The organism is Methanolobus sp. WCC1, assembly GCF_045690315.1.
Taxonomy (GTDB): Archaea; Halobacteriota; Methanosarcinia; order Methanosarcinales; family Methanosarcinaceae; genus Methanolobus; species Methanolobus tindarius.
Window position 1 is genome coordinate 57,672 of the sequence record NZ_CP146979.1, and the last position, 57,671, is coordinate 115,342.

Sequence of the window (57,671 nt, forward strand, 5' to 3'; positions counted from 1 at the left end):
CAGACTGGATATGTTCTCCATAGGGGGCAGCATTGGAAAGCACGCTCATCAGATGTTATTGAAAAAGATGACAAGGTAACGATACTTGAAAAGGACGGTGTTGTGCTTGTTGTCGAGAAATTAAAAGATGAATCAGAATCTGAAAATCAGATTGGTGTCGGACAAGATTAAACACAATATGCAGAAATATTGAATGTGGATTTTTGAGGTTCAAATTTTAGGTAGAAAGGAAATCCTTTCTACTTTCTTTTAACCATTTCAACAACGCGGCGTTTCTTCTCAATTGCATTGAGGGCTGCTGTATCAATGGCTTTTTTCATTTCATCAAAGTCACGTGGATTTTCATCACCTATCATCTTCTTGATAGGCGTGTATGCTGATTCCCTGAAACGTGGTGTAAAGTCTCTTGCTTCTCCGTCAATTATGACTTCTGCGCCGGTCCCTTCTACGACTTTTCCAATAACTGAAATATCGACATCTGCGCTTCTGATGGTCTTCATGATATCTTCAGCATATTCTTCCGGTGCAATGATGAGCAGTGCATCAAGGGAAACTCCAAGGTAGTCGATTTCCAGTGACTCGAGCATATCAAGAACCTTAGGGTTGACAAGTTTTCTCATTTCCTTTTCTTCAAAAATGAGCTTGACACATGCTGTTCTGGATATTTCTTTTGCATCTCCCCGGATTCCACCGTTTGTGACATCTGTCATTGCATGAATGTGTTTTACAAGACCTGAATCCAGAAGTTTCTCGCATGCTTCGAGGAATTTAATGTTGATGGTCTCATCAACGATTTCATGCATCTCATAGTAGAGCGCAGTTGTGGATATTGTTCCACCACCTGCTCCTTCTGTCATGAGGATGACATCTCCTACCTGTGTCTGTTCACGGGATGTGAGGTCAGTTGAAACACCAACAGCACCGACTCCTCCGGTCATGCGCTCCCCGATGACCATGTCGCCACCGATTCTTAAGGTGCTGCCTGTAATAAGTGGAATATTTGACAGGTCGGCCACCGCAGTGATACCTGCAATGTGGTCAAAGACCTTGCCAACATCTCCGTCATCTGCAACGTGAATATCTGAAAGCATTGCCACAGGTCTTGCACCCATGACATAGACATCACGTAGTGCTGCCCTTGCAACGTGGAATCCTGCAAGGAATGAATAATCGCTAAGTCTGGAGTGCATTCCGTCAACTGTGAGGATGACATATTCTCCTCCTTCGGATTTCACAACTCCCGAGTCATCAAGATGTGTGGTGTCCACGACCGCTTTTGTCTTGCCGATTACCTCGGCTATCTTCTCATGGGTGTAGAAATCCCCGAGACCCCTGGATCCGACACCGAATTCTCCCATTGTAACACCGGATACGGTGGGTTCGAGTACATCACCTTTCAGGACAAGGGTTGCTTTTGCCTCTGTGATGGTTGCCTGTGCAAGTTTACGTGCATGTTCAGGATTTGTTTTCTTGACTTCCAGAATTCTGGCAGTCAGCTTATCTTCAAGGTCAGGTACGTTATTACTGAGCCCTCTTTTTGCGTAGCCTTCAATATCCATATTCTCATCCCTTAGCACATAGCAACAAAGTTCTTCAGTATTTTAAGGCCTGTGTCGCCGCTCTTCTCAGGATGGAACTGGGTTCCGATTACATTTCCTGCATCATTGACAATAGCGGCTGCAAATTCTGTACCGTATTCGCATGAAATAAGCGTGTTCCTGTCTGATGTGTCCACATAGTATGAGTGTACAAAATAAACGAATGAGCCTTCAGGTATTCCATCAAAAATAGGGTGTTCCTGTGTAATTTTTATTGAGTTCCATCCCATGTGAGGAACTTTAAGTTCAGAGTGTGGGAATCTGAGTACCTGACCTTTTACAAGGTCAAGGCCTTCTGTTACTCCTCCCTCTTCAGATGTGCTAAGCATCATCTGCTGGCCAAGGCAGATACCGAGCATTGGCTTTCCTGATTCAACATATTCGTCAATGGTGCTTCTTAGAACTTCCACGTTCTTCATCGCATCCCTGAAAGCACCGACACCCGGAAGAATTACACCATCCGCATTTTTTATCTCTTCAGGGTCACTTGAAATGATTACGTCTGCACCTGCGTGTTCCAGCCCCTTGCGAACACTTCTGAGGTTGCCAAGCCCGTAATCGATGATAACGATCTTCTTCATGTGAAATTAAAGAAGGGTTTTGGTACATGAATGTAACGATGTGGGATTTTGTTGTTTAGAATTTCCATTAACCCTTGCTAAACAATCATTTGATTTTTTGATGCTGCATATAAAAAACAAAGTTTTAATATTGCTTTATTTATAAAGTATGTAGGATTTAGGCGAGTTTGTTTATCATGACTAAAAAAACACGTTCTATCATTCAAGACATTAGCAACAGTTATGACTCTATTCTTAAATTAATTGTAACCACAATAGTATTGGCTTTTGGAATTAATTTGATCTCTAGTCAATTCGTAGATTCCATAAACCTGTCACCCTAATCTACAATAATTTTTGGGTTGTTATTATGTATTGTATCACTAGTGTATCTTTTCTACAAATTGCTAAATGGTTCTCGTAAAGAGCATGAATTCTGTGCTTTCATTTTGTATGATAAGGAAGAAAATACGTTAGTTGAGGTATCGAGATATGATTTCTCAGAGGACATTCAATGGTACTTCGAATCTGCCTTTAATGAAAATCTTGCATTAGAAAACCAGTGGAAAAGAGATAAGCTCAGTGACCTGCATTTTTCGGATGAAAATCTAATACAAAATAATAAGTCTGCAAGATTAATTGTAGAGGCCACACAATACTATCTATTAAAAAGACTGTCAATCCATTTAACAGATTATTTTGAACATAAATATTTAGAAGAAGCCAATTTGAAAAAGTATGGACGAGTAGATATTCCTGAAGTACTTTTAAGTAACAAATTTTTAGATTTATTTTCACGTCCAATGGCAGAAAGATCTGCGTTTGTAGATGAAGAAGAGGACAGAAGTGAATTCGAAGGTGAAGTGATAACGGTTTATGGCAATGGTGTATATTATGACAAGTTTGAATTGGTTTTACCATTAAATAGTAAATTGAAGAAGCCGACTGACTCCGCAATTGAAATCGACACTCAGAGACTTAAAATATCAATGGATATTCATTTTGATGGTTGTAATAACTCTCTTCCTCGAGGTTTTGAACAATATTACTTAGGTATCGATGACAACAACCTTCTTAGATTTGATGCGTTTGAAGTAAAAATTAACATTAGCGTTGATATGAAGCTAAGAAGCTTATTTTCAAGATTAGGGTGGGAATACTATTATTGGATTGATTCTTTCCTTGATGATATTGATTATTATGTTTCTCAAGATGTTTTTTTTAAACGTATTAATTGGGAATCTGTACTTACAGTAATCCACTGTGAAAATATTAAAAACAAATGCAAAGAAGATGCTAATTCATTTAATTTAAATATAGATAAAGTAGAAATTAGAAAGATTGAAAGTACTGAATAAAAATTGAAAATTGAAAACTGTGATGCAATCATTTGATTTCTGTTTTCATGGTTTGAATCATGATGCTCGTTACTATATCTCGTTATTAACGCATTATGGATTTTTTGTTTTTTTGAAATAAGGGGGAAATGTAACGAACAGAACAACAATACCAATCACAAAGGCAGTAAGAGACAGACTGAAAACTTATGGTAAAAAATGCGAGAAGTATGGCGATATACTATCACGCCTGATGGATGCTGTTGACAAAAATGAATTCATGATCTGCATGTACCAGCGCCTTGAAGAAAAAGATCAGTTCGTATCCCTTGATGAACTGTAATTGCAGAAAACATTAGCTTATAATGTTAACGCGCACAAGTATGCCAGTAAGTTTCTTACCTTACAGGATGCTGAAACGAAAAGCAGGCTTATTGAAAAATTTAAGAAATTATAGATAACTCCTTTGAGCAACAATGTGAAAAATAGCATAAATGTTTGTTTTATGGAGTCTGTAGGATTGATTATACTTCTGCTTTTAATTATTCACATAACAACATAAAAATCAAAAACAAATCAATAAATTTATATTCAATGTTCTTTTGTTAGCATTCGGTGATTTTTTGCCAAAGATTGAAAAACTGTTTAATGATGATAGGGCCATTGAGCTTCCTATCAATATAGTAGTCATGTTGGTGGTTGGTATGGTTGCCCTTGCGGCGCTTGTAGCGATTATCCCTCCTCCAACTAAAAATATGTCTGTAAATATCGATGAAGCCGGTGAACAAACTTCAAGTATGACTTCCGGTAACACCGTAATAGTTGATTCGGCTACGGCAGGTTCCCCATTTGCAATTGATGTGGCGATATCTGTGACCGATCCTGACGGCTATCCTGTAAGAGCTGCCAATGTAGTACTTCGTGGACTTGGTGGTGTGGCCACCAATACCACGGATGATAACGGAAAGTGCCTCCTCAGCACGGACTCAAGTAGTGGTGGTTCACCCATCAGCCTTGGTCCGAACCAGAATGAAGGGACCATGGATCTCAGTATTTCGACTGATGGTTTCTACGATTTCGAAAAAAAAGATGCTGTAATGATAGTCAGGACTTCATGATCCTGACATCTTTTTATTTTTCTGATTCTTATGTTAGATGATGAATCTGCATCCGTAGGCCTTCCAATAAGAATTGTTGTCCTCACGATCATCGGTATGATAGGTATCTATACTATTCTCTCGGCCGTAACAAGCACACCTTTTGTTCCCGATACTATGTTTGCATCTTCTAATTGCAGCAGTTTTAATTTAACTGGGGGGACTGGGGATTCACCATACCTTACTGTCAATGTCTTTGACAAAGATGGAAGGCCGATAGGCGATGCTAATGTCGTTGTGTGGGGTCCGTCAGGAGAAAAAGCGGCAGGTGGAATTACAGATGCCGACGGTGAGTTCCAGTACAGGTTCCTGGGCATTTCACTTCCACAAGGTAAGACAGAAGGTTACCTTTCTGTCAAGGTAATGCAGGAAGGCTATCTGGATTATAGTAACGATTATTTCCTGAAAGTAAAAAAAGTGTGAGAAAATCGATCTGGTTTTCTCATTCTTTATTTTTTTAAAATTTTAGAGTTTTAGAATTCTGTCCCTGATAAATTTTTCATGCTGTTTTGCTGTTGACCAGATAGAACTTCATAAGAACTGCAACAGCAAATACAAGGGCAATGCCGAATGAGAAATAAGCAGACCTTATGATGTCCCATTGTCCGTTCATGATGAGGAATCCTGTAAGTGCCAGAATTGCGGCTCCCACAATTCCTGAAAGTTCAACCGGCACTTTCACAGAACCTATATTGATGCGGTTGTGGTTCTCAGCTTTTTCCAGACGCATATTCAGTTGTGAAATCTCATTCCTGATATCCACTGAGAGAGTTTGAATTTCCTCGGTTTCCGAGTTGTCTTTCATCATGACCTGCTCTGAGAGTTTGATATTCTCTTCCCGCAGCTCTGTGATTTGTGAATTAAGGCTGGTTATCTCAGAGTTGAGTTCCTGTAACAGTATGTCATATTCGTGATTCCGGGAATTATTTAGAATGAGATTATTCATCTCGGCACGTATTGAGATGACCTCGGTCATTGTGCTCTCAAGTGCTTCCTCCAAATTAGTCTCGTACTCCGGTATGTAGTCTTCCACGGGTACGTCAACAGAGAGTCTTCGTTCCACTGCACGAAGTCGTTTTTCCACACTTCTGACGGTCTGGTCAAGAGAGTGTAACCTGCCGTTGATATCGTCTTTTACCTGATTATCGTTTTTCATGGTCTGCACCAACAGAGCAGTCCTTTTTACTTAAAGTATTAAAAATCTTTGATTTTAGTTGGATAATTGAAGAGTTATATATTCCGAATTTACATCAACAACGTAGTATTTTTGCTTGTTCAATACGATAGATGACGATTTTCTAGGATAATAAAGGTTCAGGGCATGTCCCTGGTAACCTTTTGAAAAAAGAAGTCCCATGGAAAAGGTGTTCTCTGAAGACATTCCGCAGTACATCATATCTATAATGTTTCCGAGGAAACTTTTGCTGATGTTCCTCCTTTCACCGATTCCAAGGGTGAATGTCTCGGTCATATTCTCACCGGATATTAGTGTCCCGACTTACCAGCAGATGCCTTCGTAGTCGATCTCGGTGCTGAGTTTCTCAGGATTGATAAGCTTCCTGCCGTCAATGACAACTCTGTTTGCCATGGCAGCAAATTCCTGATCCAGATTTCTGAATTCGTTCCATTCTGTCATAATAAGGCATCCATCTGCCTCCTGAAGAGCTTCTACAGGGCTTTTACAGTACGCAACATCATGGAAGAGTTTTTTCATACCTTCCTCAGCCATCGGGTCGTATGCAGCGACATCAGCTCCAAGTTCCAGCAGTTTATCAATAACCGGAATGGATCTTGATTCCCTGATGTCATCGGTGTCGTTCTTGAAGGCCAGACCAAGTACGGTTATTCTCTTGTTCTTTAGCTCACCAATCTTTTCCTGAAGGAGTTCGATCATCTTTAGGGGCTGCCTGTTATTTACATCAACAACAGATTGGAGAAGTTCTGGTGCGTATCCGATCTGGTTTGCTTTGCCGATGAGTGCTTTCACATCCTTAGGGAAGCATGAGCCGCCAAATCCTGCACCGCAGTTGAGAAACTGGCGCTCTATTCTGAAGTCAGTTCCCACGGCATCCATGACTTCGTATGTGTCAATGCCAAGCTGCTTGCAGATGTTTCCTACTTCGTTGGCAAAGGATATCTTGGTTGCCAGGAAAGAGTTGTTGACGTATTTAATCATCTCTGCTGTCCTTGGATTGGTGTGAGTAATCTCGCATTCCAGCTTGCGATAGAGCTCAGATACGACAAAAGAGGATCTCTCATCGATTGCACCGACCACGACCTTGTCAGGATGCATGAAGTCATAGACAGCCTTGCCTTCCCTGAGGAACTCCGGGTTCATTACAACACCAAAGTCTTTTCCTGCCTTTTTGCCCGAGTACTCTTCTACTATCGGAAGTACGACCTTCTCGGTTGTTTCAGGCACGACTGTGCTCTTTACAACCACTACATGATAGTGATCTTTCTTTGCAATTGCTTTCCCAAGGCTGGCACTTGCAGCTTTGACTATTGAGAGGTCAATGCTCCCATCTTCTCCTGATGGCGTCCCCACGCAGATAAATGAAGCATCGGAGTTCTCAACAGCATAATCATAATCCGATGTGGCAATGAGTGTCTTCTGGCTATACTTCCCCAGCAGTTCATCCAGTCCCTCTTCCCAGATAGGTGCAATTCCTGCATTGATCTGTTTTACTTTCTCTTCGTCAATGTCAATGCAGATGACTTCATGCCCGAGTTCTGCAAAACAAGCGGCTGAGACTGACCCGACATAGCCTGAACCAATAATGGATACTTTCATGATAAGATTCTCCTGAGCTGTAAATTGTTTGGGAGTGTATATTAGGATTTGGTATGTGATTTTTGTAAGACTCTCTTTCAAAAGCAATTTATTAATATATTCTTAACTCCATTTTCTTAACAAATATTGATTGTGAACGTGGGTGCTATGAAATCAGGATTGTATGAACATATTGTGAACAAATTTCTTTCTGAAAACTTATTCAATATTGATGACAAGCACAAACATTTATCTCGACTAAATGATTCTGATAGCAACGATTATTTGGCACAATATCTGTATCGAGTCCTTTCTCATGCTTTATCTGAGATCAAAAGTGATAAAGGTGGAAAAACAAAGATTGATAAACAGATTGAGTTATGCAACGAAATACTAGATATTTTGAATCGTTATGATATTGAAACCCAAGGTTTAGATGTTTCAGAATCTGCTGAAAAACTCATGGCTGTTTTAGATGAGAATCTGAGTGTTGATTTCTCACGTCCTGATACTCCCCTTTCTTTAGGCGCATTACTAACAGGCACAAGACAGGATCCTTCCCTAGTTTCTCAACTTAAAAAAGAGATTTTGTCATCTGATAGAGTGGATATTCTTTGTTCATTCATAAAATGGAGTGGCATTAGAATACTCCTAGAAGAACTAAAAGAGTTCACTTCAAGAAAAGGAAGTGAATTAAGAGTTATAACAACAAGTTATATGGGTGCAACGGATTCAAAGGCAATTGAGTTTCTAGAAACTTTGCCAAACACAACCTTGAAAGTCAGTTATGATACTAGACGAACGAGATTGCATGCAAAAGCCTACTTATTTGAAAGACAAACTGGTTTTTCTTCTGCATATATTGGTTCTTCTAACATCTCTAATGCAGCATTAACAGATGGATTAGAATGGAACATAAAAATAAGTCAATATGAACAGCCATTTCAATGGGCTAAAATAAAAGCTACTTTTGATACATATTGGAATGATAGGGAATTTGAGACCTATAAAAAAGATAACAAGTCGAGATTGATAAAAGCATTACAAGCAGAAAAACACGATAATAATACTGACTTTGTGATGCCAAATTTTGATTTAACGCCATATCCATTCCAAAAAGAAATACTCGAATCAATATGGGCAGAACGTCAACTGCGTAGAAACAAACACTTAATTGTAGCTGCAACGGGCACTGGAAAAACTATGATTGCAGCCTTTGATTTCAAGAAATTCAGGCAGGAATTTTTTGCAAGCCACAAAAGAGAACCGCGCTTATTGTTCATAGCACATAGGGAAGAGATATTGAAACAATCTCTGTACACATTTAGAATGGTTCTAAGAGATCACAATTTTGGGGATATGATGTTTGGTGGGAATATTCCTTCAAATACGGAACAAATATTTGCATCAATTCAAACATACAATTCAAAAGAAATTCATACTCTTTTAGAATCTGAATATTTTGATTATATTGTAGTAGATGAGTTCCATCATGCAGCGGCTCCAAGCTACAAAACACTTTTAGTACATGTAAATCCAAGCTGCCTCTTGGGTTTAACTGCAACTCCAGAACGTACTGATAATTTGGATGTTAAGAAGTTCTTTGATAATCACATAACTGCAGAGATTCGTTTACCAGATGCAATAGACAGAAAGTTGTTGTGTCCTTTCCAATATTTCGGTATTACTGATAGTGTTGATTATTCTACTTTAAAGTGGCAACGTGGTGGTTATGTTCAAAGTGAACTCAGCGAACTTTACACTGCAGATGAAAACCGTGCAAAACTAATTTGTGAAAAAACCATTGACACAGTTTTGGATATCAGAAATGCTAAAGGTCTAGGTTTCTGTGTTTCAAAAGCACATGCAAAATACATGTCTGAGATATTCAATAAAAATAACATTCCAAGTGAGTATCTGACTTCAGATTCTAGTAAAGATGCAAGAAGCTCTGTTCAAAAACGGTTGTTGAATAAAGAGATTAACTTCATTTTCGTTGTAGATTTATACAATGAAGGAGTTGATATTCCAGAAATAGACACAGTCCTCTTTTTACGTCCAACTGAAAGTTTAACAATATTTTTGCAACAATTAGGACGTGGACTTCGGTTAAGTGATGATAAAGACTGTTTAACTGTATTGGATTTCGTGGGACAAGCAAACAAAAACTATAGATTTGATTTGAAGTTCAAAGCATTGATTGAAAATATAGGTCAAGATATCGCTTTAGAAATCGAGCAAGGATTCCCTCACTTGCCTGCCGGTTGTAACATAGAATTAGAAAGGAAATCTAAAGAATATATTTTAGATAACATTAGTCATGTTCTCAATCTAAGACGACAAACAATTGTGAAGAGAATTTCTAGCTTTGTTGCCGACACGGGAATGGAACTATCTTTTGAGAATTTCATAAACTACTATAATCTAGATCTCGATGATATCTACAAAAAGATGTGCTGGTCAAGAGGGCTAGCAGAAGCTGGAATCATTGATAATTTCAATGAACCTGATGAAGAGAAATTAACTAGTGGCTTGAGAAGAATCCAACATATAGATGATAGCAATTATATTGATTGTGTTCTCAGGCATCTAAATGTGAATAATATAGAAGAAGCAACACTCTCTGAAAAAGAAAGATACCATCTAACAATGTTTATTCTAACTATTTGGAATAAAGAAGAGTTTGCTTCATTAAACGATGCGTTTTCTAAGTTGCTAGATAATCCTGTAATCTATGATGAAATAATCATGCTTTTAGAATACAAAAAGAGCATCATAAAAGCCATTTCTCCTGAACTAATATTGCCGTACGTTTCATCTTTGAGTTTGCATTCCAAATATACGCAAGCAGAGGCTCTCGCTGGACTTGGTTATTTTGATTTACAGAATAATCACACCGTGCAATCTGGTGTGCTGCCTATAATGGATAAAAAGACAGATGTATTTTTCATTACTTTAAACAAGAATGAAAAGGATTATTCTCCAACTACGATGTACAATGATTATGCAATTAACGAAACACTCTTCCATTGGCAAAGCCAGGCATCAACCAGAGTTGATTCGAAAACAGCACAGAGATACATCAATCACAAAAATATGGGTCAAACAATCCTTCTTTTTGTAAGGATAAACAAAAAGATCAATTCTTTAGCTCAACCTTATTATTTCTTGGGACCGGTGGAATACGTAAGTCATGAAGGTGAAAAACCTATCAGTTTTATATGGAAACTAAAGTATCCAATGCCTGCTCATTTATTAAGAGAAACTGCGAGGCTTATAGTTGGGTGACCACAAAACCCAATCAAATTTGTAGTCACCCATTCACTCCATCCCCTTCCGATACTGCTCAACCAGAAACTCCAATGTTTCTTCGAGGCTGTTCTTTTTGGAATACTGCTGTAGGCAATAGTAATACCTGCCCCTGTCTTCGAACAGTATATTGATAGGAGGATATCCGTTTTTCAGTAGCACATAGTTCAGCAGTAGCCTGCCAACCCTGCCGTTGCCGTCCTCAAAGGGGTGGATGTACTCGAACTGGTTGTGGATCAGGGCGGCAAGAACAAGGGGTTTAAGCTCATCCGAATTATCCCTGTACCAACCGGCCATGTCCTCTAGTTCTCTTTTGATCTCCTCCTTCGGGATGCCCTGGTGCACGATCTCCCCATAGGCATTGCGGATCACAACCTCAACATCCCTGAGCTTTCCGGCAAAGCTCTTGGAACCTTCAAAGCATATCCTGTGAAGCCTGGTAATAAGCTCCAGTGACAGCTCTTCATCCGTATTTTGTATGAACTCCACAGCCTTTGCAACATTCAGAGCCTCCATCTCATCCGAGTTGGTGGCATCCTCATTATGCCGTAGCAGGTCATGCACCTCTTCAGGAGTAACACTCGACCCCTCAATAGCATTGGTATTGAACACGAATTTCTCCGTGAATGCCTTCCAGCCGTCCACATCAAGGTGAACTATTTCCACATCCTTGTCGTACTCGTTGAGCTTCTCGATCTCTTTTTTCGTAAGCGAGAACTTCAGCAGGTCGGTCTTAGCCTGCATTTGCTGCATTATCTCTTTTTCAGCTTCCTCCCTGCGCTCCTCAATCTTCTCTTCAGTCAGGTTCAGGCCCAGGTAATGCCGTATCTTTCTCGTCTTTTTTCCGACACGGTAGGAGTGAGACAGGTAGTATTTCGTATTGTTTCCCTGTTTTCTCTTTTCAATATGCATATATAAATGGGTGACCACATTCTATATAGCACTTTTGTGGTCACCTATCAAATACACCTGCAGAGCCTGCCGACCATTTTCATGCCCTCTGCAACCAAATCTCTATAGCAAGACTATTTATGATGAGAATGCCAACTTTACATTATAATAAATCCTTGAAATTGTCGCAAAACTGCACTCATAATCACTCCAAAAGAGCACCCTCACATGTCCCACGACAACACCAATGTATGTCCTGTAGAAAAGTCCGGCAGCCTCGATAACAGGATTCGCAGATGGCTGCAGAACCCTCTGAAGATACTCGGTCCCTATGTCAGGGAAAGTATGGAAGTTCTGGAAATAGGCTGCGGTCCGGGATTCTTCACAATGGATATGGGTCGGATGGTCGGAAAAAGCGGGCGTGTAGTGGCAGTTGATCTTTAGGAAGACATGCTTCAGAAGGTAAAAGAGAAAATCAGTTTGTCCGGGGAAGAACTGAATATAGAGCTTCACAAATGCGAAAGTGAGAGAATTGGTGTATCCGGGGAGTTTGACTTTGTATTTCTTTTCTACGTTGTCCACGAACTGCCGGATCAGGAGAGTTTCTTCAGGGAACTGGCTTCTCTGGTCAGAAAAGATGGCAGAATTCTTATAGTTGAGCCGCCGATGCACGTTTCAAAACAGGCATTTGATGAGATGCTTGATATTGCCAGCAAGGCTGGGTTTGTGGTTTTGGACAGGCCAAAGATGTTTCCTAATAAAGCTGTGGTTTTGGGGAAGGATTAGAGCTGTATGAGTAAATGCTACCTTTATTCACTAATTAATTTCAGCATACGTAGCTGTTTCTATCTCATAAGGCTGGTCAAATGCTATTCCTTTAATTACCCAGTCTGCTCCGCTTTTCTGTAACTGGAAATATACATCAATAATCTCCGGTTCATTTTCATTGCCCATGATATTAAAGGTGACAGCAGTACAATTACTTTCAATTACCGCAAGGTCATCTTCAACCGTTGTTGACACGATATTGAACTCTTTGATACCACCTGCTTCTATTCCATTGTTGTTGAATATCATCTGTACGCTTGCAGGTACAAGGAATTCCTGTCCTTCGCATAGTTTGAAAGCAGTGGTAAAATCACCTGCATTCACAGCATTGAACATAATTATAACAACATTCTCTGCAGACTCGGATGACGAAGTAACATATTCACCTGCGATTCTCTCTTTTAATCCTGTATTTTGTATCAGAAGCACGGCAAGTAAGAAAACAAAAGTAATGATCAGTGCCTGTCTCAGTATTTTTTTCTTAGATCTTTCTGGTTTCTTTACATCATTTTTCTCTTTTCTGGTTGGGGCAGTGCTGTGAATGGTTCTGAGTTCTCTTTCGGAAGTAAAAAGTTCCCTGGGATAAGAAGCAGTTGAATCTGCAGTTTCAGCGACTTTCATTTTAGGCTTCTTTTTTACTTCTTTTAAATACGATTCATACATTTTCGCAACGTCAACATCTTCAGGCTTTCGGATATTATGTTCATCTTCTCTCAGAGTGCCTGAAAGTCTCTTTTGCATTCCTGTTCTCTGGATATTCATTGAAGAATTTCTTTTATCCGTTGGAATTTTTCTCGGAACCACAGTATCTATTATAGTGGATACTAGTTCATTTTTGATGAAGCCAATATCTTTTGCAGAATTTACTGAACTAACAAGATGTTTGAGCTCTGAAACGATTTCATTGAGAAAACCATCTAATCCTGACTTCCTGTCAGAAGCTGCCCTGAACATCACCTGTGTGAGTCCTTCATTTTCTTTAATCAGGGCTGTGAACAGGTAATGGGTATTTTCGCCTGCCTGACTCGAAAAATGCAGCACATTTGTTCCTGAAATTGTGTATCCGTCTACTGCATAAAGATTTCTTGCACAGGTCTGCATCAGGAATGAGATTAGTTGTTCTGCTCTGATACCTTCAAAATTAATTCCCATGTCAACATAATGCCATGAGGCCGATAACTGGAGGAACTGGTTTTTTGCAATTTGTTTTGGACGCAGGAATGGGCAGATGCAATGTACATCCTTTGCCTGCATGGCTACCATGTGCTTTTCCTGCTTAGTGTCACGATATATTATGCTGGCTTCGATTTTCTCATCGTGGATACATGCACCTGGTTTAAGTGTGAATTTTGCAGTCCGGGCAATTGTAGGCTGTATGTCGCCCAGTTTCAGTACTCTGTCTTCCTGCAACTCGAAAACCGATTCATTGTAATCAAGGATTACCTGCACGTCAGAAATAATAATGTCTGTATTATTGATGATTCTGATCCCGAATATGATATTATTGTCCGGTAGGATCTCATAGCCTCGTTTTATATCTATATCCATTCTAATTAAAAATTAATTATTTTTGCATATAAATAGGTTTTGAACTCAAAAAATGACAGTTAATTTATTTCAAAACGACAAAAAAAGAAATCATTAAAAAAGAAGAACTATGATGAAGTTTCATCATATTTCTTTTACCCAGAGAACTTCTCCTTCCTGCAAAGCATACATAATATCATGTGCGATCTCTGAATCCGCCCGCACTTTGATATCTCCATGCCTGCCTACAGTTGCTGAGAACATGAATCCTTCACCTGCGTATACTTCAACATCCTTTGATGCGGCCTCAGGCACATTTAAAATCACATGCTTTCTGCTGCGCTCTATTATCGGGTGGTGTTCCTTTTTATCGCGAACTTTGCGTTCCTCTCCATCCTCAAACTTGCGTACATCAATATGAATTCCCAATGACCTTTCTATCTCGTCGATGGTCTTTCCACCTTTTCCGATAACTCTTGGGAGATCCTTGTCCCTTACACGCACAAAGGCGCGGTTGTCTGAGACCATTTCCACTTCTATCGGACCATTTGCATAGTTGCTGATATAATCCTCAACTTCTCCTTCAGCCAGTTTCCATGAAGGACTTCTCTGTTGTTCGCCCCCAAGCGGCATGACTACAACCTGCTCACCGTAGGTGTAGATCTCAAACTCGCTTTTTCCGGTTTCAAGATCAGAAACAAGAATTACAGGACGTGCAAGATCCTGTTCCATCATTCCGGCAGGAACCTTTACTGTGAATTCAAGGATCTGTACTTTTGCAATTTCACCCTTGTCAATAAAAATAACCGTATCAACAACCTGGGGAATAACACCAAGTTCCACTCTGCCGATAAGTCTCTGGATAGCGTCTACTGCGCGGTTTGCATGAACAACTCCCAGCATGCCTACACCTGCAAGTCTCATGTCGGCAAAAGTCTCGAAATCCTTTGTCTTGCGCACCTCATCATATATGGTGTAATCAGGACGCACAAGCAGAAGTACATCTGCGGTGTTCTCAAGACTTCCGTCAAGAGGTGCGTATTGGGTGATCTCCCCCGGAACCTGCAGGTCACGAGGGGATTCCATTGTCTTAACCACAAATCCCTTGTCTTTAAGGTAGATTGCAACTCCTGCTGCAAAGGTGGACTTACCTGCACCAGGCGGTCCTGCTATGAGAATTCCTCTCTGGCTTCTTATCCTTTCTTTGAGTACATCACTAAGACGATACTCTTCCAGTGAAACTGATGCAATAGGTCTTACGATTGTAATCTCCACATCGTCTGAAAAAGGAGGTGTGGAAATAGCAATCCTCATGTTCCTGATCTGCAATACCGTTGCACCGCTGAATGACATTTCAGTGAATGATTCCTGGTCAGAGCGTGCCCTGTCAAGTAATTCCCTGGAAATCATTTTCAGTTCCTGATATGTGCAAGTTTCCTCCCTTATCTTCATATACTGCACATTTCCAATGGAGCCTCTTTTTGCCATTGGACTGACTTTGTGTTTCAGGTGGACAGACATTGTGTCAGGTGTGAAAAATTCATCAACAAGAAGTGGTCCGAATTCCTCCATTGGAGGCTTAACAAAATCCACATCGAGTCCCTTTGCTTTTGCAACAAGTGACTGGACTCTGTCTCCTGTAACAAATTTTGCATTAAGACCAACTGCTGTTTCTCTTATGAGGGCATCTATCTCTCCGCCCTTTGCAAGTTTAACCTGATCCGAATTAGGTCGGATGCCTGTGAAAAATAATCCTATATCGCCGCTTTCAGCGAATTTCTGGAGTTCCTGTACTTCCTCAAGACCTTTGTATCCGATCTCAAGTCCACGGTTTGCCTGGGCTTCCAGCTCAGCCATGACAGCTTCAGGTACATAAATATCTACATCCAGAAGTCCCTCATCACGTATCCTTCCGGTAAGGATCCCGTCTATGACTGCACTGGTATCGGGAACAATTATTTGTCTGTTCTGTGAACACTTTTCCATAATTACAGATAAGCTGCTGATTCTATTATAATATTATTGCCGCCATGTTTCGCTATCATGTTTCAGGCGACAGAAAAAAAGTGTAAACGCTGTTTGTGTCAGCAGTTAATGATGAATAAAAATTCAGTAAACGTCTTCCGGTTCGAAAACTTTCTCCCCAATTTCTTTTCCATCAATAGTCCTGTAAAAGCATGACCTGAATCCGGTGTGACATGCTCCTCCTGCTTGCTCAACAAGCATAAGTATGGCATCCATGTCGCAATCTATACGTATCTCTATGATTTTCTGAGTGTGACCTGAGCTTTCTCCCTTTTTCCAGAGACTTTGCCTGCTGCGGCTCCAGTAATGGGCAATGCCAGTCTCGATTGTTTTCTCAAGTGCTTCCCTGTTCATAAAGGCGCACATAAGTACTTCTTTAGTATTACTGTCCTGTGCGATGGCCTGGATGAGACCATTGTCATATTTCAGATCATCGAGATTTATCATGTCCACCACTAATTGCTATATACTATAAAATACTATTATCTATCTGTATTAATATAATTCATTGCAAATTATATCTAAATATTTTTATTATCAGGGGTCAAACTATGGATTACAGTTTTGATGGTACAGGTGGATTCAGAATCCCTACAGGTATAGCCGGACTTGACGTACAGCTTGGAGGAGGAGTTCCTCCGGGAACAACTATTCTCATTCTTGCAGAGCCCGGGGCAAATTCCGAAATGTTTGCCCAGCAGTTTGTTTATGGTGGTCTTCTGAACAATGAAGATGTTTTCTATTTTACTTCAGAGCACCCTGCCCAGGAAATAGTCCATGAGATGGAGGACATGAAATGGGATGTAGAGAAATTTGTAGAGGATGGCCATTTGCAATTTGTGGATGCATATCTTCCTAGATTCTACGGTGTTCTTCCAAAAGAGTTCACAAGTGAACTGTCTGCAAAGGAATTCCTTAAAAAGGGAATAGATTCCATGACTCTTCTTAAAACAGCCGCCAAACAGCCAAGAGAACAGAAATACCGCGGTGTTGTGGACTCTATATCATATTTCCTGAGAGCTTATGACCTTAACAACGTTGTGGAAGTTATTGAGATGATTTCTTCCATTGGAAAGGCAACCGGTGCAATCCACCTTATTCTGATGACAAGCGGGATGCATGACTCTATTACAGAGAATACCCTGCGTCACATTTGTGACGGTGTAATTGAGTTCAGGATAAAGGAACGTGGCAGTGAAATTGAAAGGACTATTATGATAAGGAAAATGCGTGGGATGCTGGTTCCTAACAGGACAATTTCCTATATGGTAACAAATAAAGGAATTGAACTTGAAACAACTACCCGTGTCCTATGATATCGACCCTTTTCAGGGTCTTTTTTACCTTTATGTTTTTATTCACAGAAAGCTATTTTAGTTAACCTGTAAAAAGGATAATGATCATAATGAAACAGAAACTAGTGCGAATATTGAGGGATATCTTCACATCAGCGGGCTATGATATGTCCGATTCATTCAGATATGACCTTATAGCCGAAAAAGACGGCACAAAGACATTTTTTAAACTTTCATACAATCCTGACCTTGATGACATCAGGGATTTCAAAAGCCAGGTGGCAGAGGGACAGGGTCTTTACATACTGGCAAGCGATGTCAGTGAGTCATTCTTAATCAATGCACGTGATATCGGTGTAACCGTGTGGACACGTGATGATGTGGCTACAAGGATTGGCAGGGCAATACTTGCAGATATGGAAGGTACAACTAATGAACTTGAACTTCTGGATGTATTATGTGCTAAGAAACCTGCTTCCAGCAGTGTTGATGAGGTTGCAAAGGAAGCTATCAACGCAATATTTGGAACCGGTTCTTCTCCACATGTTGATGAAAAGGTTCTTGATGAATCTCTGGCTTCACGCCCGCAGAGGCCTGTTATTGTCCCGGACGACGCTCCTATGGAAGTCAGGTATTATCGCCCTCGTGCTGCTGCAGAGGTAGAATTAGCTCCTGAATGGTCTTATGTATCTGAAGCATTTGAGGAACCGGAGGCAAAACCAGAGATGGAACTTTCTCATGAAACCCTTGCAGCTCCGGCAACTCCGGCAATAGAAGAACCCATTGTAATGAGCCTTCACTCACCGCCGGTGAATATATCCGTTGACAAGGCTTATTCCCTGGCTGCTCCGCACATCCGTGGTGCCAATACGGCAATATTGAAGTTTGTACCTTTCTGGATGTATGATTACTCTCTTAATGTGGAACACCGTTACCGTTCCAAGATTATAGATATCTCAGGAGACGGTTCCGGATATGTTAATGCACTGAACGGTAATCAGGAAAAGATGAACCTTCAGAATGTACAGAAGACAGTTACAGTTCCAAATGTGGAATATGATGTCAAGATGCCTGTGACTACAGAGGATGAAACTACTAAGAAATTGCTTGATGATATTATTGAGGAATATACACGTGACCTGCGTTTTGATGATACTAAGGGCGATGCAATAATCTCTGAACACAAAAGGTTTAAGCCAGCAGCATCAGATATTAACCTTAGTGTAGAACTTGTCTATGTACCTGTATGGGAAGTCAAAGGCCAGAGAAACTCAGTGGAGATCAATGCTTCAAGCGGGGAAGTTCTGAGAAATCCGGTTGATGACGACGTAGAATTCGTCTGAGTTCTAAGTTTTACAGGCGGCCAGAATGTTCGTACAAATACGAATATACTTATATATCAAAAACACATATAAGGGATTACCCGGTAGTCACCTTGTATCAATTTCAAATAAATAATGAGGAATCAACAATGGTAGAAATAACTGACAATGCAGCAGTCGAATTAAAAGCACTGCTTGAAGAACAGGGTAAAGAAGGTCTCGCTCTTAGAGTATTTGTTGCAGGCATGAGCTGCTGCGGTGTGCAGTATGGAATGTCACTTGAGGACGATATCAGCGAAGAACATGACCTTGTAGTTGAGGACAAAGGACTTAAGATCGTCATGAACAAGGACGATGCAGATGGTCTTTCAGAAGCAAAGATCGATTATGTAGATGGTCCTTCCGGTAAGGGCTTTATCATCGACAACCAGAATGGTGGCGGCTGTAACACTTCATCCTGTGGCGGCGGTTGCTGCTAAGCAAGATTTATCTGGTTAATTTAATAATTCAAAATAATTTCATATAAGGTGATTACATGTTTCCGGGAATAGGTGGCAGGGGAATGAACCCTGCAAAAGTTAAGCAGATGATGAAACAGATGGGTATAAACATCACTGAGATCGATGATGTTGAGCAGGTTATTATCAGGACTCCTGAAAAGGATATTGTTTTTAACGATGCAAATGTCTCCATCATGAATGCTCAGGGTGTAGATACTTACCAGGTAGTCGGTACTCCGGAAGAAGTCGCCAGGGAATTGCAAATTCCTGATGATGATGTGAGAATGGTTGCTGAGCAGGCGGGCGTTTCGCAGGAAAAGGCTCTTGAAGCTTTGAAGGCTGCAAACGGTGATCTGGCAGAAGCAATTCTGGCACTTTCATCATAATTCTTTTCTCTTTTTTAGTTCTGATCTTGATTTCATCCAGAGATAATTCTGTCTGAATTTAGGTTTTGATATTGTTTTTCTCCTGTTAGTCTACGTGGTCTCTCATATTTTTTCATACTATTGTGGTTGTTTTTATTACATGGTATCTGTCTGGAGACCAAAATAGGTATATAGTATTATCATGATTATACATGATGATTGAGGAGTGACTAAACTTAGTTTGCTCTTTCAATGCGGTCCCTTTCATGTCCCGGGGTTCCATAAGAACCTTTGTTTGTTTTTCAAAATGACATGAGACGGTTGCTCTGCAGGTATTGGTTCAAGACTCTGAGATTAATCGGGGTCACAAAAGAAACATAATGATTATTAGTTATAAATGGAGTAAACATGTCTGAAAATTTTGATGTCAAATTGGATGGGAAAAGCTATCTTCCTGATCCTTCCGTAAAAGAAAATTCATGGATAGGCGATTATGAAACTGCTTACAATGAATTCCTTAAAGATCCTGAAAAACACTGGGAAAACGTTGCTGAAGAACTGGAATGGTTTGAGAAATGGGATAAGGTCAGAGAATGGGACCACCCATATGCAAAATGGTTTACCAATGCTAAAATGAATATCACTCACAACTGTCTTGACAGGCATGTGATGAACGGTAAAAGGAACAAGGTAGCTATCATCTGGGTAGGTGATGATGGCAAGGAAGAGATTCTCACATATCGCCAGCTTTACCGTGAGGTTATGAGATTTGCAAACGGTCTCAAGTCCCTTGGGGTAGAGAAGGGTGACAGGGTTTGTATTTACATGCCGTTTGTCCCGGAGCAGATTATTGCAATGCTCGCATGTGCACGTATCGGTGCCGTACACAGTGTTGTATTTGGCGGATTCGGTGCAAATGCGCTTCACTCCAGAATCAAGGATGCACAGGCAAAGATTGTCATTACTGCTGATGCAAGTCTTAGGCGTGGAAAGAGGATTGACCTCAAGACTCTTGTAGATGAGGCTGTTGTTAATGCTTCCAGTGTAGAGAAGATTGTTGTTCTAAGGAGAATGACACCTCAGATGGAACTTTTCTCTGAGATTGAGGTCGATTTCTATGAAATAATGGAAGATGTGGAAAAGGAATGTGAGCCTGAGGTAATGGATTCCGAGGATCCGCTGTTCATCCTGTACACCAGTGGTACAACAGGTCCTGCAAAGGGAATCGTTCACGCATGCGGCGGTTACATGGTTGGTACATATTATACTACAAAGAACATGTTCGACCTCCAGGAGAGCGATGTCATGTGGTGTACGGCAGACCCGGGATGGATCACAGGCCACAGTTACATTGTATATGGTCCACTTGCCATGGGAGCAACTATCCTGATATCCGAAACAACTCCTGATTATCCAGACCCTGGTGTCTGGTGGAGCATGATAGAGGAATTTGATGTCACTATCTTCTACACAGCACCGACTGCTATCAGAATGTTTATGAGAATGGGTGAGGAGTGGCCAGAAAAATACAACCTCAGTTCACTGAGAATACTGGGTTCTGTAGGTGAACCACTCAACCCGGAGGCGTTTGAGTGGTACTATCGTGTAATCGGTAAGGAAAAGTGTCCGATACTTGATACGTGGTGGCAGACTGAGACCGGAATGCACATGCTCACAACAACTGTCGGTGAACCGATGAAACCAGGTTTTGCAGGTCGTCCGGTTCCGGGTATCATTGCAGATGTCGTTGATGAGAATGGAGAACCGGTTCCAGCCGGAACAGGTGGTATCCTTGTTATTAAGGAACCATGGCCTTCCATGATGAGGACGGTTTACAACAACGATGAGAGGTATCGCCAGTACTGGAGTACCGTTAAGAACTACTACGCAGCCGGTGACCTTGCTGTAAAAGATGAAGACGGATACATTATGATCCTTGGACGTTCCGATGATGTCCTGATCGTTGCCGGTCACAACATAGGGAGTGCAGAAGTTGAAAGTGCCCTCGTTTCCCATGAAGCTGTTGCAGAAGCAGCAGTTATCGGAAAACCAGACCCACTCAAGGGAGATTCTATCAAGGCTTTCATCATTCTACGCATGGGCTACAATGCCAGCGATAAACTCAAACTGGAACTTGTCTACCACGTAAGAATGAACCTCGGTCCGATAGCCATTCCATCTGAGATCGAGTTCGTGGAATCCCTGCCAAAGACCCGAAGCGGAAAAATAATGAGACGTCTCCTCAAGGCTCAGGAACTTGGCCAGGACCCCGGAGACATTTCCACACTGGAGGACTGATTCCTCCTTTTATTTTCTTTTTTAGTCTTTCTTTTTACTAAAAATGGTAATCAAAGCAAAAACCATGATTGTAATAGTTGCTGTGAAACCGGGAGACTCTTTTCCTTCCGAATCATTGATGTTTTCAACAGTTTCCTGTTCAGCAACAGGCATAGGGCCATCTACATCTTCTTCAGTAATCATTTCATAGTCTACAAAATCATTGTTATAGTCTGACACAACTTCGGAGCCATAATAAGCTATTTTATTGACAGCATCTTCACTGGCAACAAAAGTGATATTAGCTTCATTAATTATTGCCCTATAAAACCATGGTTTTCCATTTAGAGGAGTTGAGAAATTGTCCGAGTACTTTTTTACTATATTTTCTGAATCCTGTGATTTTACATCTTCATAAAAATGGATTGCTAGCTTTACATTTCCATCTTCCATTTTTGCATAATTCGGGACGTTCAATCCATAGCTTTTATCATACTTGTTTTCCACTGGAATTTCTCCCATCCAGCGAAGTCCTACATTATCTGGCAGGTCAGCAGCAGTATAATCTGCTGGCATTGAAAATACATATGAATAAGCTCCAGAATATTTTACAAAAACAACACTATAGTTTTTTAAAAAACTTCTTTGACTGTCATTTGGAATTGAATAGAATTGTAAATATACGTGCTTTCTTTCTGTTCCATTTTTTAATGTGACACTCTCATTTCCATTCAGATTAGCCCCAAACTCCATCGGTTCAGGTGTGTAAACTTCTCCACCATAGTTCGTAAAAGTGTATTTGTCTGAATCCTTGGTTTGGTCTGCACTTGCAACTAGTGTGCATGAGATTAAAACTAAGAACGTGATTATTATTTGAGTTGACCTTGTGCCTACAGATTTTTCAGGTTGCATTATTCCTCACTCCCTTTTAAATAAAATGCTGATTAATGCAAAAACCATGATTGCAATGGTTGCTGTGAAGCCGGGAGTTTCTTTCTCTTCCGAATCATTGATGTTTTCAGCAGTTTCCTGACTGTTATTTTCTTGTTCATCTACAATATAATACTCATATTCTTCTGTTTCTTCATTGTCTACAAAATCCCTACCATACTCCGGCACAGGTTCAGAGCCATAGTATCCGATTTGTTGAACAGCATCTTCCTTGACAATTAAAGATATATTTGTTTCATTGGTAATTGTTTCATAATACCACGGTCTTAGTTTGGAAGGAGCTGAGAAATTATCTGTGTATTTTTGTATTATGTTTATTGAAGCTTGTGAAGTTACATCTTCATAAAAGAAAACAGCTAATTTTACATTCCCATCTTCCATCTTTGCATAATATGGAACGTCCGTACCATAATATTGATACTTGTTTTCCACTGGAATTTCTCCCATCCATCTCAGTCCTACATTACCCGGCAGGTCAGCAGCAGTATAATCTTCTGGCATTGAAAACACATATGCTTCGGAGCCGGCGTAACTTAAAACATGAAGGCCATATAATTCTAACAATTCAAACTGTACTTCACCTGGAATTTCGTAAAACTGGAGCAGTAAATGTTTCCTTTCAGTTCCATTCTCTAAAGTTTCCTTCTCGTTGTCATTCAAATTAGCCCCAAACTCCATCGGTTCAGGTGTGTAAACTTCGCCACCGTAATTCTGGAAAGTGTATTTGTCAGAATCGTTGGTTTGGTCTGCACTTGCAACTAATGTGCACGCTCCAGTTATTACCAAAAATACGATTATCAATTCTATCTTTTTCTTAAACATTGCATGCACATCCTTTTGCCTGATTTCACCCGATTTGATCTGAGTATTTAATATCAAAGAAATTGTAATGTATATTCAAAATGAGAGGGAGTCTATATATTTATATCGAAAGTGGGATGTGAGTTTTTGATTTTAGTTGTAGCACAAAAATAGCAATAGTTATGAATCATCCACACTATTACTCATGCAGGTGACAAAATGATAGACTTTTTTGACCTTTACCTTGCAGAAGATTGTCCATATGGAGATGAGACTACTGAGTTTCTTGAGATTGAAGGCAATGGCCGGATTCGTATAAAATCAAGGGAACATGGTGTTGCTGCCTGTATGGATGACCTTGCGGCTTTCTACAGGAAAAATGGTCTTGAAGTCGTGAACATGGTTTCAAATGGGGATGAGTTTAATCCGAATGATGTTATTTTTGAAGCTCAGGGAGATCTCCCTACCATTTTCAAACTATGGAGAATATCACAGACATTTCTTTCAATGGTCTGTTCAATTGCATCAAAAACACGTTTTACTGTTGAGCTTGCAAGAAAGTCCAATCCTGATATAATGGTGGCAACAAGTCGCAAGACCCATCCGGGATTCAGGAAATATGAGCTCAAGGCTGTAAAGATCGGTGGAGGCGACCATCACCGTAATTCTCTAAGTGATTCCATTCTTGTCACACAGAATCACCTTGATGTCATGGAAAAGCAGGTAAATCTCAGGGCAATGCGTAAGGTTGAGATTGAACCAAGAACCAGGGAAGAAGCTCTGGAAGCTGCTCCGGTGGCAGACATACTTTTACTTGACCATTATAGCCCTGAAGAGCTGGAAACATTTGTACCGGAACTGCGGTCATTGAATCCACATCTTGAGATAGCAGTCGGGGGAATTGAACTTAGCATGGTCTCTGATTATGCAAAACATGTAGACTTCATTGTAACTACAGCTCCATATTATGCAAAGCCTCTTGATCTTACTTCAAAGATAAGAAGGATGTAATTATATAAAGCCGGCGAAATGTTTATATAGAATTGCCAACATGGTTGTGTATGCAAAGTGCATCACCGTTCGAAAGAGACATATAATTTGCGGGGACAAATTATCACTAGGAAGACTAATTCCTACTGACGGTGCATTCTTGTATCGATAAGTAAAAATAATTTATTCATCGACTATACAATAAAGAGGTGTATTATATGAGCAAAGTGGAACTTCTAGATTTCAGTGCAACCTGGTGTGGACCTTGTAAGATGCAGAAGCCTCATCTTGAAAAGGTTGAAGCTGAACTTGCAGGTCAGATTGATGTAAAAGTCATTGATGTTGACCAGAACCAGAGTCTTGCAGCACAATATGGTATTCAGGCAGTACCTACACTTATCATTCTCAAAGACGGAGAAGTGGCAAAGCGCTTCACAGGCCTTACTACCTCAGGAATCCTCCTTGAGGAAATTAAAAAGGTGCTTTAAGCACCTGACTTTTGTTTTTTATTCTTGCTTTTATTCCTGTATTATTCAATTCACAACATCCTGTTTTTATCTGTTTTTGAAAAAGCGTAAATAGCTTAAGCTCATTCCAGTTTCGAGGGATGCAGAAATTGAAAGAACTGGTTGATCTTGGTGTAATGGTTTTCAGGGAGAAGAATTCCCGCGGTTCGTTTAAACCTCATCTTTCTATTAAGTTCAGGTCAACCGAAGGAAAACTTGTAACTTTTTCTATTGATACAACCCGAACTCCTGCCAAATACCAGCAACCTGATGCTTATCTCATCACCCACGCACATTCTGATCATAACGGCAAGTCTGCTATGCTTTCTGACCGTGCAGTCTGCTCTGAAAAGACCGCCCTTGCACTTGAGATACGTCATGATCGCAAGTATGCAGGCAGGACATTCAAAGTCGGGGAAACAATTGAGGTCAGTGGTGTAAAAGTTCACACATTCCCTAATTTCCATACTGTTGGCTCTGTGGCATTCATGTGGGAAAACGAAGTGGGAACCCGCATACTTGTCACAGGCGATGTGAAAGACGCTTCCATGCTTCCTGAATGTGACCTTCTTATTACCGAAGCCAACTACGGTGACCCCGGGGACACAACCTGCTTCTTTGATGATGACCTGGAAGGTTTTGAGAATGCTTTCAGGGACAATCCTTCAATTGCTTTTGGAGCCTATGCATTCGGCAAAGCGCAAAGAGCTGTGGAACTTCTGAGGGGATTTGGTTATGAAGGTGTCATAGAAATGGATGACCAGTCACTTTCCCTTACAAAAACTCTTCTAGAGGATGCCGGGGAACTGGAATATCTCGGCAATTGCTGCGGTGACAGTATAAGTATAGTACCACCTTGGGACCTTGACAAACTCCCATCAAATATCTCCAAATTTGTCATGACAGGGCGCAGTGATTATCGCTATCCTGCAATCCAGATAAGTGATCATCTTGACGCACGCGGGCTTGAAGATATGGTAAAGAACATCGATCCGGAGTTTACGGTTGTCTATCATCCCAACGGCCATCGCCCCGGAAGATTTGCAAAACACCTCGATTCCATCGGTTTTAATGCACTTTCTATTGATAAGATCGAAAATGTACTTAGCAATGAATTTGTATGAAGTTCTCCTTGGCAGGATAAACATTTATATAAGTACTTGATTTTATAGTACCCACACTATCCAAGTTGTACCAGGAGATCAGATCAATTTGTCAAAATCATCCAAGAAAAAGTCATCAGTGGCTAAAAATGAAGTAAAGCCCGCTGATGATGCGCAACCAGCTCCTACTCCTTCCCGCCCCGGTAAGACACAGTTCAAGATGAAAACACCGGAGGAAAAGAAGCAGGCTCATAAGGAGGGAATCATCAAAACGGCAGTTGCCGCTATTTTAGGTATAGTAGCAGGTGCAATTGCCTATATGCAGCTTGGTGTCGGTGATGACCCCACCATTAAATGGTATGTAATAATGATGTTCATAGTCGGTATTTCCTTCTATGTCATGAAATTCTCATTCCCGATATTCAAGATAAAGCCCAAAGAGTTTGGTTTTAAGGACTGGTTCTACGTAGAGTTCATAGTTGTTGACTTCTGTCTTGTAACATGGACATTGCTTCTGAATTGATCTTCTATTTTTTATCTTTTAACACTCTATTTTATTGATAGTTTTATTAACAGGGATCTTACATGCGAATTGCCATATTGAACAAAGACAGGTGTCAGCCAAGACGTTGCAGTCACGAATGTGAAAAATACTGTCCCCGTGTAAGGACGGGTGACGAGACCATCATCTTTGGGGAAGACGGAAAACCAATAATCTCCGAAGAAATGTGCGTAGGTTGTGGAATATGTGTCCACAAATGTCCTTTTGAAGCTATAATGATAATTGGTCTTCCGGAGGCACTCACCGAACCAACCCACAGGTACGGTCCTAATGGCTTTGCCCTATATGGCCTGCCGATTCCACAAATTGGAAAAGTAACAGGTATCCTTGGTCCTAACGGTATCGGTAAAAGTACCGCAGTACAGATCCTTTCCGGTACTCTGGTCCCTAACTTCTCAGAGGATAACAGTAACTGGGAAAAGGTTCTTGAACACTATGCAGGTACAGCTCTTTACGATTATTTCAGTGATGTAGTCGATGGTGACATAAAAGTCTCACAGAAACCACAGTATGTGGATATGATTCCAAAGGCTTTCAAGGGCAAGACAAGTGAACTCCTTGACAAGACCGATGAGCGCGGCAAACTCCCTGAACTCGTTGAACGTCTCAATCTCTCACATGTAATGGACCGTAAAATCACAGAGCTCAGTGGTGGGGAACTCCAGAGAGTTGCCATTGCAGCCTGTGCAGCTAAAGATGCGGATTTCTACTTCTTTGATGAAATAAGTCCATATCTCGATATTTACCAGCGTATTAACACCGCACAGCTCATTCAGGAGATCTCTGAAGACAAGGCGGTTCTTGTTGTAGAGCACGATCTTGCTATACTTGACATGCTTGCCGATGCAGTACACGTTGCATACGGTGAGCCCGGTGGATATGGTGTCATCACCCATCCAAAAGGTGTGCGTATCGCAATCAACCAGTATCTTAAAGGTTTCCTGCCAGAAGAGAACGTGCGTGTAAGACCTGAAGCAATTAAGTTTGAGGTTCACCCTCCAAGAGTTGAAACTGATATAAACACACTTGTAGACTATGATGCATTCTCCAAGAAATACGGTGAAGGCTTTGGACTTTCAACCGATGGCGGTTCACTGAAAGAAGGAGAAGTTCTGGGAATTGTCGGTCCCAACGGTATCGGTAAGTCCACATTTGTCAAGATACTTGCAGGTGAAGTGGAGCCTGATGAAGGTAAACTTGACCTTGACATCAAGATAGCATACAAGCCTCAGTACATCAAAGCTGACAGTCCTATGCAGGTTCGCTATTTCCTGGGCGGTCTTTCCAGTAAATTCAATAGCAGTTATTTCCAGACTGAGATTGCAAAACCACTGAACATTGAAAGACTCTATGAACGCATGCTCACAGAGCTCAGTGGAGGAGAACTCCAGAGGGTTGCTATTGCAGCATGTCTCTGTCAGGATGCTGACATGTACATTCTTGACGAACCAAGTGCTCACCTTGACGTTGAGCAGCGTTCAATGGCAACAAAAGTCATTAAGAGGTTCGCCGAGAACAACAGTAAAACTGCAATGGTTGTTGACCACGATATTTACATGATAGACATGCTCAGTGAGCGTCTCATTGTGTTTGAAGGTGAACCGGCAGTCTACGGTAAGGCTCATGAACCATCCAGCATGCAGGATGGTATGAACAAGTTCCTTGCAAATCTGGATATCACATTCAGACGTGATGAAGATACTTCCCGGCCAAGGGTCAACAAAAAGGACTCAAGGCTTGACAGGGAACAAAAATCCAAGGGAGAATATTACTATCACAACATTGCTGATGAATAATTATTCATCAGTCTTTTTTTGTTTTTTCTTTAACTTTCAAGCTCTTTTTCCAGAACCTTGTAGAACTCACTGGATGCATGCTTTTCAAGCCACGGATAGTGTCCGCAGTTTTCAAGCAGGATGAACCTGAAGTCATCCAGTGTCTTTGAGAGAGGTTCCTTTACACCTTGGTATGGATGCGGGTCATAGTCTCCGTGTATGGCAACTACCGGACAGTGTATGTCTTTTCCCATTTTTAAGAGCTTTTTTGATCTTCTCAGATAATCGGCTTCTTCCCATACCCTTTTATTCAGATCATAGCAGTCATGACAGAATACCGGATTAATCTCCCACATTGATTCCAGTTCAAAAGAATCAGCATCAGAAATCAGTTTTCCAAATTTTGTAAAAGCAATATTTTTATTGCGCGCAGCAGGGTCATTCATGCTTGTACTCAGGTGCAGGTATTCCTGTCTTCCAGTCTCACCAAGCCTTTCAAGTCTGGTGGACATAATCAGTCTGGCATAATGCTCCTCAAATGGCCCGCTGGACACAAGAATTAGCTTTCTGACATAAGCCGGGTAACTTGCAGTGAACATGAAAGCCAGCCATGATCCCCATGAGTGTCCTATAAGGGTCACTGGCAATTTTGCATGTTTTTTCAACATCAATTTAAGTTCATTAATCTGCCCGTCAACACTCATAGCAGTCTGTAAAGGTTCCAGTACACTATGTCTGTCTGAAAGTTGCTCAGCCATGTCAGTTACAGTTCCGGGAGCTCCGGGGCCGCCATGTATAACTGCAATTTTGTATGGTTCTTTGCCATGTTTTATCGGGTTAGAGTACATATTGATTTTACAGTTTAGATATATTTATATGTCATATATTAATATATTATCCGAATGAAAAAGCAAAATTAATCTACCTTAATGTGATTTCTCCAATCTGGATGTGGTATTATAGCGGAAAGTAAATTCTATAACAACATTAACGTTCTTGATAGTGTCGATAAAGGAAATTTCAAAGCAGAGATTATAGAGTATAAATCTCTCACAGGAAGCAAGAACCCTTCACTTGCAAGGCATCTGTACTATATTCAGCAGGCAGGTATGACCCTTAAGCAGGTAAAGGTCACATTAAACAACAGCGGTGTAATCGTGGAGCCTGGAGCTCTTTACTTCCAGAAAGGTAACATCACATGTGATGCTAACATAGGTGGTGTCGGTGGCCTTGCAAAGAAGATGATCAAAAACAAGCTCACAAACGAATCTGCATTCAATCCGCTTTATAAGGGTACTGGAGAGGTATTCCTTGAGCCAAGTTTCAGTCATTTCATCGTGGTAAGTCTTGACAATGGTTCTATAATCGTGGACAAGGGCATTTTCTACTGCGCTGAATCAAGCCTTGAAGTAGGGGTAGCTTCCCAGAAGAATATCTCAGCAGGTCTCTTTGGTGGCGAAGGATGGTTCCAGACAAAGATTAGCGGAACAGGTACATGCATACTTGAAAGCCCGGTTCCTATGACTGAGATCCTGAAATATAATCTTGACAACGAACGTCTCCAGGTTGACGGAAACTTTGCCCTTCTAAGATCTGATTCAGTGAAATTCAGTGTTGAAAGATCAGGCAAAGGAATTGCAGGAAAGCTTACATCAGGCGAAGGTCTCCTCCAGACTTTTGAAGGAACAGGAACAGTTTGGCTTGCACCAACACAGCCGGTTTACGGTTCTATCGGAGCAAGCGGTGTTTCATCACTTGCAGCAGCACCATATAACAGAAATAATCCTGCATAAGAGGGGCATATAGCTCTTCTTTTTTTGCTCTTTTTTAGTTACGTCTTTTTGTCTTCACTTTTCTATTCATCTTTATTGATGCCTTTACTGAAACTTCTGGCATAGCTATAAGCCTGGTATATGTTGTAGATCCAGAATACAATGAAAATAAAGAACGTTATTACGAAATAAAATGTGATTATGAGTATGAAGGCAAGGACAAAATAAAAAGCTCCTCTGTTAAAGTCTCCATTATACATCTGTCCCAGTCCGGGATATATGGCAGAATAAAGTCCTGCTCTCCATGCTTGTGGTTTAAACTCTTCAGTGGCAGTTGCTATTTCATTATTGCTTTCCATTAGTTCTTCGGCACCCAGGAATATCCCTCACATAATTATGTGTAAAAAGATGTGCTATTTGCATAACACTTTTGCGCAGATTATTTCTTGCGGTTAAGGATTCCTCTGACTTTCCCAACAAAATCATACAAGCCTTTATCCAGGGTTGAGGAAACTCCGGCTTTCATAGAACCATCGGAATTTTTCTTCATCCTCATGCCCTTTCCAAGATACCATGTCAGGAATTCTGTGTACAGGATGACACCTATGAGTGTTGACCATATCATGAGCAATATGTGGAAATTATTCACCGGTACAAGTCCGTTTGCAAGTGACATCTGCTGGATGGAAAGAAAAGCTATTGATATGTCAGGAATAACAAGTATGAATGCAAGCGGGATTATCAGTAAAATAATAAGTGCAAGTCGTGATGACATATTTATCAGGACAAAGAGCACTACAATGGCGAACAGGGCAAAAAGCATCGAAGATCCTATAAACGCTGCAATATTCATACTCAATTCCTGATTAATATTTTTACTTTACTTATATACTCTGGATATAAATAAATATGCAAAAGTCGGTACGATTGCAATAACAGTGAAAAGTGTTGCAAAAGATGAAACAAGGAACTTCATGATTTCAACACTTGTAATATCTGGGTCTGCAACTGTTGTATCACTGGAGTATGCTGATGAGGCATCAACCTGATTGTAAGTCTCTTCGTAGCTTTCCTCTTCTACCTCCGCGGGTATGTCATCAATGAAAAGGAAAAGTTCATCTGAGACCACATTATCCTTCTTATCATTTTCATCCGTAATACTAAGTTCAGTTTCAGGCAGGTAGTATTCCCCGGCTCTTTCAGCCTTTACAGTATATGTGAACTCTTTTACGTCGCCGGCTGCCAGTGTTCCATGCCACTGCCTTTCTCCTACGACATAAGTGAGTTCATCCGGCATATCTTCCCTGAAAGAGATATCGATATCCTTGTCCCCGTCATTTGTGACTTTGAGAATAACATCAATAGTTTCTCCTACAACCATGTAGCTGGAAGTGATTTCTTTCTGTAACATAACTTTTGAACCGCTGACATGGAATGTTCCTTCTATAGGGTTAGACTGCATGCTGTAAGTTTCACCGCTATCTTTCCATACAACAGTGGCTGGCTCAAAAGTAAAATCTCCCGGTTCGGTTGAGGATGCAAAATAGCCAATACTCTTTGTTTCTCCTGCATTAAGTGCCATTGACCATTCAGTGCTTTCAATATCATTTGGTATGAATTCAGGTGGCAAAATATCGGTGACTGTAACTGCAGTCTGGAAATTTGCTTTATTGGCAACTGTAATGTTTATCTGGAAATACTGTTCAGTTCCAAATTCCGGATCTTCTGATATTTTTTCTTTGGAAATGACTTCCTTTTCAATGGAAATATACGAATTTACAGTTGCCTCTGTGTCTTTCTCATTGTTGTATTCATTTCCCCTGTAATCGTAACCTTCCACACTGGTAGTGATTGTGATATTCCTGGTAACAGGTTCAACATCAGGCTTTACACGTATCTGGAATTTTTTCTTCTTCCCTGGTTCAAGTATTGAGTGCTGCTGTGTTACAAGCTCAACTTTTCCATCGTCACATTCAGTTGTGAGTATGATTCCGTGTAGCGGTATTGATCCGTTATTAGTGATCACAAGTTCATATTCCACATAATCATCCGGCTCATAACTTTCCTGAATATTACCTGCATCGATCTGGATCTGAGGTTCGCCAGGTTTGAGTGTTTCGATGAAGACTTCCTGTGTGTTCTTGTTGACGTACACAATATTAATCATGAAATCTTCTGAGAACTTTTCATAAGCGCCACTTGTGTATGTTCTCTCGTACTCTTCCCCGTCAAGGTTGACAACTACTTCTGCTACTCCTTCATTAATCCCATTTAGTGTAATGCGGTAGTCGTTTCCTGTCAGGGAATCTCCTGTCTTAAATGCAGTCTTTGGAATATCAGTGACCCACACAAGCTCCGATTTATGTTTGTAAATTTCCAGGGAAACTTTAGAATTTTCAATGGATGCGACATTGATCTTTAACTCTCCGTCATAGATGTATTCATTATTGACTCCTGAATCCACTTCAAAAGATTCCATAAAAACGGAGTTACTGTATATTAACAGAGTTGCAGTTGTTATATTATCACTATCTAACCCGTTTACTTTCACTGTGAAGCCTTCAAGGTATGCCCTTTCTCCTACTCCAAGTTCATACGAACCCTGGAAGATCCATATGTCTTCCTCTTTAATTGCAGTTGAATCTACGGGATTTATGAATGCTATCAGGATTATGGTAAGTAATAGCAGCTTGATCAGTCGCATCATTATCTTCCGTTCATATTTTTCAAATGTTACGTGGGTCTTTTTTGATTACAAACATTGTTGCCATGTAGAGCAGCAGTGCCAGAACAAGATAAAGGCCGGTCCATGTCCAGCTTTCAATTACAGGAATGCTATTGATAGAAAGCCTTGTTACAAGGTTAAGCGGGGAATTTGTGAACAGGTACGACGACATGAACAGGAATATCAACACAAGTGAGTACAGCAGCTGTGCTACTCCCCTGTCTTTGAAGAACACTGCAATTATTGTACTTGAGAATACCAGCACTCCTGCTATCAGAGTGACTACCAGCAAAATCTGGAGTGAATTATCTATGGATATTCTGTTCATAGAAAGGAGCAGCATCCATACAAATGATTGTACCGGTACTACAAGAATGGCGAGTATGGCTTTGCCGCTTATTATTTCAAGCAAAGATGCCGGAGATGCAAGAAGCAGGTCCATTGTTTTGCGTTCATATTCTTCAGTAATAAAATCAATTACAAGGCCGCCAGAAATGAATGCAGGTGTGAACACCAGCAGTGGCAGCAGTGCCACATAAACGAATTCAAAGAATGTTGAGGAAGCACGTACTCCTCTCTTTATGATGTTGAAATCTATGGGTGAATATCCCGGAAGTCTCTGTGTCCTGACATCCCTGACACCCTGTTCGTATTGTTCCAGTGATTCCTTCAGCTGGAGAGATATGACAGTGGCTTTAATTTCTGATTTTGGCAGGTATATATCAACATTGAGAAGGTCTGTGCCTTCGGCTGTTCCAATAGGCGTCACTATGATTGCATCTATTTTCCGGTCAAAGAAGTCTCCGTAGGCTGGAATGAAATCGTCATATAGGTAAGTTTGCACATTGTTTTCAATCAGTATCTGGTAAAGTTCATCATCTGCGGTTCCGACAACTCCTATGTTCACTCCTTCAAAGTCAACATTTCCAAGTGCTGTTGGGTCATAGAATGATGTCAGGCCTATGACGAGGAATGTTGAGAACGATGCTATGAAAAGCTGGATTATAATAGCAAGTATGAAAGTTTTCTCTGTAAGAAGGTCTTTGAATTCCTTCTTTGCAACAGTTTTCATTTTCCTGCATGAATTCCCTGCTCCGCTCAGAATAACAGCCCCCTGAGAATTGTCATGTTATATATGGTATGGAATATTGTTGCTGCTACGACTGCATATTTGTAGGCATCCGGGCCTTTCCAGTACATTACCAGTGAGCTGATAATTATGGTTGTTATATGCAGGAGAAGTGGTATCAACAGTAATGCACCCATTGTCATTACCGTTCCGAACGCTGAACTTGCAATAGGTGCAAGTGTAAGGACTGCAACAGCTTTTTCTCCCACAAAGAATCCCGCACCTGCAAGTACTGAAAGCTTAACAGCATTTTTGAATGTAATCTCGCTTATCTTTCTCTTGAAAAGTGTATAAATTCCAATGGATTTGACTATCTCTTCAGCCAGTGCTGACAGGATTATCATTGCAATTATTGAATACGGAACCGGCAGGTTGAAGAGCATGACAATGAGCATGAGCTGTGTCATATATACTACCGGGATGAAGATTATGCTGAGGAAAAATACAGAACCGTAACGGTATGTAAGGAACATCTCAAAGCAGTCTATTATCTTTGACCCGATTGATTTCTGGGTGAACAGATCCTCTTCCCTGAAAATTGAAGTTCCAAATGCATACACTGCTCCTGCCACAAGGTAGAACGGTAATGTTGAGAACAGGTATGTATTCATGGGTACTGCTTCTCCCTCTATGAGCCTGACTATTAGGGTAATAGGGGAAATGGAACTAATTGCGTGAATGTTTGCAAACATTGCCGGGAAGAACAGGTAACCTGAGATTACGACTGAAAGGAAAACGCTTGCAAAAGTAAGTTCCTTGAAACTTCTTGAAAGGATTGCACTGTAAAATGAGAGTGCAAAGAAGAGTAGTATTACCGGAAGTATTGCAGCCAGTATCAGAACAACTCTTTCCAGATCTGCAAGTGTTGATGGCACTCCGATTATGTAAAGAGTTATAGCTGCCTGTATTGCCATTGTTATTACAAGGTATGGAACTGTCTTGCCAATAACAACATCCCTGCTTCTTAGCGGTGCTATAAGTATGAGTTCACCCTTGCGGTTGGTACGTTCATCCATCAGGCTTGTAGAATAAAATTGTGAAACGAAATATATCGGGAATATGAACAGGAATGCATAAAGTATTGCTGTAAAAGGTACAGGCGGATTGAAATTTGATGGTGTTGAGAGGGTCTGCTTCTCAAAGAATGTCTTTCCTTCCATGGCATCCAGTGCTTCGATGTCTTCGGGAGATATTGTTGATGAACCTGTTCTTACACGTCCGCTGCCACTACCGCTTGCAGCTTCACGACCACCAGGGATGTTGTCAAGCGCTGCTGTTCTATTGTAACCTCTGTTGAGTTCATCCAGCGTATCTGTGGATCCTGCAAGCTGGAAGTCCTGCGGCCTTTCAAGGTCATGGACTGTGACCCAGACCGGGTGACTGTTGTTTATATCATTGTATGATGTGAGCACAAGTTCCCTGTATTCTATGAATGTGTTTTCCAGTGCATCACCCGCAGATGCAGCTTTTCTTGTGTCGCTGAGGTAGACATTATTTCCTATAATTGCCATGTCGGCTCCGTATTCATAATAAACGGCAGCCTCAAACCTGTCTACAAGCATGTAGTCAAAGCGCTGGTCTGTCTGGATAATTGGTTGCACCTCTGGCTGCGAAAAAGCTACAAGGTATATTTTCTGGTTCATGCTCATCCCGGTTTGTGATGCGGCGTAGGATGCCACTATTACGAGTATGAGTGATATTACGAGCATGATTATTGAGCGCGTATCAAATTTGAGCTTTGAACGCATCAACTCCCATTTTGCGATAGTTAACCAGCCAGGCATAGTAATTATTTTATTAGTAATCTATTATATTAATATCTATTTCATAAAAATCCCATGTATATAAATTAAAAAGAGTTATATGTCCTGAAGCACCCAGTATTTAACAACAAGTCTTTCAAATTTCTATTATTTAGTGGAGTTGTGATAAATGGCAGATATTTTATCTCAGACAATTCCTTATACAGATATCACAGTAGCAAGTATTGTATTTGCTCTTGTGGTGCTTGTTGCCGGAATTGTTATTGCGGGAGTGCTTTCAGGTACGTTCCGCAAAGGATTGAAAAAGACAAAACTTCCGGAACTGATAATTGAATTCCTTGTGCGTTTCCTGCGCGCCCTGCTATATGTGGGTGTGTTACTGGCAGTAGTCAGCGCACTTGGAGTTGACATAAGTTCAGTCGTAGTCGGACTTTCAGCAGTTATTGGCTTAGTTCTTGGATTTGGTATGCAGGATTCTCTTAACAACCTGGCTGCAGGTATATGGATTGCTTCCCTCAGGCCGCTTGATAAAGGAGACTATGTTACAGTTAATGGCATGTCTGGTACAGTACATGCAGTGGGAATAATGGCAACAGAACTTCTCACACCTGATAACCAGTTCATAACCTTGCCTAACAAACTTGTGTGGGGAAGCCCTATTGTGAATGCAACCCGTATGCCCACCAGAAGAGTGGCTGTTGATGTGGGTGTAGGTTATTCCACAGATGTTCCTAAGGCAGTTGCAATTGCCATGGATGTTATTAAAAGAGATTCCCGTGTTCTGGCAGACCCGGCACCTGCAGTTATAACCACAGAACTTGCAGATTCATCAGTGAATCTACAACTTCGTGCATGGGTTAACACATCAGACTTCTGGGGTGTAAAGAACGACCTTACAATAGCTATTCATGCAGAATTCGGTGCACAGGATATTGAGATTCCATTCCCTCAACTGGATGTGCACATGTATAAGAACTAAGGTCTTATTGGCATAGTTGTTATCCAACTATGCTTCGTTTTATTTTATAATTGAATTTATATATAGGTAGTTTCATAGTCTATGTGTGGAACCTTCTATCATTGAAGTTAAAGGACTTCGCAAGGAATATGGCGATTTTGTAGCCGTTGATAACCTTTCTTTCTCAGTGGGAAAAGGGCAGATTTTCGGAATAGTCGGACCAAACGGTGCCGGTAAAACTACCACTCTGAAAATGCTCAGCAGTCTAATCAGGCCCACATCCGGTTCTATCCATATGAAAGATCTGGATATATCCGCAGATGCAGTTGAAATTAAGTCTTTCCTCGGTTTTCTTCCGGAAGAGTCTCCTCTTTATGAGGGCATGGAAGTAGACGATTATCTCATGTACTTTGCAGAGCTTTACTGTGTTCCCAAGGACCTTGCTAAGAAAAGGATACGTGAACTTCTTTTTGATCTTGCTCTCAACCCGGATGGCAAGAAAATAGGTGATCTTTCAAAAGGTATGAAACGAAAAGTTGCTATTGCGCGCTCACTAATCAATGACCCTGATGTCCTTATCTATGATGAACCTGCATCAGGTCTTGACCCAATGACTTCCAGGTACATCACGGATTATGTGCGTTCCCTGAAGCAATCAGGTAAGACCATTATATTCAGTGCTCATAACCTGTATCAGGTGGAAAGCCTTTGTGACAGGATACTGATTTTAAAAGGCGGAAAGCTTGTAACACTTGGCACTGCCGAAGAGATCAGGAAAGAGTATGGTAAGATCCAGTATCGTCTTGAGTTTAAGGTCGATGATATTGCAGACTATACTATCTCTGAAGTTGTCAAGGAAGTTGATGAAAGTTATGTGGTAATCACAAACGATATCAATGTAGTCAACAAGACAACTAAATGGGTTGCTTCAAAAGGCGGGGATATTGTTGAAATGCGTACCATAGTCCCGTCACTGGAAGAGATTTTCCTTGAGCTCATGGGCGTTGAGCTTTTTGTTGATTAATGTTCTTTCATTTTTTATTCTGTTTTTCTCATAGTATATGCTTTTATAGGTTACTTGCATATGCAACAATTGCGTTTGCAATAATTGCGATAGCAACATTATGGTGACCTTAATGACTTCTAGCCTTATATCTTCCGAATTGAACGATAAATCTGATTCCTGCACGTGCATAGGAAAAAACGAATGCATAGGCCGCGATATTTCTCACCTGTTCAGGTCTATCAATATCTATCTTTCAAATGCCCTGGAACCTTATGGACTGGGAAGCGGACAATTTCCATTTTTCATGCGCCTGCTTCATCATGATGGTGTCAGTCAGGAATCGCTTGCCAATATGTTGCGATACGACAGGGCTACGATAACCCGTTCTCTGAACAAACTTGAGGATCAGGGTTACGTGATAAGAAAACGCGACCCAAATGACAAACGCGCCTACTGTGTCTACCTTACAGAAAAAGGTCGCAAGATGGGTCCGATCCTGATGGAGGTTGGTGTAAATCTTAATGATGTGCTGCTTCGCGGCTTGAAAGATGATGAAAAAGCTATGTTCATATCACTTGTCGAAAAGGCAGCAATGAACATTGCTTCGGAAAATGAAATAAAGAAGGCTTCAAATGACTGTAAATAATTGTGTTGATGGTCCTGAACCAAAAGCAGGACTTGGTGAAACTACTCCCGGCATGAAGGCCATGCTTGGTGATCCTAAAAAAGCAATGCTCAAACTGGCATTGCCAATCATGCTTGGGATGTCAATCCAGACACTTTATAATTTAGTGGACACATTCTGGGTTTCAGGTCTTGGAGCTGATGCCCTGGCAGCCGTAGGTTTTGTTTTCCCGTTTTTCTTTGTGATAATTGCATTGTCAAACGGTCTCGGTGTTGGTGCAGGTTCGGCAATTTCCCGCAGACTTGGTTCAAGGGATAAATGCGGGGCTGATAATGTTGCAGTTCACACAATGATATTGATGCTGATTCTTTCAGCTCTTTTTACAATTCCCCTGTACACTTTTGCTGAACCTATATTCGTTCTCATAGGTGCAGGCAAGACAGCACCAATGGCCAGTTTGTATGGAAAGATCATCTTTGGAGGAAGTATTCTCCTTTTCTTCACCAACGTTGCAAATGCTATCCTGCGAAGTGAAGGTGATACTAAAAGAGCTATGTATGCCATGATATTCGGTTCTGTATTGAACATCATACTTGATCCGATATTCATTTATACTCTGGATTTTGGTGTTTCAGGCGCAGCATGGGCAACAGTAATCTCAATGGGTGTTACCGCAGTTATAATGGTTAACTGGCTGTTTTTCAGGAAGGACACATACATCACATTTGATTTCAAGGATTTCCACTTTGAAAAAGGAATTCTCATGGATATTTTCCGTGTCGGAGTTCCTGCGTCGGTGCAGCAGACCTCAATGGCTCTTATGATGCTTGTAATGAATGTTATCATAATCGCTGTAAGTGATACTGATGGTGTGGCTGTCTACACTGTGGGATGGCGTGTTGTTACCATTGCAATCGCCCCTCTTATAGGAATAGCCACAGCAGTTGTGACGCTAGCCGGTTTTTCATATGGTGAAGGTTCCTATGATAAAGTTTCTTTCACGCACATATATTCCATGAAAGTGGGTCTTGTAGTGGAAACAGTGATAGCTGTCTTTACTTATGTGTTAGCTCCCCAGATTGCATGGGTGTTCACACAATCAGAAAGTGCATCACATATCACAAATGACCTTACTTTATTTTTGAGGATCATCTGCATATTCTACCCGACTGTCTCTCTTGGTTTACTTTCATCCTCTCTGTTCCAGGGCGTTGGCAAAGGCATGAATGCGCTCTTTGCGTCCATTTTACGTGCTCTTATATTCGTTCCCCTGTTTGCAGTTATTTTTGCATTCAGTCTGGACATGGGACTTATTGGTGTATGGTGGGGAATGGTAACAGGAAACATTCTGGGTTCGTTGTTTATCTTCGCATGGGCAAGGTTCTATGTTTCAAAGCTTTTGAAATCAGGAAATGCAAATGTTGCATCTGCATCACATGATCGTGAGGAAACGAGGGCATAACTCCAGCTCCGTTCCGTTTGAAAAGATATTTAAAACACTCAGTGATATATTCATTAATGTCCTGTGCAACCAAATCCTCCGTGTAACCGGATTTAGTCGCAGGGCAGATCATGTGTATTTACATATGCTGGTGGTAAGCTGTGCAATCAGGTCCAAGCTGCCCCTCTATTACACTTGTTGTCAATTTTATTATATCCTGGAGAATATTCCATGACTTCCAGAACCACAAACGGGGCGGATGCAGGTACAAGTCCTGCAAAAGACAGCAGGAGTGCGGAAAGGAAAAGCACTCTTCTTTTTGAGACCACGAGTAAGGAAAAAGTTTACAGATTCAGCGATTCCATTCTTGTTAGCTTGCCAAAAGGTCGCAAAACACTTACAACTTCATGGCTAAACGGTGGATATCGTGAAGATGTCAGGGCAGTTTTCAATCACATGATTCCAAAAGGAAAGCATGCACCAAAAGAACTTGAAGGGGGTAGTGTTCCTGCTTATCTTCGTATTATTGCAGAAAGAATCGGGACTGACCCCGATACTTCTTCCGGGTTGTTGACAGCTGCCAACATGGACAACGTTGCAATAGTTACGAAATCTTTCCGCGGAGTTGAAGTTACTGCTATAATGACTGCCGGTATTGAAGTCAATGGAGGGCGTGCCGGTGATCCAGCATCTTATTATCAGGAAGGGGGTTCACATCAGTTTATTCAGGGTACAATTAATCTTATTCTTGTCATTGGTGCCGATATGCCGGAATATGCGATGACAAGGTCAATCATAACTGCAAGTGAGGCAAAGGCTGCTGCCCTGCAGCAACTCATGGCACCAAGCCGCTATTCAAATTCTATTGCCACAGGTTCCGGAACTGATATGATTGCAGTAGTTTGTGACGGAACAAGCTCTTTAACTCTGACAGATGCTGGGCAGCATTCCAAACTTGGGGAACTTATTGGCAAGGCTGTCATTGAATGTACTCACAAAGCACTTGAACTTCAATCTGATCTGAGTCCTCTTTCCCAGAGGGATATGCTTGTAAGGCTTGAACGTTTCGGAATATCAGAAGCTGATTACTGGAAAGTTGCCTCAGGACTTAATGGTGCTAACCGCAAAGCAGCTTTCCTGAAAGTTCTCAGGGAGATGTCCAAAAATCCGGTACTTGTAGGGGCAACCGGTACGATACTGCATATTGTTGACGAGATTTCATGGGGTCTTATTCCGGAAACTGCCGGCAGGAGAGTTGCGGTTTCTGTGATGAAATCTCTTCCCGGAATGCTTGGAATGGATGACTTCGTTCCATTTGATGAATTGACTGATGAAAAGGATCTGATTGTAGACAACTGGGTCCGTGTTACTGCATGGATGGCAAAAAACTGTGACCACAAAGGTTTGTGTTTACAGGTGCCGCAGGATTAGGTGATTAAGTTATGAAAGAGACGGTGAACTTCTCTTTGTATGAGAATGACATGAAAATGTTTGATTCTGATTGGGGAAAGATACGGAATTTCCTTGTTCGGCATGATCTTGATGGCCTGGAACTTTTTGTGGATTCCTCCCCTCTTCCTGATGGTGTACCAAAGGATCTGATTGTAGGAGTCCACCTGCCTTACTGGATGGGAAGGCACAGGGCATGGGCTGATCCGTCTGTATTCACACAGGATATGGAGGAGTTTGAAAGGATCTATGTTTTTGGCGGTGGAAGCCAGGAAGAAGTGATTGGGACTTTCAGAAAAGCCCTTGATAATGCTCATATTCTGGAGGCGGAATATGCGGTTTTTCATGTATCTTATGCGGAACTGGAACAGGTCTACACACGCTGTTTTAACTGCACAGATAATGATGTGCTTGAAACGACAGCAGATTTTTTGAATAAAGCTGTTTCTGTTTATCCTGATGGAGAGCCCCCGGTTAGATTGTTCTTTGAAAATCTGTGGTGGCCGGGACTTACATTCCTTGATTCTATGAATGTTGAATACTTTTCATCATTGCTTGATTTTGATAACTGGGCTTTTGTTCTTGATACGGGTCACCTGATGAATGCCACAATGAAATGTGATGACGAAAATTGCTCTATCAACGTAGTTCTTGATCTTCTTTCCAGACATTCGGAGGACTTCATTAAGAAAATAGAAGGAATGCATTTTCATTGCAGTCTGTCGGGCGAGTTCATGCGCAACTCTATGGATCTGGAAATTCCGCAAGGTTTTGGAGAATTGCCTTTCCATGAACGATTGATGTCTGTGATGGGAATACTGGACCAGATGGATCAGCATATGCCATTTTCAAGTGAGAATTGCTCGCAGATAGTTGATATGGTGTCTCCTGATTATCTGACGCATGAATTTGTCGCAACTGACTTGCGCTCTCTTGATGAGAAATTGTATATACAGACACAAGCATTACGCAAGTAAGTTATATTTATTATTACTTTTCTTTTTATTATTGGTATTTTTAGTTTTATTTTTTTATTTTTTCAAGATACGAACCGTTTGATGGGCTGTTTTCGCAGAAAACTATATATGGTACACATGAATTACTTCTAATTATGAGCACTCTCGATAACAATGAATCCGAGAATCCAGAGCATACTGACCGTCTTAAGCTGTTTAGCGCTCTTGGAAGTGAAACCAGACTCAGGATGCTTCAAAGGCTGACTGAGGGCGAAATGCACATATCAGAACTCGCAAGGGAACTCAGCATCTCTGTGCCAGTTGCTGCAAAGCACGCAAATATACTGGAAGATGCTGACCTTATACAGCGCAAGGTTTATGGAAAGACCCATGTCCTGCAGCTTAATAACAAGAATATTTTCCATGCACTTGATATATTTGCACCTTCCAGGACTGTTGAAGTTGAAAAGGGTGCAACATTGCTTCAGGCACTTAAGAAAGCAGCAGTTGTTGAAGTAAAAGACGTTCACGGCCAGGATAATATTGTTTCCACAAATGGCGAGGAAGGATTCTTTGTCTACGAAGTCGATGGTGTTTTCTCTGACAAGAATGTCAATGAGTTTGTTTTTGACAAGAATTCCACAGTTATGTGGAAAAAACTTGAGCCTATCAGTATCTTGAAAGTTAAAGTAAAGATTGCTGAAGAGTAATTGTTCTGAGGAACGGTTACCCGTTCTTCTGATTTCATTTCTTTAAACCCTATATTTGGATTTGTATCTGTTTTTTGTTTGTTTTTTAGTGTTATCACATCAGCCTTTTCATCGAATACTTTCACCCCGCTTACGGGTTGCTTATATTCTTCTCTGGCATATTCTTCACTGATGAACCACAGAAGTCCTGCTAATGAGCACCATATGACGCTTATGGAAAGGATGAGAGTATTGTCCGAAGGCACGAAGTATGATAGTTGCAACCAGAGCGCTGTCTGTCATGCTTTCGGACCTGATGGCCGCTGCATACAGCTCTACAAAACACTGATGACAAATGCCTGCTCCGGGGAGTGCACATATTGTCCTAACAGGTGCGGCAGGGATTCTGTGAAGGCATCGTTAAGTCCGGAAGAGATTACGAAAATCACGTGGTCATTCTATCGCAGAAATGCAATTGAGGGTTTATTCCTGTCATCAGGTGTTATTGGTGATGCCGAGAGGACTGCTGAGAAGCAACTGGAGGTAGCAAGGCTTCTTCGGGGGCAGGGATTCACAGGTTATATACACATTCGTGTGATGCCGGGGACACCTAAGTATCTGCTGGAGGAGATCGCTGAGTGTGCAAACAAGTTTGGGGTAAATGCAGAGACTACAAGTACAATAAATTACTCGGAGATCTGCCCGAACTTTGATTACAAGAATGATGTACTCCAGCGCTTGCAATGGACCCGTGATCTCATCAACAAAAAAAGAAAGGAAGAAGGTTTTAGAGGCCGCATTATAGGTGCGAATGACACTCAATTTGTGGTGGGCGCAGTTCAGGAATCTGACAGGGAAATTATCGGAACCGTTGAGAATTTTATGAACAGGTATGAGCTAAGAAGACCATATTTCATGAGTTTTGATCCGGTTCCATTCACGCCTCTTGAGAACAATGCTCCATCTCCTATGTGGAGGGAGATAAGGCTTTACCAGACATCTTATCTTCTGAAAGATTATGGCATGACTGCATGTGATCTTGATTCTGTTCTTGATGATAATGGTTTCCTTATGGATATGGATCCAAAGATGCTTCTTGCTTCATGTAATCCTGATATATTCCCTATTAATGTGAATACCGCAAACAGAGACGACTTGCTCAAAGTGCCGGGAATTGGGCCGGTGGGTGCAAACAGGATAATCCAGTCAAGACCGATTAATTCAGAAAAGGAACTTTCACGTATGGGTGTGGTTATCAGTCGTGCCAGGCCTTTTATTGAACTCAATGGAAAAAGACAGACAAACCTCTTCTCATTTACAGGTGTGGGAGCATGATAGTAGCATTCAGGGAAAATGTGGAAGGTGTTCTGCTTGCATGTGCAGAACTTATGGCGAATAAAGACTGCAAACTCATCAGTGCAAAGGACAGGGAATCACTGAAGCAGAAAATGGAGTTTGCAGGTATAACTGACGTAAAAATGCTGGGATTCAGGGCGACAGTTGATACTTCTAAAATTGTATGCCACATTTTCGGTTCACAAAGAGCAAGGATGTTCCAGCGTGACCCTGATGTTGAAGGTTACATATCAATGGTTCTGAGGCATCGTAGTTCAAGTCCTATTGAGCTGGTGAACTTTTTGGTTTCATGTGAAGGTAATGTCGAATTGCTATATTCAGGCAAGACAAGAACCGGAAAAAAATACTATAATTACATGCGTGATGTTAGTCGTTCATATCACCGTTTGTGTATGTTTGGACGTCCGTATTCTGTGAATGGTGTGCTTTCTGTAAAAGTAGATTCTCCGCACCACATTGGAGATATGTTCTGTCGATGGCTTGCAAGAAAAAATCCTGATCTTCCGGTTGCAGTGATTCAAAGGGATGTTGCATGGATAGGAAATGGAAGACATGTGGGACTGGATCATTATACAAATATCCCTGCTTCCCTTGCAGGAAGTCTGGAATTCATATCGACTACTGATGAGATAGATGACCTGTGGGACATGTATTATGATTCACAGGCAATCCCTAAGAGGAGAAACAAGACACATGCAAAGCAATTGCAACCCAAGACCTCAGCTTCAATGAGCAAGATGTCCGAAAGGGACAGGTATAAAGTTGAAAGGGGGATCGCAAATTGTACTCTCGACAATTTTGCATCCGGGTCGGAGGTATGATTTAAATGATGGCAGAAGTAAGGACATTACAGGATATTCCTGGTATTGGGGATAAGATGTCAAAACGTTTCGTGGAACATTTTGGTAGTGAGGTTCAGGCACTTGATGCGATACTGGCAGGGGATATTGCCAGCATTTCAGAAGTTGAAGGAATAGGGCAACGCTATGCTATATCATTGATACAGGATGTTGCATCAAGGGTGGAAGGCGTAACCATGGCTGATTTTTTGAGAACACGGGAGGCAATGGATGTCTACGAGAAATTGCTTGATCTTGTACGTGAGTTTGCTCATACACGTTATTCCAGGGAGAAATTACATGTGTTCTTCCCATATCCTTCCACAAAAGCAGAAAAAATCATGCAGGTAAGAGAATCTGTTTCATATTATATGCATACAGCAAGTCTGCTGGAAGGCGATGATAGTATTGCTGATTTGCTGTCAACGGTCTCCCAGCTTAATTTCAGGTACCAATGTCCAAAAATACGCGATCGTGTGATAATCACATCAGATCAGGAATACTATGAATCTGCAAGAAAACGATTTTCCGGTTTAGTTGATGTCCATTTTGCAAGGTCTCTATCAGAGCTAATAGATATTTCCAGAGGTTTTTCACAGGTAATCGCAGTAGGTGATAAATTCCTGGCTTTTGATTTCCCTGAAGATATAGAACCTGAATTCGTATCTGATCTCGATGATCTCGATGATTATAAAATAATACCGGAAAAAGAAATATTCCTGTTTTCCCGTAATCTCAGCTCCCTTGAGTCCTCTGTGAATTTAGTGAGACTGCTACGGTCAAAAGGAGTGAGTTTTTTTGAGAAAATGGATGATGATGCAATTGAAATGTTGTCATCGACCCTTGCTCTTATTGATGAGGATGGTGACATTGTTCACGGGATGGATGCTGAACTTGACAGGATATCCGATGCAATTTCAAGTCTCAATGTCGTTGTTGCTGAGACTGTCAGTTCTGTAAATGAAGAACTGAACTCATCTCTTGAGAATAGCCAGATGACGTTGAGTGGTCAGGACATGCTAAAGGTTATGAATGGCTCAATGGAGTTGAAAGAGATACTGAGTAAGAAGCTGCATAAGAATTATAGTTCAGTTGTAAAAGATGCTGTTGAAAGGATATGCAATGAACTTCACCTGGAGAAAAAAGAACGTTTACTTGTGGATTCTCTGTTCCCTGAGGAAATAATGCATCCAATAGAGGCGGATGTTGAAAGTCTTAATAACTTAAGGCAATACCTTGACAAAAAGGCACAGAAAAGAAAGTTCAATCATAAACGTGAAGTTTCCCGTATATTATCTGCTTACAGGGAACTTTCCCGGGAGATGGTGAAGTCAGTTCTTGATTTTGACGTGGGTTTTGCAATTGGCCTCTTTTCAAGAACTTACGGTCTTACAATGCCTGCTATCATAGATGGTGCAGGTGTTGGGTTAAAGAGCGGAAGAAATCTTTTCCTTCTTTCAAGACATGGGGATGTAATTCCGGTTGATTATTCCATTGGTGAAAATTCCTTTGGCCTGGAAAACGATGATAGTCGCGTTGTACTTTTAAGCGGTGTTAATTCGGGAGGTAAGACCTCCCTTCTGGAATTACTTGCACAAAGCATTATTCTTGCTCACATGGGTTTCCCGGTTCCCGCAGAAATGATGGAAATCTCTCTTACAGAGTCAATGTACTACTTCGCCAAATCAAAAGGTACGCTGGATGCAGGCGCTTTTGAAACAACCCTTACTGAATTTTCAGTGGTGGCAGATGAATCTGCAAAATTCGTTCTGGCTGATGAACTGGAGTCGATTACTGAACCGGGCGCATCAGCAAAAATAATGGCAGGGATACTTGAAGTGTTAATGGAAAATGACAGTACAATGTCGATATTCGTATCTCATCTGTCCGAGCAGATATTGGAAAATACCAACCGCAATATCCGGGTTGATGGAATTGAGGCTAGTGGTCTGGATTCAGAATTGAATCTTGTAGTCGATAGAAATCCTCGCTATAATTATGTCGCAAAAAGCACTCCTGAATTGATAGTAGAGAGACTATCAAAAAAGACCGGTGGTAAAGAACAGGAATTTTACGAGAAATTAAGAAATAAATTCCGATAATACGGAATTTGGAATTATGATATTTGAAAATAGAATAATTCTGAATATTAGTAAAGATCAAAGCACTCCTTTAGTGCTTTTAATCTCGTCGCCTTCTACAACTACTGCTCTTCTAAGAGCATAAGCGAATGCTTTAAAGAGTGCTTCTATTTTGTGGTGGTCGTTGTCGCCATAAACATGAGCATGCATGTTTATTTTTGCATTCTGGGCAACGGCTTCGAAGAAGTGGTCTACCATCTGGGTGCTGAACTCACCAACTTTAGGAGCTTTAAAGTCTGCATCTATTACAAGATAGCTTCGCCCTCCAAGATCAAGTGCAACTGTTGCAAGTGCTTCATCCATGGGGATACGTGCCTCGCCAAATCTTGCAATACCTGCTTTGTTTCCAAGTGCTTCAGCCAGTACCTGACCAAGGACTATACCTGTATCTTCTATCAGGTGGTGGTCATCTACAATGAGGTCTCCAGTGGCTTTTACAGTGAGGTCGAAGTTTCCATGTTTTGTAAAAGCAGTCAGCATATGGTCAAAAAAACCTACACCTGTACTAATGTCTGCAACGCCTTTTCCATCAAGCTCAATCCCAATGGAGATGTCAGTTTCGCTGGTTTTGCGTGAAATTTCTGCTTTTCTCATGGATGCACCTGTTGATTAGATTCTCTATAGTTGATTTCTTTATAAATCTTCACTGATAATATTTATCGCTTCTGGAAGTGTGAATTTACCTGTGTATAGTGCACTTCCAACAACAACTGCCTTTGCTCCGGTATTCTTCAGTGCAATGAGGTCATCAAGTTTAGTTACACCACCAGATGCAATTACAGGAATACTTACGGATTTGACCAGTTCCTCGGTAGGAGCAGTGTTTACACCCTGAAGAAGTCCTTCAGAATCTATGTTGGTAAACAGAATACTTCCTGCACCAAGTTCCTCAAATTTGATTCCCATTTCAACTGCTGTGAATTCTGACTCTTTTTTCCATCCATCAATGGCTATCTTGCCATTCTTGGAATCCAGAGCTACATTTATGTGCTCGCTTCCAAATTCATCTGCAAGCTCTTTTACAAGTTGTGGATTGTTGATGGCGGCAGTACTAAGTATGGCTCTGTCAACACCGATATTGAGAAGTTCAGCAGCGTTTTCAAAAGAACGGATTCCGCCACCCACCTGGATTTTCATACCAAGCGGCTTGCACTCCTTAACTATTTTCTCGATAATTGGTGCATTTTTGCGTTTTCCGTCAATAGCACCATCAAGATCAATAAGGTGAAGAGTTTTTGCACCCTGGGATACCCAGTCCTTTGCTACGGCAACAGGATCATCAAGGGATATCATTTCACTTCCCGGAACACCCTGTACTAATTGTACACATTTGCCGTTTCTCATATCAACGGCAGGAATCACTTCAAATGACATATGACCTCATTTAAGGCATCATTCTTTCAATTGGCACTACAAGAATATCTTTTGCGCCTGCTTTTTTGAGCTCTCCAACGGTTGCAAAAATACTGGATGCATCAACTACGGCATGAACTGCAAGTATTGAATTATCAGACTCAACCTTCATCACTGTTGGTCCTGCCATTCCGGGAAGTACCTTTTTAACGGTTTCAAGCTCGGTTTCAGGAACGTTCATCATAAGATACCGTTTGCCCTTTGCCCTGAGCACGCTTTCAACAGCTGTCTGGATCTGTTCGATCTTTTCATCGTCAGCTCTTGTCTTTTTATTTGCAATGAGGTAAACTGATGAAGTGAAAACTTTCTCTATCATCTTTAGATGATTGGTTACAAGAGTTGTTCCGGAACTTGAAATGTCAACAATTGCATCGGCAATTCCGACATGTGGTGTCATTTCACATGCACCGCTTACCTTTATAACCTCGATATCAACACCAAGGTTTTTGAAATATTTAGCAGTGATGTTTGGGAATTCAGTTGCAACGCGCATTCCCTGAAGGTCCGCTGCAGAGCTGATTTTTGAATCTTCAGGCACTGCAAGTACCAGATTTGCACCGCCGAATTTCAGATCAAGCAGCACTTCTACGTCGGATTCTGTCTCATCAATAAGATCAAGACCTGTGATGCCTACATCTGCGGCACCATCCTGCACATATTCCGGAATATCTGCGGCTCTTGCAAATAGATATGTGATCTCAGGGTCTGTTGTTTTGGCAAAAAGTTTCCTTGTCCCTCCTTCAAGTACAGGCAGGCCTGCCTCTTTGAGGAGGTTTACTGTAGGGTCATGTAAGCGCCCTTTGTTGGGTATTGCAATACGTATCATGGGGATCCTTCTGTGAAATTATAATCAGTATCAATTGAACGTTCTTTGAAAGACTTTTATAGCATATAGAGTTCACGCTGAGCTTAGATTAAAATGTAGTTAATTTAACACGCGTGTACTTATTACTATCAGTTATATTTTTGGACGGTAAATATTAAATATCTATTACGTTCTTGATATAGCGAAGAATACATAATCGATTTGATTTATTTTCTTTCATTTGTCTTTTAATTGACTTCTAGAGGATTAATATGATGCGAAACATCAAAGTTGAACACCTGATCGAAACGCCGGTGGAAAAACAGCAGATTGAGCTTGTGGAGAGGAAGGGAGTAGGTCACCCTGACAGTATCTCCGACGGTCTGGCAGAAGCTATGAGCCGTGCACTGTGTAAGGAATATATCGAAAAATGTGGTGCGGTTCTCCACCATAACACCGATGAAACTCAAATCGTGGCAGGAAGATCAAACCCTCAGTTTGGAGGCGGAGAGGTTATTCAGCCAATTTATACTCTGCTTGTCGGAAGGGCAACCAAAGAATTCAACGGTGTTGAGATTCCTGCTGAAGCTGTTGCGATAAAAGCAGCTAAGAATTATCTCAGAAACACAATAGTTGACCTTGACCTTGAGAGTGACATAATCCTTGACTGTAAACTTGGTACAGGTTCATCTGATCTAAGAGATGTTTTCCAGAGAGACAGGGTTCCTGTTGCAAATGATACTTCCTTTGGTGTAGGCCATGCTCCCTTCTCAGAACTTGAGCAGATTGTTTATGATTCAGAGAGAATGCTTATCACAGATCTCAAGAAGAAAATCCCGGGAATTGGAACGGATATCAAGGTAATGGGTCTGAGAGACAATGATGATATTCAGCTCACCATCTGCTGCGGTATGGTTGGTAAGTACATAGATGATATGGACCACTACATTAACCTCAAGGAAGAAATGGTGGACTATGTTACCGATCTTGCTCTCAAACGTACAGACCGTAAAGTAACAACATTCATCAATGCCGCAGATAACTGCGAGAAGAATTCTGTGTTCCTGACTGTTACCGGTACATCTGCAGAAATGGGGGATGATGGTTCAGTAGGTCGTGGAAACCGCTCAAATGGACTCATCACACCAAACAGGCCAATGAGTATGGAAGCAACTAGTGGTAAGAATCCTATCAACCACATTGGTAAGATATACAATCTTCTTTCAACCCAGATGGCAAAGGATATCGTAAAGGCAGTTCCTGATGTAGATGATGTTTACATTAAGCTTCTTTCCCAGATAGGTAAGCCAATAGACCAGCCGTTTGTAGCCAGTGCACAGATAATTCCTGCTGATGGTGCAAACTTCAATTCTATTAAGTCAGAAGTTGAGGTCATAATGGACGACTGGCTCTCTGATGTAACCAGGATAACAAAGATGGTTATCAACGGAGAACTGGACACTTTCTAATTCTTTCTTTTGAAGTGCGCCTGTCCTGTAGTGACATGGCAACTTCATTTTTGTTTTTCAGGCCTTTCCTATTTTATTTAATTTTCTAGATTTTTACTTTGGCCGCATTTAATGCTTTTCTTTATATACTACGCATGTGCAAACTTGTTTTTCGGCGAAAGAGCTAAGTATGATTATGCGTATTGGAGTGTTGCATCGCACGGCACTGTCGTGCGGAAGCATGATTTGTAAGACCCGCTTTAACTCAGTTGGTAGAGTGCGCGGCTGTAGTTTGATTCATGTGCATGGTCACATTACGCGCAGGCACCGCGATGTCCCCGGTTCGAGTCTGGGAGGCGGGACTTTCAAAATCATGAACAACTCACAAAAAGCTTTATATACAAGAACGCCCTTTTAGGGGTGCTCACAAGCGAAATTAACTCTAATGTCCGAATAGTGTAGAGGCCTATCATGGAGCCCTGTCGAGGCTCCGACCCGGGTTCGAATCCCGGTTCGGGCGTTAAAACTCAAATCCCGGAATTTCCGGGTGCATTTTCTTTTTTTAATAAAAATTTGTACCCTAATAATTTCTTCTGCTATTATCTTATTGTCTACATGTTATGTTTTTAAAAAAGAACTAAGGGTGGTTCCCTTAGATTTAATCTTCTCTACGGTTCTGGAATATGAATGCCAATCCAATTACTGCAGCTATAGGTAATGCTATCGTAGGGAACTCGGGTATTTCCTCTTTGCATATTACTGGTTTAATTGTAGCTTTAATACTGTTGTCTTCAAAACCTTTTTCTTTAATTTGGTACACTGTAATTTGTTCTTGGTCAAAATATAATTTTAAGTATCTTGGAGAGTATTCATTTCCATTTGCAGTGAATACTGGCTCTATCTTTACATAATGTTTACAGTTTTCTCCTACTTTTTCTGATATTATATTAACCACAGTTTTATCAGTGTCAAGTGTGATAGCTGGTTCACTACCAAGATCTTCCCAATATACAATGGTTGTTTTCTGACCATCATAATTGATTTTTAAGCCAATATCAATCGTATTTGTGTTAAATCCGCTTGTGTAATATTCTCCGGTGACTGTGACGTAATAACATCCTTCTGGAGATTCACAAGTGCAACCTGCAGCACATTGTGTTGCAAGTAACAATACCAAGGCTACGCCTACTATTATGTTTCTATTTTGCATTTTCCCACACTCTGTTTAGTAAATGAGTCTCTATCGATATTTTCTAAAAATATCAATGGTACATTTTTATGTCTATGTTTAAACTATTTATATGAATCTTTATAAAATTTGTATGGTAATATATTTCAAGAAATGCCTAAAAAATATGTTCAGTATTCCTTGGTACTTAATTGTGAGGTTTATGTAAGCCGACTAAAATTCATCTGTTATACCTGCTTACATATGTTTCTCTCATAGTGCCTGTATTCTTTGGTTTAATAATTAATTACTTTCTCCAATATTCACTTATCTTTATTATACAGTTTTAATAATTTTTGAATTTTAACTACATATAAATAGCATGTATATATAATGCTAAATGTGGTACATATGAATGATTCCGGCAATTTGATTGCTGCCAAAGCGCTGATACTCGCAATCCTGTATATTGCTCTTCTTTTTGGGATAGTAATCTTTGCAGGAATTACAGGAATATAACTTGCATTTTTTCAAAATACTCTTTTTGTACGGCAAGTGAGAAATTTTGTAAGTTCATATTTTATCTAAGTTAGAACACTTTCCTGATTTTAATATGAAATGCAGGAAAAATATAGCTTCACATTTATTATATGGGGACAGTTATGTGCGCTTGTATTTCAATTTTGATTTCGTGCCAAGGCTTGTTTAGTACGGTTTATGATAACTTATTAAAAGCGCATACAAAATATTACTATTAATCATATTCGTAATATTCATATATCATAGATTATATCTAGGGGTCAGAAAGGTCAGATGGAAGCCGTCGATTATTCTAGTGTTCTCCAAATGCTACTTCAAAAACGACTTCCTGTAATTATAAGTGTTCATTGGCTCATCTGTCCTGTCAACACCTCTTTTCCAGCTCATGTATTCACACATGTTTGTCAAACACACTATGTTTGATATAACTAGAAATGTATTTATAATACTACTGTCTTTTTGTAGACTGTTATGTTTACGAAATGCGGAAAATCCACAGCAGTAAGATTAATATTAATGATTTCTCTCTATCTTCTTTTGATGTTATCTGTAGGTATTTTCTCGGCTATTATGCACTAATTATACATGTATCCAGTTCAAAGTGCTCTTCCATTGTTTTCAGAAGCTTAACTTCAATAATTATTTATAATGAAGCACTAATAGAATATTATGGTACGAATAAATTCCATAGCCAACCTTCCTACCATGAAGATACTATTTGTTTTAATATTGTATCTTTTAATGGTGATATCTATAGGTCTGCTGGCAGGAATCATGTCAAGATAATGCATGATAAAAGAGATAAGATGTTGAAAATGTAATAAAAATGGTGGATTTCCCGTTTTTCATCGTTTTTGGGACGTTTTTCCGTTTTTCTGTTTTTCGCCGTTTTTGGAACGTTTTTCCATTTTTCCGTTTTGCGTCGTTTTTGGAACGTTTTTCCGTTTTTACCATCATAATGCCACAGTGTGGAGTATCTGCACAAGGCTGCATTCCATGAATATGACCATCAGGTTGTTTACCACCAGAAACAGACCTACGAATGCAATTCCTTTCCTTGACCATCTCCATAATAGATCTGTCCATTTTGAATCTGAATCTTTCAGGATTGTGTAATTCCAGTACACGATTCCAATGAACAGGATTTTTAGTATCAGGAGAGAACCCACACCATAGTTATGCATAACTGCCGCCAGGAAGTCATTCTCTTCGAATCCATAGTTAAGAGCATGGGCCGTTGTCAGGAAATCTCCGAGTACGTAAAACAGTATTATATACTTAATATCCCTGAGGAAGTCAGAGACATTTGTGAACTGTGAAACGTACTGATTTGCGTTGTGCATAATAGTTGCTATTCATGGAGCTGTATATAACCGGAATGTGGATATATCCACATTCTATGTTCATAGAACTCCTGGCAATGTATGAATAAATGCCAAATTATGCATGCAGAACTATGGTCAAAAAATAACAATTCATGTCAGGATATATTCTGTAATCTTCAAATCAGACATTTGATAACAATTTTGTACTAGTAGCTACTAGATATTATATTATGACCTCATCAACTGTTCCTATCGATATTTCCAAAACGCTGGAAAGCCACAAGTCAGATGCATATCTGATGGTAGGCAATTCGAACAATGCAGATATTTATTACGCAACCCGTTTTTCAGCTTCAGACGAGTTCACCTACATTCAAATTAAAGATGGTAGTGAAATACTACTTATTTCCGACATGGAAAAAGGAAGAGCTGAACTGGAATCCAGGGTCTCTGATATTCGTACTTTACAGGGCTGTGATTACAGGTCAAAGGTAAAGGAAAGACAGGATCCTGCTCTTGCCTATTGCGACTGCATCGCTGAGATTCTACAAAAAGAGGGTACAAGGCACATTGCAGTCCCAAGGGATTTCCCATATCATATTGCCCAAACTCTCAAGGAAGAAGGATTCAGCATACAGGCGGTAAAAAGTCCATTCCTGCAGCTTCGTGCAAAGAAGAACGAATCTGAGATCAAAATTGTCAGGAAAGTACAGGATGCCTGCAACACTGCGATGAAGGCAGCTGCAGAAATGATAAGGAAATCTGAAAGTGTGGAGGGAATACTCAATTATCGTGGTTTTGCCCTGACATCAGAAATGATCCGCAAGGAAATCGATATGACTCTTCTTGAACATGGATGTGAGGCAGACAGCACCATCGTTGCAGGAGGAAAAGGTTCAGCAAATCCTCACTGGGAGGGCGAAGGCCCGATAAAGGCAGATGAACCTGTGGTCATAGATATCTTCCCTCGCAGTAAAAGAGAAAAATACTACGCTGACATGACCCGCACAGTTCTTCATGGAACTCCTTCCGACAAACTAAAAGATATGTACGATGCAGTTCTTGAAGCCCAGAAAGCTGGTATTGAAATGGTAAAACCGGGTGTCAAATGCAGTGAAATACACAACAGGGTTTGTGATGTTTTTAAGGAAAAAGGATATGACACAGTAAGAGACGGCTCCACCGTTGGTTTTATTCATTCAACAGGGCATGGTGTAGGTCTTGAGATTCATGAACTTCCCTTTGTTGGCAACAGTGATGTGGAACTGGAGGAAGGAAATATCATCACCATTGAGCCGGGATTATACTATCCGGATGTAGGTGGCATCCGTCTTGAAGACCTGATTCTTGTAACAGCAGACGGGCATGAGAACCTGACTGAAATGGAAAAGAAATTTGTATATTAGTGCCAACTAAAGTGCTATAAGGAGATTTTACATGGCTGACAAAGTTAAGGAGATCGAAGAGATAATTGACAAATATCTCAAAGCAGGAAAGATACTCTCACAGGTAAGGAGTGAGGCAAAAGACAGGATAAAGGTAGGTGTCAGCCTGCTGGAAATCGCTGAGTTTGTGGAAAACCGCGCAGTGGAACTAGGTGCTGATGGTTCGGCATTCCCATGTAATATATCCCGTAATGATGAGGCGGCACACGCCACACCACTTGCAGGTGATGAAACCGTCTTTGGTGAAGATGTCATCAAACTTGACCTTGGTGTCCATGTTGACGGCTACATTGCAGACTCTGCAATCACAATTGACCTTTCAGGAAAGTACACTGATCTGGTAAACGCTTCCAGTGATGCGCTTGATGCAGCAATTGATACTGTAAAGAATGGTGTGAGCACAGCAGAAATTGCAGCAGCTATAGAAGATGCAATTCTTGCACATGACCTGAAACCTGTTGGAAATCTAACAGGACACGGACTTTCACAATATATTCCTCATGCTCCTCCAAGTGTACCTAACAAAAGAGTGAGCAGTGGAGTTGTACTCAAAACAGGTGACATAATAGCTATTGAACCTTTTGCAACAGATGGTGCTGGAAAGGTAGTGGACGGAACGTTGACAGAGATTTTTCAGGTGGTGAACAAAAAACCTGTGCGCTTACCAGCTGCAAGAGCTCTCCTTAAGGAACTTGCTCCTCACAGGACTCTTCCGTTTGCAAAAAGGTGGTTAAAGACTCCTCAACTTGACTTTGCTCTCATGCAGCTTGAAAAAGCAGGGATTGTTCATTCATATCCTGTACTTAAAGAAGTTGCAGGTGGAATGGTCTCGCAGAAAGAACACACTGTCATAGTAACAGAAGACGGATGTCAGGTTACAACTAAATAACCTATCAGGATGAGATTTGATTGAGAATCGTGAGTTTCTTATCTTTAATCTTTATTCTTTTTTCAGTCCTAGTCATTCCTGCAAGTGCAGCTTATGACTGGGATAACAGTATAACTGTAAAAAAAGACAGCATGACATGGTCTTACACGGAAACTTATTCCGGTGACAGGTCTATCATTTTCAAAAAATATGTTGATATGGAATTTGGGAATGACGATGGCTTTGTAGCTGCCTGGGAATTATTAAAAACTGATGTCTCAATGAGCAAATCCTTCAGGCAGTCAATAGAGGACAATATGGACGTGAAAATTGACAATACATCTAAGAATGTTATTTTACTTGGTGTTGAAACAGACATGTCCTCTGAACTTCTGGGGATTACAGGCGAGGAACGCGATATTGTCAATGAATATAAAGTATTTTATGATTTTAAGGTTCCACTTGATGAATCTGGTTCTGTGATGTGGTTCCAGGGAGAACCTGAAACAGATGTTACAATCAGTTTGCCTGAAGGTATGGAGCTCAAATCGGTTGATGGAATTGACAATGAGTCAGTGAAAGAAACATCAAAAGGAACTGTTATTGAAGGAAAATTTGGTTTTACAGGTGAAGTGGTAATTGAGTATTCTGTTGAAGAGGAAGAACCAGTAGTTGAAGGAAATAATGCGGCAAACACAACTGCAAATACTACTAAGGATTCTTCTGAATCTGCAACGAAGACACGTTTAGAAACTTTTCTTGACAGGCTGTTTTCTGGCAATACAGATGAAATGCTCAATAAATTAAATCTGGATGGCTCTAACAATCCTGATTAATACTGGAAAGTTGAAAGGATTAAGGTGATATTATGCTGATAGAAAATATCGAACTTCAAAACGGAACTGCAATGGGTTTGAGTTTTGCTATGCAGAATGCATCATTACTCGTAATCCGTGCAGACAGGGGGTTTGTGATGTGTGGCTATCTTGACATGGAAACAGCATCAGTTCTTGGTGATGTTGCTGTGAAGGTCAAAGGTGTGAACAGCTTTGATGATGTGCTTGCAGCACCTGTTGTCGGAGCAACCCAGAAAGCCATCAATCTTAGTATAAAAGTAGGTATGACAGGAAAAGAAGCATTAGAACTGATGTTCTGATATTTTCTTTTACATCTTTTCAATTAGTTTTTCTTTTTCAATTCTCCATTGAAACGCTTTAAATACTACTTCTATTCTCTATTGCAGGTATTATGCTGTATGCTTTTGAGTTATCCGGTGAGCACGCTGTCCTGCCAGTAAAAGAGGTCTTCGCCTGTCTTTCAATGGAAGGGCTGACATTCAGGGAACATGCATCCTATGA

The 57,671-nt window shown here is 40.8% G+C and carries 56 protein-coding genes and 2 tRNA genes (2 of these 58 cut by a window edge); 36 read left to right on the plus strand and 22 right to left on the minus strand.

Translation table 11 applies throughout. From position 1 onward, the window contains the following. Positions 1 to 171 carry the end of an NfeD family protein gene (locus V7O61_RS00275; RefSeq protein WP_407283094.1) on the plus strand. Its footprint begins 1,179 nt before the window's first position, so the window shows 171 of its 1,350 coding nt (coding positions 1,180-1,350); its start codon lies off the left edge, out of view; it ends in the stop codon at positions 169 to 171. 68 nt (positions 172 to 239) lie between these two features. Here the strand turns inward: V7O61_RS00275 and V7O61_RS00280 are convergent, their stop codons facing one another. Then, positions 240 to 1,559 (minus strand): AIR synthase-related protein, encoded by a 1,320-nt coding sequence (locus V7O61_RS00280; RefSeq protein ID WP_023845078.1) that lies wholly within the window; start codon positions 1,557 to 1,559, stop codon positions 240 to 242. A gap of 11 nt (positions 1,560 to 1,570) precedes the next feature. Continuing rightward, a complete protein-coding gene (gene hisH / locus V7O61_RS00285) occupies positions 1,571 to 2,179 on the minus strand; it encodes an imidazole glycerol phosphate synthase subunit HisH (RefSeq protein ID WP_407283093.1) in 609 nt (202 codons plus the stop codon). Between the two features lie 428 nt (positions 2,180 to 2,607). On the opposite strand from hisH, the gene V7O61_RS00290 reads away from it, so the two are divergent. From V7O61_RS00290 to V7O61_RS00300, 3 genes are all read left to right on the plus strand, one after another. After that, on the plus strand, positions 2,608 to 3,516 hold the full coding sequence (locus tag V7O61_RS00290; protein WP_407283092.1) for a hypothetical protein: 909 nt from the start codon (positions 2,608 to 2,610) through the stop codon (positions 3,514 to 3,516). 602 nt (positions 3,517 to 4,118) lie between these two features. Further along, positions 4,119 to 4,613, plus strand: a complete 495-nt coding sequence (locus tag V7O61_RS00295) for a carboxypeptidase regulatory-like domain-containing protein (RefSeq protein WP_245596088.1) — start codon at positions 4,119 to 4,121, stop codon at positions 4,611 to 4,613. A gap of 30 nt (positions 4,614 to 4,643) precedes the next feature. Next, entirely contained in the window at positions 4,644 to 5,075 is a 432-nt protein-coding gene (locus V7O61_RS00300; RefSeq protein ID WP_023845075.1) for a carboxypeptidase-like regulatory domain-containing protein, read from the plus strand. A 76-nt stretch (positions 5,076 to 5,151) separates the two neighbouring features. On the opposite strand, the gene V7O61_RS00305 is transcribed toward V7O61_RS00300, so the two are convergent. Genes V7O61_RS00305 through V7O61_RS00315 form a run of 3 tightly spaced genes read right to left on the minus strand, consistent with a single transcriptional unit; the run spans position 5,152 to position 7,446 of the window. Then, positions 5,152 to 5,808, minus strand: a complete 657-nt coding sequence (locus V7O61_RS00305; protein WP_023845074.1) for a hypothetical protein — start codon at positions 5,806 to 5,808, stop codon at positions 5,152 to 5,154. 54 nt (positions 5,809 to 5,862) lie between these two features. After that, positions 5,863 to 6,123 carry a hypothetical protein gene (locus V7O61_RS00310; protein WP_023845073.1) on the minus strand — a complete coding sequence of 87 codons (261 nt, stop codon included), beginning with the start codon at positions 6,121 to 6,123 and terminating at the stop codon, positions 5,863 to 5,865. Between the two features lie 27 nt (positions 6,124 to 6,150). Beyond that, the gene (locus V7O61_RS00315) at positions 6,151 to 7,446 is read right to left on the minus strand and encodes a UDP-glucose dehydrogenase family protein (protein WP_407283091.1); all 1,296 of its coding nucleotides are present in this window, start codon (positions 7,444 to 7,446) and stop codon (positions 6,151 to 6,153) included. 147 nt (positions 7,447 to 7,593) lie between these two features. Between V7O61_RS00315 and V7O61_RS00320 the strand changes: the two genes are divergently transcribed. Then, positions 7,594 to 10,713 (plus strand): DUF3427 domain-containing protein, encoded by a 3,120-nt coding sequence (locus V7O61_RS00320; protein WP_407283090.1) that lies wholly within the window; start codon positions 7,594 to 7,596, stop codon positions 10,711 to 10,713. A 33-nt stretch (positions 10,714 to 10,746) separates the two neighbouring features. On the opposite strand, the gene V7O61_RS00325 is transcribed toward V7O61_RS00320, so the two are convergent. Beyond that, on the minus strand, positions 10,747 to 11,646 hold the full coding sequence (locus V7O61_RS00325; protein WP_407283089.1) for a Fic family protein: 900 nt from the start codon (positions 11,644 to 11,646) through the stop codon (positions 10,747 to 10,749). A 207-nt stretch (positions 11,647 to 11,853) separates the two neighbouring features. Between V7O61_RS00325 and V7O61_RS00330 the strand changes: the two genes are divergently transcribed. Further along, on the plus strand, positions 11,854 to 12,069 hold the full coding sequence (locus tag V7O61_RS00330; RefSeq protein WP_407283088.1) for a hypothetical protein: 216 nt from the start codon (positions 11,854 to 11,856) through the stop codon (positions 12,067 to 12,069). Positions 12,070 to 12,075: 6 nt separating this feature from the next. Next, complete coding sequence (locus V7O61_RS00335) at positions 12,076 to 12,411, plus strand: class I SAM-dependent methyltransferase (protein ID WP_407283087.1); 336 nt, start codon at positions 12,076 to 12,078, stop codon at positions 12,409 to 12,411. Positions 12,412 to 12,441: 30 nt separating this feature from the next. Here the strand turns inward: V7O61_RS00335 and V7O61_RS00340 are convergent, their stop codons facing one another. From V7O61_RS00340 to hisI, 3 genes are all read right to left on the minus strand, one after another. After that, positions 12,442 to 14,001: a hypothetical protein gene (locus V7O61_RS00340; RefSeq protein WP_407283086.1), complete on the minus strand. Its 1,560-nt coding sequence runs from the start codon at positions 13,999 to 14,001 to the stop codon at positions 12,442 to 12,444. Between the two features lie 123 nt (positions 14,002 to 14,124). Beyond that, entirely contained in the window at positions 14,125 to 15,966 is a 1,842-nt protein-coding gene (locus tag V7O61_RS00345) for a PINc/VapC family ATPase (protein WP_288068967.1), read from the minus strand. Between the two features lie 123 nt (positions 15,967 to 16,089). Further along, positions 16,090 to 16,452, minus strand: a complete 363-nt coding sequence (hisI, locus tag V7O61_RS00350; protein WP_407283085.1) for a phosphoribosyl-AMP cyclohydrolase — start codon at positions 16,450 to 16,452, stop codon at positions 16,090 to 16,092. Positions 16,453 to 16,556: 104 nt separating this feature from the next. On the opposite strand from hisI, the gene V7O61_RS00355 reads away from it, so the two are divergent. The 5 genes from V7O61_RS00355 (at position 16,557) to acs (ending at position 21,785) form a co-directional block, all read left to right on the plus strand. Further along, positions 16,557 to 17,321, plus strand: a complete 765-nt coding sequence (locus V7O61_RS00355) for an ATPase domain-containing protein (RefSeq protein WP_023845065.1) — start codon at positions 16,557 to 16,559, stop codon at positions 17,319 to 17,321. A gap of 146 nt (positions 17,322 to 17,467) precedes the next feature. Continuing rightward, on the plus strand, positions 17,468 to 18,643 hold the full coding sequence (locus V7O61_RS00360; RefSeq protein ID WP_407347425.1) for a hypothetical protein: 1,176 nt from the start codon (positions 17,468 to 17,470) through the stop codon (positions 18,641 to 18,643). Between the two features lie 128 nt (positions 18,644 to 18,771). Beyond that, positions 18,772 to 19,101 (plus strand): iron-sulfur cluster assembly accessory protein, encoded by a 330-nt coding sequence (locus V7O61_RS00365; RefSeq protein ID WP_023845063.1) that lies wholly within the window; start codon positions 18,772 to 18,774, stop codon positions 19,099 to 19,101. A 56-nt stretch (positions 19,102 to 19,157) separates the two neighbouring features. Continuing rightward, positions 19,158 to 19,508, plus strand: coding sequence for a nascent polypeptide-associated complex protein (locus tag V7O61_RS00370; protein ID WP_407283083.1), 351 nt, complete (start codon positions 19,158 to 19,160; stop codon positions 19,506 to 19,508). 387 nt (positions 19,509 to 19,895) lie between these two features. Further along, a complete protein-coding gene (gene acs / locus V7O61_RS00375; protein ID WP_407283082.1) occupies positions 19,896 to 21,785 on the plus strand; it encodes an acetate--CoA ligase in 1,890 nt (629 codons plus the stop codon). Between the two features lie 21 nt (positions 21,786 to 21,806). Here the strand turns inward: acs and V7O61_RS00380 are convergent, their stop codons facing one another. Beyond that, complete coding sequence (locus tag V7O61_RS00380) at positions 21,807 to 22,676, minus strand: hypothetical protein (RefSeq protein WP_407283081.1); 870 nt, start codon at positions 22,674 to 22,676, stop codon at positions 21,807 to 21,809. A 6-nt stretch (positions 22,677 to 22,682) separates the two neighbouring features. Further along, a complete protein-coding gene (locus tag V7O61_RS00385) occupies positions 22,683 to 23,537 on the minus strand; it encodes a hypothetical protein (RefSeq protein WP_407283080.1) in 855 nt (284 codons plus the stop codon). Between the two features lie 198 nt (positions 23,538 to 23,735). Between V7O61_RS00385 and V7O61_RS00390 the strand changes: the two genes are divergently transcribed. The 5 genes from V7O61_RS00390 (at position 23,736) to V7O61_RS00410 (ending at position 28,473) form a co-directional block, all read left to right on the plus strand. Further along, positions 23,736 to 24,527: a nicotinate-nucleotide pyrophosphorylase gene (locus V7O61_RS00390; RefSeq protein WP_407283079.1), complete on the plus strand. Its 792-nt coding sequence runs from the start codon at positions 23,736 to 23,738 to the stop codon at positions 24,525 to 24,527. 197 nt (positions 24,528 to 24,724) lie between these two features. Then, complete coding sequence (locus tag V7O61_RS00395) at positions 24,725 to 24,994, plus strand: thioredoxin family protein (protein WP_407283078.1); 270 nt, start codon at positions 24,725 to 24,727, stop codon at positions 24,992 to 24,994. 119 nt (positions 24,995 to 25,113) lie between these two features. Next, the gene (locus tag V7O61_RS00400; protein ID WP_407283077.1) at positions 25,114 to 26,136 is read left to right on the plus strand and encodes an MBL fold metallo-hydrolase; all 1,023 of its coding nucleotides are present in this window, start codon (positions 25,114 to 25,116) and stop codon (positions 26,134 to 26,136) included. An 88-nt stretch (positions 26,137 to 26,224) separates the two neighbouring features. Then, positions 26,225 to 26,638 (plus strand): hypothetical protein, encoded by a 414-nt coding sequence (locus V7O61_RS00405; protein WP_407283076.1) that lies wholly within the window; start codon positions 26,225 to 26,227, stop codon positions 26,636 to 26,638. 62 nt (positions 26,639 to 26,700) lie between these two features. Next, the gene (locus V7O61_RS00410; protein WP_023845055.1) at positions 26,701 to 28,473 is read left to right on the plus strand and encodes a ribosome biogenesis/translation initiation ATPase RLI; all 1,773 of its coding nucleotides are present in this window, start codon (positions 26,701 to 26,703) and stop codon (positions 28,471 to 28,473) included. A 29-nt stretch (positions 28,474 to 28,502) separates the two neighbouring features. Here V7O61_RS00410 and V7O61_RS00415 read toward each other — a convergent pair whose 3' ends face one another. After that, entirely contained in the window at positions 28,503 to 29,300 is a 798-nt protein-coding gene (locus V7O61_RS00415; RefSeq protein WP_407283075.1) for an alpha/beta fold hydrolase, read from the minus strand. A gap of 261 nt (positions 29,301 to 29,561) precedes the next feature. Here V7O61_RS00415 and V7O61_RS00420 point away from each other — a divergent pair, with 261 nt between their 5' ends. After that, on the plus strand, positions 29,562 to 30,245 hold the full coding sequence (locus V7O61_RS00420; protein ID WP_288070091.1) for an AIM24 family protein: 684 nt from the start codon (positions 29,562 to 29,564) through the stop codon (positions 30,243 to 30,245). 62 nt (positions 30,246 to 30,307) lie between these two features. Here V7O61_RS00420 and V7O61_RS00425 read toward each other — a convergent pair whose 3' ends face one another. From V7O61_RS00425 to V7O61_RS00445, 5 genes are all read right to left on the minus strand, one after another. Next, on the minus strand, positions 30,308 to 30,583 hold the full coding sequence (locus V7O61_RS00425; protein ID WP_023845052.1) for a hypothetical protein: 276 nt from the start codon (positions 30,581 to 30,583) through the stop codon (positions 30,308 to 30,310). Between the two features lie 80 nt (positions 30,584 to 30,663). Continuing rightward, the gene (locus V7O61_RS00430; protein WP_211232186.1) at positions 30,664 to 31,083 is read right to left on the minus strand and encodes a hypothetical protein; all 420 of its coding nucleotides are present in this window, start codon (positions 31,081 to 31,083) and stop codon (positions 30,664 to 30,666) included. A 21-nt stretch (positions 31,084 to 31,104) separates the two neighbouring features. Further along, positions 31,105 to 32,931, minus strand: coding sequence for a hypothetical protein (locus tag V7O61_RS00435; RefSeq protein ID WP_407283074.1), 1,827 nt, complete (start codon positions 32,929 to 32,931; stop codon positions 31,105 to 31,107). A 19-nt stretch (positions 32,932 to 32,950) separates the two neighbouring features. Further along, on the minus strand, positions 32,951 to 34,021 hold the full coding sequence (locus V7O61_RS00440; protein ID WP_407283073.1) for an ABC transporter permease: 1,071 nt from the start codon (positions 34,019 to 34,021) through the stop codon (positions 32,951 to 32,953). A gap of 26 nt (positions 34,022 to 34,047) precedes the next feature. Continuing rightward, positions 34,048 to 35,862 carry an ABC transporter gene (locus tag V7O61_RS00445; protein WP_407283072.1) on the minus strand — a complete coding sequence of 605 codons (1,815 nt, stop codon included), beginning with the start codon at positions 35,860 to 35,862 and terminating at the stop codon, positions 34,048 to 34,050. 148 nt (positions 35,863 to 36,010) lie between these two features. On the opposite strand from V7O61_RS00445, the gene V7O61_RS00450 reads away from it, so the two are divergent. From V7O61_RS00450 to V7O61_RS00495, 10 genes are all read left to right on the plus strand, one after another. After that, entirely contained in the window at positions 36,011 to 36,820 is an 810-nt protein-coding gene (locus V7O61_RS00450) for a mechanosensitive ion channel family protein (RefSeq protein WP_407283071.1), read from the plus strand. Positions 36,821 to 36,905: 85 nt separating this feature from the next. Then, entirely contained in the window at positions 36,906 to 37,823 is a 918-nt protein-coding gene (locus tag V7O61_RS00455; protein WP_023845046.1) for an ABC transporter ATP-binding protein, read from the plus strand. A 112-nt stretch (positions 37,824 to 37,935) separates the two neighbouring features. Beyond that, positions 37,936 to 38,451, plus strand: coding sequence for a MarR family winged helix-turn-helix transcriptional regulator (locus tag V7O61_RS00460; RefSeq protein ID WP_407283070.1), 516 nt, complete (start codon positions 37,936 to 37,938; stop codon positions 38,449 to 38,451). Beyond that, positions 38,438 to 39,892, plus strand: coding sequence for an MATE family efflux transporter (locus tag V7O61_RS00465; RefSeq protein ID WP_407283069.1), 1,455 nt, complete (start codon positions 38,438 to 38,440; stop codon positions 39,890 to 39,892). The genes V7O61_RS00460 and V7O61_RS00465 overlap by 14 nt, the downstream gene beginning before the upstream one ends. Positions 39,893 to 40,102: 210 nt before the next feature. Continuing rightward, positions 40,103 to 41,302, plus strand: a complete 1,200-nt coding sequence (locus V7O61_RS00470; protein WP_407283068.1) for an adenosylcobinamide amidohydrolase — start codon at positions 40,103 to 40,105, stop codon at positions 41,300 to 41,302. A gap of 11 nt (positions 41,303 to 41,313) precedes the next feature. Then, entirely contained in the window at positions 41,314 to 42,297 is a 984-nt protein-coding gene (locus V7O61_RS00475; protein ID WP_407283067.1) for a sugar phosphate isomerase, read from the plus strand. 134 nt (positions 42,298 to 42,431) lie between these two features. After that, a complete protein-coding gene (locus V7O61_RS00480; RefSeq protein ID WP_023845041.1) occupies positions 42,432 to 42,986 on the plus strand; it encodes a helix-turn-helix domain-containing protein in 555 nt (184 codons plus the stop codon). A gap of 171 nt (positions 42,987 to 43,157) precedes the next feature. Beyond that, positions 43,158 to 44,300: a radical SAM protein gene (locus V7O61_RS00485; RefSeq protein WP_407283066.1), complete on the plus strand. Its 1,143-nt coding sequence runs from the start codon at positions 43,158 to 43,160 to the stop codon at positions 44,298 to 44,300. After that, positions 44,297 to 45,142, plus strand: a complete 846-nt coding sequence (locus V7O61_RS00490) for a DUF4130 domain-containing protein (protein ID WP_407283065.1) — start codon at positions 44,297 to 44,299, stop codon at positions 45,140 to 45,142. The genes V7O61_RS00485 and V7O61_RS00490 overlap by 4 nt, the downstream gene beginning before the upstream one ends. Positions 45,143 to 45,147: 5 nt before the next feature. Beyond that, positions 45,148 to 47,262: a MutS-related protein gene (locus V7O61_RS00495; RefSeq protein ID WP_407283064.1), complete on the plus strand. Its 2,115-nt coding sequence runs from the start codon at positions 45,148 to 45,150 to the stop codon at positions 47,260 to 47,262. Positions 47,263 to 47,319: 57 nt separating this feature from the next. Here V7O61_RS00495 and hisB read toward each other — a convergent pair whose 3' ends face one another. The 3 genes from hisB to hisG are packed head-to-tail and all read right to left on the minus strand — an operon-like array spanning position 47,320 to position 49,540. Further along, the gene (gene hisB, locus V7O61_RS00500) at positions 47,320 to 47,895 is read right to left on the minus strand and encodes an imidazoleglycerol-phosphate dehydratase HisB (protein ID WP_288070753.1); all 576 of its coding nucleotides are present in this window, start codon (positions 47,893 to 47,895) and stop codon (positions 47,320 to 47,322) included. A 39-nt stretch (positions 47,896 to 47,934) separates the two neighbouring features. Next, positions 47,935 to 48,675 (minus strand): 1-(5-phosphoribosyl)-5-[(5-phosphoribosylamino)methylideneamino]imidazole-4-carboxamide isomerase, encoded by a 741-nt coding sequence (gene hisA / locus V7O61_RS00505; RefSeq protein WP_407283063.1) that lies wholly within the window; start codon positions 48,673 to 48,675, stop codon positions 47,935 to 47,937. 10 nt (positions 48,676 to 48,685) lie between these two features. Continuing rightward, positions 48,686 to 49,540, minus strand: coding sequence for an ATP phosphoribosyltransferase (hisG, locus tag V7O61_RS00510; protein ID WP_023845035.1), 855 nt, complete (start codon positions 49,538 to 49,540; stop codon positions 48,686 to 48,688). Positions 49,541 to 49,791: 251 nt separating this feature from the next. Between hisG and V7O61_RS00515 the strand changes: the two genes are divergently transcribed. From V7O61_RS00515 to V7O61_RS00525, 3 genes are all read left to right on the plus strand, one after another. Further along, positions 49,792 to 50,988 carry a methionine adenosyltransferase gene (locus tag V7O61_RS00515; RefSeq protein WP_023845034.1) on the plus strand — a complete coding sequence of 399 codons (1,197 nt, stop codon included), beginning with the start codon at positions 49,792 to 49,794 and terminating at the stop codon, positions 50,986 to 50,988. Positions 50,989 to 51,221: 233 nt separating this feature from the next. Beyond that, a tRNA-Tyr gene (locus V7O61_RS00520) sits at positions 51,222 to 51,329 on the plus strand. Between the two features lie 85 nt (positions 51,330 to 51,414). Then, a tRNA-Asp gene (locus V7O61_RS00525) sits at positions 51,415 to 51,487 on the plus strand. 138 nt (positions 51,488 to 51,625) lie between these two features. Here the strand turns inward: V7O61_RS00525 and V7O61_RS00530 are convergent. Beyond that, positions 51,626 to 52,177, minus strand: a complete 552-nt coding sequence (locus V7O61_RS00530; RefSeq protein ID WP_407283062.1) for a PEF-CTERM sorting domain-containing protein — start codon at positions 52,175 to 52,177, stop codon at positions 51,626 to 51,628. Positions 52,178 to 53,628: 1,451 nt separating this feature from the next. Further along, positions 53,629 to 54,018 (minus strand): hypothetical protein, encoded by a 390-nt coding sequence (locus V7O61_RS00535; RefSeq protein WP_288070643.1) that lies wholly within the window; start codon positions 54,016 to 54,018, stop codon positions 53,629 to 53,631. A 212-nt stretch (positions 54,019 to 54,230) separates the two neighbouring features. On the opposite strand from V7O61_RS00535, the gene V7O61_RS00540 reads away from it, so the two are divergent. From V7O61_RS00540 to V7O61_RS00560, 5 genes are all read left to right on the plus strand, one after another. Continuing rightward, complete coding sequence (locus V7O61_RS00540) at positions 54,231 to 55,406, plus strand: M24 family metallopeptidase (RefSeq protein ID WP_407283061.1); 1,176 nt, start codon at positions 54,231 to 54,233, stop codon at positions 55,404 to 55,406. A gap of 31 nt (positions 55,407 to 55,437) precedes the next feature. Next, positions 55,438 to 56,334 carry a type II methionyl aminopeptidase gene (map, locus tag V7O61_RS00545; RefSeq protein WP_023845030.1) on the plus strand — a complete coding sequence of 299 codons (897 nt, stop codon included), beginning with the start codon at positions 55,438 to 55,440 and terminating at the stop codon, positions 56,332 to 56,334. Positions 56,335 to 56,354: 20 nt separating this feature from the next. Continuing rightward, positions 56,355 to 57,149 carry a hypothetical protein gene (locus V7O61_RS00550; protein ID WP_023845029.1) on the plus strand — a complete coding sequence of 265 codons (795 nt, stop codon included), beginning with the start codon at positions 56,355 to 56,357 and terminating at the stop codon, positions 57,147 to 57,149. A gap of 32 nt (positions 57,150 to 57,181) precedes the next feature. Further along, positions 57,182 to 57,469, plus strand: coding sequence for a YunC family protein (locus V7O61_RS00555; protein ID WP_407283060.1), 288 nt, complete (start codon positions 57,182 to 57,184; stop codon positions 57,467 to 57,469). 92 nt (positions 57,470 to 57,561) lie between these two features. Beyond that, positions 57,562 to 57,671: the 5' end (the start) of an RNA methyltransferase gene (locus V7O61_RS00560; RefSeq protein ID WP_407283059.1), read on the plus strand. Its footprint extends 922 nt past the window's final position; 110 of the gene's 1,032 nt are visible here — the first part of the coding sequence; it begins with the start codon at positions 57,562 to 57,564; its stop codon lies beyond the right edge, outside the window.

Bases quoted from the DNA above. Each gene is read 5' to 3' on its own strand.
- V7O61_RS00280 (WP_023845078.1), bottom strand. From the start codon at position 1,559: ATGGATATTGAAGGCTACGCAAAAAGAGGGCTCAGTAATAACGTACCT.
- hisH (WP_407283093.1), bottom strand. From the start codon at position 2,179: ATGAAGAAGATCGTTATCATCGATTACGGGCTTGGCAACCTCAGAAGT.
- V7O61_RS00300 (WP_023845075.1), top strand. From the start codon at position 4,644: ATGTTAGATGATGAATCTGCATCCGTAGGCCTTCCAATAAGAATTGTT.
- V7O61_RS00305 (WP_023845074.1), bottom strand. From the start codon at position 5,808: ATGAAAAACGATAATCAGGTAAAAGACGATATCAACGGCAGGTTACAC.
- V7O61_RS00310 (WP_023845073.1), bottom strand. From the start codon at position 6,123: ATGACCGAGACATTCACCCTTGGAATCGGTGAAAGGAGGAACATCAGC.
- V7O61_RS00315 (WP_407283091.1), bottom strand. From the start codon at position 7,446: ATGAAAGTATCCATTATTGGTTCAGGCTATGTCGGGTCAGTCTCAGCC.
- V7O61_RS00320 (WP_407283090.1), top strand. From the start codon at position 7,594: ATGAAATCAGGATTGTATGAACATATTGTGAACAAATTTCTTTCTGAA.
- V7O61_RS00325 (WP_407283089.1), bottom strand. From the start codon at position 11,646: ATGCATATTGAAAAGAGAAAACAGGGAAACAATACGAAATACTACCTG.
- V7O61_RS00330 (WP_407283088.1), top strand. From the start codon at position 11,854: ATGTCCCACGACAACACCAATGTATGTCCTGTAGAAAAGTCCGGCAGC.
- V7O61_RS00335 (WP_407283087.1), top strand. From the start codon at position 12,076: ATGCTTCAGAAGGTAAAAGAGAAAATCAGTTTGTCCGGGGAAGAACTG.
- V7O61_RS00340 (WP_407283086.1), bottom strand. From the start codon at position 14,001: ATGGATATAGATATAAAACGAGGCTATGAGATCCTACCGGACAATAAT.
- V7O61_RS00345 (WP_288068967.1), bottom strand. From the start codon at position 15,966: ATGGAAAAGTGTTCACAGAACAGACAAATAATTGTTCCCGATACCAGT.
- hisI (WP_407283085.1), bottom strand. From the start codon at position 16,452: ATGATAAATCTCGATGATCTGAAATATGACAATGGTCTCATCCAGGCC.
- V7O61_RS00355 (WP_023845065.1), top strand. From the start codon at position 16,557: ATGGATTACAGTTTTGATGGTACAGGTGGATTCAGAATCCCTACAGGT.
- V7O61_RS00360 (WP_407347425.1), top strand. From the start codon at position 17,468: ATGTCCGATTCATTCAGATATGACCTTATAGCCGAAAAAGACGGCACA.
- V7O61_RS00365 (WP_023845063.1), top strand. From the start codon at position 18,772: ATGGTAGAAATAACTGACAATGCAGCAGTCGAATTAAAAGCACTGCTT.
- V7O61_RS00370 (WP_407283083.1), top strand. From the start codon at position 19,158: ATGTTTCCGGGAATAGGTGGCAGGGGAATGAACCCTGCAAAAGTTAAG.
- acs (WP_407283082.1), top strand. From the start codon at position 19,896: ATGTCTGAAAATTTTGATGTCAAATTGGATGGGAAAAGCTATCTTCCT.
- V7O61_RS00380 (WP_407283081.1), bottom strand. From the start codon at position 22,676: ATGCAACCTGAAAAATCTGTAGGCACAAGGTCAACTCAAATAATAATC.
- V7O61_RS00385 (WP_407283080.1), bottom strand. From the start codon at position 23,537: ATGTTTAAGAAAAAGATAGAATTGATAATCGTATTTTTGGTAATAACT.
- V7O61_RS00390 (WP_407283079.1), top strand. From the start codon at position 23,736: ATGATAGACTTTTTTGACCTTTACCTTGCAGAAGATTGTCCATATGGA.
- V7O61_RS00395 (WP_407283078.1), top strand. From the start codon at position 24,725: ATGAGCAAAGTGGAACTTCTAGATTTCAGTGCAACCTGGTGTGGACCT.
- V7O61_RS00400 (WP_407283077.1), top strand. From the start codon at position 25,114: ATGCAGAAATTGAAAGAACTGGTTGATCTTGGTGTAATGGTTTTCAGG.
- V7O61_RS00410 (WP_023845055.1), top strand. From the start codon at position 26,701: ATGCGAATTGCCATATTGAACAAAGACAGGTGTCAGCCAAGACGTTGC.
- V7O61_RS00415 (WP_407283075.1), bottom strand. From the start codon at position 29,300: ATGTACTCTAACCCGATAAAACATGGCAAAGAACCATACAAAATTGCA.
- V7O61_RS00420 (WP_288070091.1), top strand. From the start codon at position 29,562: ATGACCCTTAAGCAGGTAAAGGTCACATTAAACAACAGCGGTGTAATC.
- V7O61_RS00425 (WP_023845052.1), bottom strand. From the start codon at position 30,583: ATGGAAAGCAATAATGAAATAGCAACTGCCACTGAAGAGTTTAAACCA.
- V7O61_RS00435 (WP_407283074.1), bottom strand. From the start codon at position 32,931: ATGATGCGACTGATCAAGCTGCTATTACTTACCATAATCCTGATAGCA.
- V7O61_RS00440 (WP_407283073.1), bottom strand. From the start codon at position 34,021: ATGAAAACTGTTGCAAAGAAGGAATTCAAAGACCTTCTTACAGAGAAA.
- V7O61_RS00445 (WP_407283072.1), bottom strand. From the start codon at position 35,862: ATGCCTGGCTGGTTAACTATCGCAAAATGGGAGTTGATGCGTTCAAAG.
- V7O61_RS00450 (WP_407283071.1), top strand. From the start codon at position 36,011: ATGGCAGATATTTTATCTCAGACAATTCCTTATACAGATATCACAGTA.
- V7O61_RS00460 (WP_407283070.1), top strand. From the start codon at position 37,936: ATGACTTCTAGCCTTATATCTTCCGAATTGAACGATAAATCTGATTCC.
- V7O61_RS00465 (WP_407283069.1), top strand. From the start codon at position 38,438: ATGACTGTAAATAATTGTGTTGATGGTCCTGAACCAAAAGCAGGACTT.
- V7O61_RS00470 (WP_407283068.1), top strand. From the start codon at position 40,103: ATGACTTCCAGAACCACAAACGGGGCGGATGCAGGTACAAGTCCTGCA.
- V7O61_RS00475 (WP_407283067.1), top strand. From the start codon at position 41,314: ATGAAAGAGACGGTGAACTTCTCTTTGTATGAGAATGACATGAAAATG.
- V7O61_RS00480 (WP_023845041.1), top strand. From the start codon at position 42,432: ATGAGCACTCTCGATAACAATGAATCCGAGAATCCAGAGCATACTGAC.
- V7O61_RS00485 (WP_407283066.1), top strand. From the start codon at position 43,158: ATGAACCACAGAAGTCCTGCTAATGAGCACCATATGACGCTTATGGAA.
- V7O61_RS00490 (WP_407283065.1), top strand. From the start codon at position 44,297: ATGATAGTAGCATTCAGGGAAAATGTGGAAGGTGTTCTGCTTGCATGT.
- V7O61_RS00495 (WP_407283064.1), top strand. From the start codon at position 45,148: ATGATGGCAGAAGTAAGGACATTACAGGATATTCCTGGTATTGGGGAT.
- hisB (WP_288070753.1), bottom strand. From the start codon at position 47,895: ATGAGAAAAGCAGAAATTTCACGCAAAACCAGCGAAACTGACATCTCC.
- hisA (WP_407283063.1), bottom strand. From the start codon at position 48,675: ATGTCATTTGAAGTGATTCCTGCCGTTGATATGAGAAACGGCAAATGT.
- hisG (WP_023845035.1), bottom strand. From the start codon at position 49,540: ATGATACGTATTGCAATACCCAACAAAGGGCGCTTACATGACCCTACA.
- V7O61_RS00515 (WP_023845034.1), top strand. From the start codon at position 49,792: ATGATGCGAAACATCAAAGTTGAACACCTGATCGAAACGCCGGTGGAA.
- V7O61_RS00530 (WP_407283062.1), bottom strand. From the start codon at position 52,177: ATGCAAAATAGAAACATAATAGTAGGCGTAGCCTTGGTATTGTTACTT.
- V7O61_RS00535 (WP_288070643.1), bottom strand. From the start codon at position 54,018: ATGCACAACGCAAATCAGTACGTTTCACAGTTCACAAATGTCTCTGAC.
- V7O61_RS00540 (WP_407283061.1), top strand. From the start codon at position 54,231: ATGACCTCATCAACTGTTCCTATCGATATTTCCAAAACGCTGGAAAGC.
- map (WP_023845030.1), top strand. From the start codon at position 55,438: ATGGCTGACAAAGTTAAGGAGATCGAAGAGATAATTGACAAATATCTC.
- V7O61_RS00555 (WP_407283060.1), top strand. From the start codon at position 57,182: ATGCTGATAGAAAATATCGAACTTCAAAACGGAACTGCAATGGGTTTG.